Origin of the sequence: Paenarthrobacter nitroguajacolicus (assembly GCF_031455195.1) — a bacterium.
In the GTDB taxonomy this organism is placed as follows: Bacteria; Actinomycetota; Actinomycetes; order Actinomycetales; family Micrococcaceae; genus Arthrobacter; species Arthrobacter nitroguajacolicus_D.
In genome coordinates, this window is the sequence record NZ_JAVDSH010000001.1 from 55,984 (window position 1) to 112,054 (window position 56,071).

A 56,071-nucleotide genomic window follows, 5' to 3' on the forward strand; every position below is an offset into this window, starting at 1 on the left:
CCGCTTCGAAGGCGTTGAGTTCGGCGTTGAATCCCGCAGCGTCGCCGTCGGCGGCCAGGTCTTGACCATCCAGGGACTCGCCGGTCGTTACGAGGATCTTCTGCTGCCGTTGCACGGCGCCCACCAGGCCGAGAACGCCGCTGTTGCCGTGGCTGCCCTTGAGGCATTCTTCGGCGGGGGAGAGAAGGAACTGGACGCCGAGGTACTGAAGGAAGCATTCGGCACGGTGACTTCGCCTGGCCGCCTTGAAGTGGTGCGGACTGCCCCCACTGTGGTGGTGGACGCTGCCCACAATCCGGACGGAATCCGTGTCTCTGCCGAGGCGATCCAGGAGGCCTTCAGTTTCAGCAAGTTGGTAGTGGTGGTCGGCGTCCTGCGTGAGAAGGACGCTGAGGAGATCCTGAAAACCCTCAAAGAGTCCCTTGGCGGACTCGCCGAGGAATTCTGCTTCACGCAATCCAACTCGGCGCGTGCCGTTCCCGCAGCGGAACTTGCCGAACTCGCCGTCGACCTCGGTTTTGGTGAGGACAACGTACATATCGCGGAGAAGCTCGATGACGCCCTCGAATGGGCTGTGGAGCGTGCCGAATCCAACGACGACCTCGCCGGTGGCGTCCTGGTGACCGGATCGATCACCGTAGTTGCAGAGGCCCGCATCCTGCTTGGAAAGGCCGGTGCCTGAGCATGGCCAAGATGACGAAGGCCCAGCGCGAATGGCGGCCCGGAATGCCCAAGAAGCGTCGGTCCACCAAAGTGATGTTCGCGTCCACGGTGCTCCTGCTGGAGGCCTTCGTGGCGTTCTTCGGCACCCTGGCTGTCTTTGGGCTGAAGCGGGGTGAAGTGGACCCCGGCATCATCCTGGGCGTAGGCATTGCGTTGAGCGTCGTGTTGGTCCTGGCATGCGCAGTGCTGTCCAAGCCCTGGGGCATCGCCGTCGGCTGGGCATTGCAACTGGTCCTGATCCTGACGGGCTTCGCTGAACCCACCATGTTCATTGTCGGCATCCTGTTTGCCATCTGCTGGTGGTACGGGATCAGGGCTGGCATGCGCATTGACCGTGAAGTGGCCCAACGGGACCGTGAGCAGGCGGAATGGGACGCGGCCCACGGTGACGAAGCAGGCACCCAAACCCCGTAAACTGGCTGGGAAAACCACCGACCAACCAACCACATTGGAGCAACTGTGAGCATTGAACGGACCCTCGTCCTGGTCAAGCCCGACGGCGTCGCCCGCAACCTGGGCGGAACCATCCTCGCCCGGATCGAAGCGAAGGGTTACACCCTGGCCGAGCTGAAGAAGGTCAACGCGACCCGCGAACTGCTGGAACAGCACTACGAGGAACACGTGGGCAAGCCGTTCTATGAGCCCCTGGTCGAGTTCATGCTGAGCGGACCGGTCATCGCGGCCGTCTTCGAAGGCCACCGCGTGATCGAAGGCTTCCGGTCATTGGCTGGAACAACGGACCCCACCACTGCTGCACCGGGCACCATCCGTGGCGACTTCGGCCGCGACTGGGGACTGGCAGTCCAGCAGAACCTGGTCCACGGTTCGGATTCCGTTGACTCCGCAGAGCGCGAGATCAAGATCTGGTTCGCCGGTTAAGCCGGTTAACCAGAGAGCACCGAGATGACAGCTAAGGCCAATGTTCCTGATGAACATTGGCCTTAGCTGTCTTCTCGCGGAGGGGCTTAGTAGCCGGACGTCCCGGCGAAGACGTGGAGGAACGCGAAGAAGATGGTGGCGGCGACGGCCACGTACAGCAGCGCCACGATGATCCAGCCGGAATCACCCAGCAGTTTGGCCAGTGCCGGCGGTGCTTTGATGACCCCGGTGGAGATGTTCCGGATCGTCACCCAGACGAACAAGGGAATCATGACGGCCCAGACCACCATGCAGAACGGGCACAGGACGTTGATGACGTAGAGGGCCTGGGACCACAGCCAGACAACGAAGGCGAAGCCCAGGGTGACTCCGGTTTGCAGCCCCAACCAGTACCAGCGGGAGAACTTTGCACCGGCAAGGAGCCCCATGGCTGTAGTGATAATGATGGCGAACGCGACAATCCCGATGAACATGTTGGGGAAGCCAAACACCGAGCTCTGGGGAGTTTCCATGACCTTGCCGCAGGAAATCCAGGGATTTACATCGCAGACGGTGACATGGTTGGGGTCCTTGAGAACTTCGAGCTTCTCCAGGACCAACGCCCCGGAAGCCAACCAGCCAATAACTCCGGTGATCAGCAGGAGCCAGGCAAAGGGCTTGTCCCGCACTGTCTTGGGAAGCGCAACGAGTGGAGTGGATGTTTCTTCCACCGGGGTGGAGGCGTTCTTGGCCAGGTTTCCCCTGGCGGTGCTCGGCATCGCGGATCTGATCCTTTTCGACATGTTACCCGGAAGGCCGGGAAGGGCTCTTGGGAGGATTGTAGCGCCGCAGGCTGGGCAAGGCCTCCAGCTTGGTGCGGGATTATGGCGACACAGCGGCCTACCCCGTGAACGTGCAGGGGTGTGAGAGAATGAACATGGCCGGTTTTCGATCCACATTCGGGATCCGGTCCGGTGACTTGTTCCCAAGACCGCCAGTATGAGCTGGGCACGCCCCGGATCCCATGATCCTCGGTGGGCCCGCCATCACAATGGACGGCACCTGGTTGTGGCAGCAGAACAACGGGTTTCAGGACAGGGCCGCCGGCTTTCCAGGGCTGCCGCACCCCAATGATGGTGCGAACCGGAAGGCAAACTACCGACTTCTGTCAACGCCTGCGGGTTTTGACAATATTTGCCCCATAGGGCGCCGGATGTGGCGGTGTTGCTGGGGCAGGAGTGTTGCCACATATGGATAATGACCAGGTTGTAGCCTTTAATGACGAGGCAGCTCCCGCGGAAACAGCGGAAGCCCCGAAGAAGACCACCCGGACCCGCCGCAAGGCTGCCCCCAAGGAAGCCCCTGCGGTTGAAGCGCCAGCCACTGAAGTACCTGCCGCTGTTGAGGGGACCGAAACCCCGGAAGCGGCCGCCGCGCCGGTGCGCAGGACCCGGTCCCGCAAGAAGGTTGAACCCGCCGAGCCGCTGCCAGGCTTGGGCGAGGAAGCCGCTGGTGCCCCCGAAGCCGCAGCAGTTGAGAGCCAGCCAGAAGCTGCCGCCGAACCCGCGCCGGAAAAGCCGGTCCGCCGTCGTCGTACGGCAAAGCCGAAAGCTGAAGCGGTAGAGGCGCCAGCAGCTGATGAAACCACGACGCCGGATGCCGGCTCCCAGCCCGGGGAACCTGTCGCTGAGGTCAACGCGGCAACCCCCGCTGAGGAGGCTCCGGTTCCTGCTGCGGAGGAGGCCCCCGCTGAGGAGGAAACCCCGGCGGCGTCCACGTCCCTGTTCCTTGAGCCTGTTTCCATCACGTCCATGATCTTCCAGGCCCCGGACCTCACCACCGTCCCGCGCGTTGCGGCCGTGGAAGAGAAGGCCGAGGAATCCGAAGAAGAAGCTGAGACCAGCGCGGACGCCGAGATCGATGACGCCGGCAGCCGCCGTCGTCGCCGGAGCCGTGGCCGCCGCGGCAGGCGTGGAACCGAACGCGAAGAGAACGAAACCGAGGATCCCAGCGAGTCCGAGGATGAAGAAGCCCCCGCGGCGGAAGCCCTCGAAGAAGGCGTCACGTCGCGTCGTCGCCGTCGCCGCCGCCGCGGTGACCAGGATCTCGAACTGACCGGCGGTACGGATGATGATCCGCCCAACACCGTGACCCGCGTCCGCGCGCCGCGGCCCATCACGGAAACCGCTCCCTCGAACCGCGTTACCAGCGTTAAGGGCTCCACACGGCTTGAAGCCAAGAAGCAGCGCCGCAGGGAGTCCCGCGAAACCGGCCGCCGCCGCCAGGTCATCACCGAAGCCGAGTTCCTTGCGCGTCGCGAGTCGGTAGACCGCCAAATGATCGTCCGCCAGCGCGACGACAGAATCCAGATCGGCGTCCTTGAAGATGGCGTCCTGGCCGAGCACTTCGTGTCCAAGACACAACAGGATTCCCTGATCGGGAATGTGTACCTGGGCAAGGTCCAGAACGTACTGCCCTCCATGGAAGCCGCGTTCGTGGACATCGGCCGCGGCCGGAACGCCGTGCTGTACGCCGGAGAAGTCAACTGGGATGCTGTCAACCTTGAAGGCCAGCCGCGCCGGATCGAGAACGCCCTGAAGTCCGGCGACTCCGTCCTGGTACAGGTCACCAAGGATCCCGTGGGTCACAAGGGTGCCCGCCTGACCAGCCAGATTTCCCTGCCGGGCCGCTACCTTGTGTACGTGCCGGGCGGCTCCATGACCGGTATCTCCCGCAAGTTGCCGGACGTCGAACGCAACCGCCTCAAGCGCATCCTCAAGGACCGCCTGCCGGAAAACGCCGGTGTCATTGTCCGCACCGCGGCCGAGGGCGCCTCGGAAGAAGAGCTGACGCACGACATCAACCGCCTCCGCGCGCAGTGGGAGGGCATTGAGGGGCAGGCCTCCTCAACCAAGGTCCTGGCACCGGAACTGCTGTACGGCGAACCTGACCTGACCATCAAGGTAGTGCGCGACGTCTTCAACGAAGACTTCTCCAAGTTGATCGTCTCCGGCGACGACGCATGGGACACCATTGAGGCTTACGTAACCTACGTAGCCCCCGACCTGGTGGGACGCCTTGAAAAGTGGACCAAGGACCAGGACATCTTCGCTGCCTGGCGCATCGACGAGCAGATCCACAAGGCCCTGGAACGCAAGGTCTTCCTGCCCTCCGGTGGTTCATTGGTCATTGACCGCACCGAAGCCATGACGGTAGTGGACGTCAACACCGGTAAGTTCACCGGCAGCGGCGGCAACCTTGAAGAGACCGTCACCAAGAACAACCTCGAAGCTGCCGAGGAAGTAGTTCGCCAGCTGCGCCTGCGCGATATCGGCGGCATCATTGTCATCGACTTCATCGACATGGTCCTGGAATCCAACCGTGATCTTGTGCTGCGCCGCATGGTTGAATGCCTTGGCCGCGACCGCACCAAGCACCAGGTTGCCGAGGTCACGTCCCTGGGCTTGGTCCAGATGACGCGTAAGCGCATGGGCACCGGCCTCCTCGAGGTCTTTGGCGAGCAGTGCGAGCACTGCGCCGGACGTGGCGTCGTGACCCACGACGAGCCGGTGGAGCACCGCCGCGCCAACGTGGTGGCCGCCGAGCACCACCGCCCGCACACGGAGACGCAGCAGCAGCAACCGGCGGCCCGAACGGAACGAAAGCGCCGCCGTGGCAAGGGTGGGGGACAGGCTGTTCCTGAAGCCCCGGCACCGGTTCAGGCCGCACCATCCGTGCCCGCCGCCACGTCGACGCACACGGAACCGCAGGACCCTGCGCGCCAGGCAAAGGCCGAGGCCACCAGGGCTGCGTTGGCAACGATCGCGGCCGCAGCACACGCCGCCCACCTGCACGACGACGAGCTTCACCGTGCAGAGGAACTGGCCCGCTCCACGCATCAGACGGCCGCCGCCGAACCCGCCGTTCATAGCGACGACGAAGAGTCAGCGGCCCATGACGCGGCGGTTCGGGAAGCACGCTCCACCCCGGTCCTGCGTTTCGGCGGCGAAGAAGTCGCCTTGCCATTCGTTGAGCACCAGGAAGAACCCCAGGCTGCCAAGCCGGCCATGAGCCTGGATCTGCTGGCCGAGGCGTTCTCCCATCTCGGAGCGGCGCCGGAGCAGGAGACGGCAGCAACGGCTGTTCGCGAACCTGCTGCTGCCCCGAAGGCGGCAGCGTCGGCACAGGCCGTCGAGCAGAATCCGGAAGCCGCTTCGGCGACCCGGAGTCGTCGAGGCCGCCGTAACCGCAGCGCCAGCAGGGCCCAGGGTGCAGCCAACGAAACAAGCGTTGAGCACCACGAAGTGACTGCTTCGACGCCCCAGGGCTCGGCCCACGAGGCGAAAGCCCCTGCTGAACCAGCCAAAAAGGCGCCCGCAGAAGAGCCCATCATCCTGGGAGTCGGCGTACCGGCCTCCGAGCTCTGACCGCTTCATAAGCCGTACAAGACCCCGTAGCAACTGCCCCCGCAGTTGCTACGGGGTCTTTGCATGTCCAGGACGCCCAAGGCCGCTCCTGGGAATGCCAAGCCTTTAGCGGGTCATATCCGGGCCTCAGCGCAGTGCGGTTCCCGGGCGGGGCTGCTTCCCGGCTAGGCTGGGGGCTGACACGGGGTGCCGGGCGTTGGGCCGGGCTGAGATCCAAACCCGTTGAACCTGTCCGGTTAGCACCGGCGAAGGGATGTCCACATGACTGCACCGTATTCTCCTGTCTACCCGCTGGTGGCTCCCGGCAGGCAAACCCCGCGGGTGTTGAGCATTGCCGGCTCGGACCCCTCCGGTGGTGCCGGGATCCAGGCGGACTTGAAGAGCATCGCGGCTCACGGTGGGTACGGCATGGCGGCCATCACCGCCCTCACCGCCCAGAACACCGTGAGGGTCAGCGCCGTCCACGTGCCCCCCGTTGAATTCCTGCGCCAACAGCTGGACGCCATCAGCAACGACATCGAGATCGACGCCGTCAAAATCGGGATGCTCGGTGACGCTGCCGTCATCGACGAAGTCCGTAGCTGGCTCGAAAAGGTACGTCCCGCCGTCGTGGTCCTGGACCCGGTGATGGTGGCAACCAGTGGCGACAGGCTCCTGCGGGAGTCCGCTGAGAAGGCATTACGTTCGCTCCTGCCGTTGGCAGATCTCCTGACGCCCAATCTTCCCGAGCTCGCAGTGCTGTTGGGCGAGCCTGAGGCGCCGGATTGGGCTTCGGCGCTGGACCAGGGTAAGCGGTTGGCCGCTGAGTACGGGAACACGGTCCTGGTGAAGGGCGGCCATCTGGCAGGATCCGGATGTCCCGACGCCCTGGTGAACACGAGCGGGTTGTTGCGGCAGGACGTGGTGGAGATAGCAGGGCCCCGCATCGATACCCGGAACAGCCACGGCACAGGGTGTTCGCTGTCCTCGGCCCTGGCAACGGTGCAGGTCATGACGGGGGATTGGGAAGCGTCGCTGCGGGAAGTGAAGCCCTGGTTGCTTGAGGCTTTGAGGCATTCCGGGACGTTGGACGTTGGCCACGGAAGCGGGCCGGTCCATCACTTCCACCACCAGCAGGTCCTGAGGCCCGGCGACTTCGCCGCAACTTTGTGGGAGCAGGCCCGCGCGGAACTTGACGCGATCCATGGGCTTGGCTTCATCGATGGCCTTCAAACTGGCAGCCTGCCGGAAGCGGCTTTCAGCTATTACCTGGCACAGGACGCGATCTATCTCAATGGCTACTCCCGGGTCCTGGCCCGTGCCAGCGCCCTTGCTCCTACCGAGGACGAGCAGTTGTTCTGGGCCAAAGGGTCCCGGCAATGCCTGGAAGTCGAGTCGGAATTGCATAGGAACTGGCTAAGCACCCGTGACGTCTCCGTGACGACGGGACCCGTGACCAAGTCCTACGTGGATCACTTGCTGGCCTGTTCGGCATCCGGCAGTTACGCGGTGGTCCTGGCGGCGATCCTGCCTTGCTACTGGTTGTACGCGGAAGTGGGCCAGCAGCTCCACGGCTCCTACGTGGAGGCAGGTTCCCCGGCGGACCACGCCTACGCGGACTGGTTGAAGACCTACGCTGACGAAGCCTTTGCTGAGGCAACCCGGACTGCGATCAAACTCACGGACGCGGCGGCCCTCGCGGCATCACCGACAGACCGCGCGGCCATGGTGGAGGCCTTCGCCCAGTCCTGCCGCTATGAAACTGCCTTCTTCGACGCGCCGCGGATGTTCTCGTGATCTTTCCAGCGCGGCATCCTGGTGCGGAATTTTGGAGGTTTACCGCGCGTCGGAGGGCAAATCACGTTAATCGCGCCCAAACCCTGTAGGCTGTATGGGCACGGTGCCGGGAGAGTCCGTTACAACTGGTGACGCGAGTCACGTGGTAGCCTCCGGACCCGGCCTCATTTGCAGCTGAAGGTCAAACTAGCGTAATCTTGATCTTCGGTGCTTACGCCAACACTTGGGTTATGCCCCTTGGAATTGTTCATGGGATGACTCGCGGACTTCGATCAGAAGTCCACGGCGTTGAGGCACAGCGCGAACCAAGCCTGATTCCGGTTCAGGTTCCGCACGCAAATTTAGTTATAAACGTCGAGAGAAGTGAGTACCCAAGTGGTGTACGCGATTGTCCGCGCAGGCGGCCGCCAAGAAAAAGTTTCCGTTGGAGACTACGTAACGCTTAACCGCGTCCCCGGTGGAGCCGGTAGCACGCTTGAGCTGCCCGCCTTGCTCCTGGTAGACGGCGAGAAGGTCACCTCCGCAGCTGCGGAACTGGCCAACGTCAAGGTTACGGCTGAGATTCTGGAAGACCTCCGTGGTCCGAAGATCGTCATCCAGAAGTTCAAGAACAAGACCGGCTACCGGAAGCGTCAGGGTCACCGTCAGGAACTGACCAAGATCAAGATCACCAGCATCGCGTAACTTTCGTTACACGCTGTTCAGGTTTTTCAGTTTCCCCAGAAATTTAGAGGCAGGCATTTCACATGGCACACAAAAAAGGCGCGAGTTCCACTCGCAACGGTCGTGACTCCAACGCTCAGTACCTGGGCGTCAAGCGCTTCGGTGGTCAGGTAGTTTCCGCAGGCGAGATCATCGTTCGCCAGCGCGGAACCCACTTCCACCCGGGTGCAGGCGTCGGCCGCGGTGGCGACGACACCCTGTTCGCTCTGCAGGCCGGTGCGGTTGAGTTTGGTACTCGCCGCGGCCGTCGCGTAGTGAACATCGTTGCTGCTGCAGCTGCAGAGTAACAACTAGTTCTGAACCGGTGGAGCGGGCCAAACGGCCCGCTCCACCGTTCTTTTAACCGCATTACAATCGACTGGGGCGCTTGGCGCACTGGTTTTGCAACAACGCTGTACAACAGCAACTGAGGAGATCCACGTGGCGAGCTTTGTAGACCGGGTAGTCCTGCACGTATCCGGCGGAACCGGCGGCCACGGCTGTGTCTCTGTTAAGCGGGAGAAGTTCAAGCCGCTAGGCGGTCCCGACGGCGGCAACGGTGGCAATGGCGGCGACGTCATCCTTCGGGTGTCCGCGCAGACCACCACCCTGCTCGACTACCACCACGCTCCCCACCGCCACGCCACCAATGGTGGTCCGGGCATGGGTGACTGGCGCGGCGGCAAGAACGGCGAAACCCTGATCCTTCCGGTCCCCGATGGCACCGTGGTCAAGACCAAGGACGGCGAAGTCCTGGCTGACCTCGTGGGCGAAGGTACCGAGTACATCGCTGCAGCTGGCGGTCAGGGTGGCCTCGGCAACGCGTCACTGTCCTCGCAGAAGCGCCGGGCCCCCGGCTTCGCCCTCCTGGGCATCGAAGGCGAATCCAGCGACATTGTCCTGGAACTGAAGTCCATTGCCGACATTGCCCTGGTTGGCTTCCCGTCGGCAGGCAAGTCGAGCCTCATTGCAGCCATGTCCGCTGCCCGGCCCAAGATCGCCGACTACCCCTTCACTACCCTCATCCCCAACCTTGGCGTGGTCCAGGCCGGCGAGGTCCGCTTCACCATTGCCGATGTTCCTGGCCTGATCGAGGGAGCGAGCGACGGCAAGGGTCTCGGACACAACTTCCTCCGCCACGTGGAGCGGTGTGCCGCACTGGTGCATGTCCTTGACTGTGGAACCCTGGAATCTGATCGGGATCCTTTGTCGGACTTGGCGATCATTGAGGCCGAACTCGATAAGTACGCAGTCGACATGAGCTATGCCGGTGTGGACGGCGAGGTGGTTCCGCTGAACGAGCGCCCCAAGCTGGTTGTCCTTAACAAGGTGGACCTTCCGGACGGCAAGGACATGGCCGAGTTCGTTCGCCCGGACCTGGAAGCCCGCGGATACCGCGTCTTCGAAGTATCGGCAACGAGCCATGAAGGCTTGCGCCAACTGGGCTTCGCCATGGCGGAGATCGTCAAGGCCGCGCGGGACGCGGTTGCCACTGCGCCCCCCAAGGTGGCTCCGCCAGTCCTGCGCCCGCGCGCTGTCAACGAGTCCGGCTTCAAGATCCGCCGTGAAGAAAAGAACCTGGAACCGCTGTTCCGCGTCCTTGGCGAGAAACCAGTGCGCTGGGTCAAGCAGACAGACTTCACCAACGAGGAAGCCATTGGCTACCTTGCCGACCGCCTGGCGAAGCTCGGCGTCGAAACCGAACTGTTCAAGGTAGGCGCCAAGCCGGGCGACACCGTGGTCATCGGTGAAGACGACGGCGTTGTCTTCGACTGGGAGCCGACCATGATGGCCGGCGCCGAACTCCTGGCAACTCCGCGCGGCACCGACATCCGGGTTGCCGACATCGGGGACCGGCCCACGCGTTCACAGAAGCGTGACGAACAGATCGAGCGCCGCGAAGCCAAGGCTGCCGCGCGTGCCGAGCTCGAAGCGGAGCGCAAGGCAGGCATCTGGACCGAATCCGTCAGCGGTCGGCGCGCCCAGGCCGTGAAGGAAAGCAACCTGGACGCCGGTGATGACGACTAGGACCGTCGACGCCCCGATTTCGGCCGAAGGACTCGAACGCCAGGCCCTGGCTACCGCCAAGCGGATTGTCGTCAAAGTGGGATCGTCGTCACTGACGAGCATTAAGGGCGGTATTTCCGAGAAGTCCCTCGCGGGGCTTGTCGACGCCCTTGCCCACCAGCGCAATGCGGGCACCGAAATCATCTTGGTCTCCTCTGGTGCCATCGCCGCTGGCCTGGCTCCGTTGGGCCTTGCCAAGCGCCCGAAGGACCTTGCCACGCAGCAGGCAGCAGCCAGCGTCGGGCAAGGACTCCTGATGGCCCGCTACACGCAGGCTTTCAGCGCGCATGGGATCACTGTCAGCCAGGTCCTGTTGACGGCCGATGACCTCATGCGCCGGACGCAGCACACCAATGCCTTCCGAGCTTTGGATCGGCTGCTGAACCTCGGCGTGGTGCCGGTCGTCAACGAAAACGACACCGTTGCTACCCATGAAATCCGCTTCGGCGACAACGACCGGTTGGCTGCCTTGGTGGCCCACCTGGTTCGCGCCGACGCGCTGGTGCTGCTGTCCGACGTCGACGCCCTCTACGACGGTCCGCCCTCCCAGGGTGCGCAGCGGATTCCGTTGGTCCGCGGTCCGCAGGACCTTGAGGACGTCACCATCGGCAAGGCCGGCAAAGCCGGTGTTGGTACCGGCGGAATGATGACCAAGGTGGAGGCTGCCTCCATCGCGGCCGGCTCCGGTATTCATGCGCTGGTCACCTCTACCGCCAACGCCGCAGCCGCCTTGGCCGGCGAGGACGTGGGGACGTGGTTTGCGGTGAACGGGAACCGCAAGCCCGTTCGCCTGTTGTGGCTGGCTCACCTTGCGACCGTTCACGGCCGCTTGATGCTCGACGACGGCGCAGTGAAAGCCGTGCGCGACCGGCACAGGTCACTCCTGCCCGCGGGCATATCGGATATCAGTGGCGACTTCGAGGCCGGCGATCCCGTCGAGATGGTTGGGCATGACGGAACCGTGGTGGCCCGCGGCCTGGTGAACTACTCCTCGGAGGAACTGCCACGGATGCTGGGACGCACCACGCAGGAGCTCGGCCAAGCCATGGGCCGTGGTTATGACCGCGAAGTTGTTCATGTTGACGATCTGGTGCTCCTGCGGGCGCCGCGCTCATCTAAACTTGGAGCATGACTGAAGCGCTGACCCCCGACGCCCCTGTGATCTCCGACGTTTCCGGTGCTGCCGGCCAGACGCCGGAGAACCCTGCGGCAGGCGGCGCCCCATTGTCCCCCGAGGATGTCCAGGCCGCAGTTCACGCAATCGCTGACCGGTCCCGTAAGGCTGCCCGCCGCATGGGCCAGGCGAACCGTGCCTGGAAGGACCGCGCATTGCGGGCCATCGGCGCAGCCCTGGTGGAAAACCGCAAGCATGTGCTGGAAGCCAATGCCAAAGATGTGGCCGTAGGCCGGGCCAACGGTACTTCCGCGGCTCTTTTGGACAGGCTAACCCTCACGCCCGCCCGCATTGACGGCCTGGTGGCGGCCTTGGAAAACCTTGCCGGGCTACCCGATCCTGTGGGCAACGTGGTCCGTGGGCAAACCCTTCCCAACGGGCTGCGGTTGCGTCAGGTCAACGTGCCCATGGGTGTTGTGGCTGCCATTTACGAAGCCCGCCCCAACGTCACCGTTGACATCGCGGGCCTCGCCCTCAAGAGTGGCAATGCCGTGATTCTTCGCGGTGGGTCCGCTGCCGCGAACACCAACGGTGCGTTGGTGCAGATCCTGCGCGAAGCCCTGGACTCTGTAGGCCTACCGGCGGATGCGGTACAAAGCGTCGACCAGTACGGCCGTGAAGGTGCCAACGTCCTGATGCGTGCCCGCGGACGCGTGGATGTCCTCATTCCCCGTGGCGGACGCGAGCTCATCCAGACCGTGGTGGCCAACTCGTCCGTGCCCGTCATTGAGACTGGCGAAGGGAACGTCCATATCTTCATCGACGAGTCCGCCGGTGAAGAAATGGCAGTGGACATCCTCCTCAACGCAAAAACGCAGCGGCCAAGTGTCTGCAACACCGTTGAGACGCTCCTGGTGCACTCTGGTTCCACCGTGCTTCCTGCGGTGGCGAAGGCACTCCGTGCCGCAGGCGTGACGCTTCACGTGGATGACAGGATTGCGGCTGCATTGGGCGCTGGTGTGGAGACTGTTCCCGCCGATAATGAGGACTGGGCCACTGAATACATGGACCTGGATCTCGCCGTGGCCATGGTGGACAGTCTGGACGACGCCGTGAACCACATCCGCAAGTGGACCACCGGCCACACCGAAGCGATCCTTACCAACAACCTGGCCAACGCGGAAAAGTTCATCGCGGACATCGATTCGGCCGCTGTGATCGTCAATGCCTCCACGCGTTTCACCGACGGCGGCGAGCTGGGGCTCGGCGCAGAGGTGGGAATCTCCACCCAGAAGCTGCACGCGCGCGGACCCATGGGCCTCACGGAACTCACCACCACCAAGTGGATCGTCCAGGGCGAAGGCCAAATCCGCAGCTAGCAACGCGGTAACATAGAACAGAAGTCCGGAACGGCGGGGAGTCCCGCCGTCGAAATCCTTTGAGAACCAACTAGGGGAGAAGATGCTGTTTCAGCAGATCGCCACGTCCATTGCCGCCGAGACAGAAGGCGGCCACGAGGAACTCGCCCCGCTGTGGGCCGAGCCGTGGGTCTTCGGCATCTCGATGTTTGCCCTGCTGCTGGTTCTCATGTTCGTAACCCTGTCCTACACCAACCTCGGCAACCGTCACGAGGCAGTGGAAGAGCACTCCGATCCGCACCGCCAGCACCCCAACAAGCACACCCACGGCCAGGGCCACTAACATTATCGCCGCAATACCACGCGGGGAGTCGGAGCGCAGGCTCCGGCTGGGCGTGATGGGTGGAACGTTCGATCCCATCCATCACGGCCACCTTGTGGCTGCAAGTGAAGTAGCAGCCAAGTTCGACCTTGATGAAGTGGTTTTCGTGCCCACCGGCCAGCCGTGGCAAAAGTCGCACAAGCAGGTCAGCGAGCCCGAACACCGCTACCTCATGACGGTGATCGCCACAGCTTCCAACCCCCGCTTTACCGTGAGCCGCGTGGACGTGGACCGGCCGGGTCCGACGTTCACCATCGACACCCTTCGCGACTTAAGGGAACTCCGTCCCGACGCGGACCTGTTCTTCATTACTGGTGCCGACGCTTTGGCGCAGATCCTGTCCTGGAAAGATGTCGACGAATTGTGGTCCTTGGCCCATTTCGTCGGTGTGACCCGCCCCGGACACGAATTGAACGATTTGGGCCGGACTGACGATGTCAGCCTGCTCGAAGTTCCCGCCATGGCTATCTCCTCCACGGATTGCAGGACACGCGTCGGCGCGGGCAACCCGGTGTGGTACCTCGTGCCGGACGGAGTGGTCCAGTACATCGCAAAATATGGGCTGTACGCACCCCGGCCTTCCGCAGGGGACCTGTCGGCCGCACTGTCCGGATCAGACGACCAAGCACGTACTGAATGAGTTTTTAAATGAGCAGCCAGGAACAGCGACCCATCCGCAGCAGGCGCGAGCTTCGCCGTGCCCGGGAAGAGCACCCGGAAACAACGCCGGACGCTACGTCAAACGGCCCGGCAGAGGCGGCTTCCGCCGAAGAAGCCGACCGCCCAAACGCGCGCAACAGGCGTGCGGCAAATGCACCGGTGGACGCCGTGGGACCCGCGGCGCAGGAGCGTTCATCCCAGATCCGTGCCCGCGACCGCGCGGCCCTCCGGACCATCAAGGACCTGGCTGACAAGGAAGAACAACTGTCCGGTGGTGGCCCGCCGACGCGTCGCCAGCTGAGGCTGCAGCAACTCCAAGCTGAAGTTGCCACCTCCATGACCCCCATCGTTCCGGCGCCGGACGCTGGCAAACCCGACGCTGCAAAGCCCGAGGCCGCCAAGCCGGACGCTGCCAAGCAGAAGCCCGAGGCGGAGAAAGCTCCGGCCGCCTCCACGAAGGTCGGCGGGGGAGAGGGCAAGAGTGCCCCGGCCGAATCCGACATGTCAGTGGAGCAGGCCCTCGCTGTTCGCGAGCTGATCGCGGCGCAGGTCCAAAACCAGACCGCCAAACTGGAACACATAGCCGAACAGGACCCCCTGGCGGTTGATCCGGAGGTCCTGGCGCAGCAGATTGCCTTGGCTGAGCGTGCGGCTGTGTTGAATAAACGTGCCGCCGCGAAGCAGAAGCTGGCCGAACAGGCGACGTCGGACCAGGGCAAGGTGGAGCCGCGCAAGCCAAGCCCTACGTCGTCGGGTCCTTCGACGGCAAATAACCTTGCCATGGTCACGCCATTGGAATTCGTCAAGGTACCAGGTGTCGAACGGCCCGTCATGAAGCGGCCCAGTACCACGTTCGTTCCTTTGATTACTTCCGCCGGTCCCAAGCTTGAGGCTGAACCGTCCGCTGGTAAGAAGCCGGGCGCACGCGGCCGTGCCGGTGTCCTTGCCCGCGCGGAAGCTGTAGCGCGGTCGGCCCGCAAGAAGCCTGTCCCTTTGGCGGACCGGGGCGAAGAGGCGCAAAGGCCGCCGGTTTCTGCCAGCACTGCCTACGGGCTTGATCCCCTCGATGCCAACACGGCCGGCCTGGCCAGGGCCCAGCGCAACAGGCTGCTGCAGTTCGGTGTCCTCGCACTGGGCATCGTTGCGCTCATCGTCGGCATCATCATGATTACCAGCGGCTAGTTCCGCTAAACAACGGCTCACGCCATTCACAGGCCACAGGCCACAACAAGGAGTCCCCGTGTCTGCACATGAACAATCCATCACCCTCGCCCGTCATGCCGCGCGTGCCGCGGCCGACAAACTTGCCGAGGATATTGTCGCCCTCGACGTCAGCGAGCGTCTGGCACTCACAGACGTTTTCCTGATCGCCTCGGCTCCGACGGAACGCCAGGTCAACGCCATTGTTGACGGTATCGAAGAAGAACTCTTGAAGCAGGACCTCCGCCCGGTGCGCCGCGAAGGACGCTCCGAGGGCCGTTGGGTCCTGCTGGACTACGCCGACATCGTCATTCACGTTCAGCACGCAGAGGACAGGGTCTTCTACGCCTTGGATCGCCTGTGGAAGGACTGCCCTGTGGTGGACCTTGAGCTGGGTGACGATGCCTCCGCCAAGGCTGTCACCGCGGAGGATTCGGAGAACTAGGACTGCGCGGCACCGAATATGCCCGATTTGGAATTTTCGGAACCGCTGTTCTAAGATATTTGAGTTGCTTCGGCGCGGATGGCTGAAATGCCAGGCGTTGGGCAGCGAAGATATGGGGCTGTGGCGCAGCTGGTAGCGCACCTGCATGGCATGCAGGGGGTCAGGGGTTCGAGTCCCCTCAGCTCCACCAATCGAGGCCCTGCCTACTTCATGGAAGACATGGAGAAGGCAGGGTCTCTTTTCTTTTCACCGCAGCTTTATGCGCGTGGCGGCTCGGCGCGGTCCTGGCACTCAGGTGCTGGTACCATACCCAATGCCGGCAGCATGAATTCCCACATCTGGTCGATTCGGAGCATTACGTCCTTCCTGCCGGTCAGGACTTCCGAGACCATCTGCACGCCGGTGAAGGACGCGATCAGGTACCGGGAGAACGCCGCTGGATCCACGTCCGGACGTACATGGCCTTCATTTACGGCCTGTTGAAGCAACTGTTCAGCGGTGCTGATCCAGTCTTCGTAGGGTCCGGACACATCCGCTTGGAACGCGGTTGCTTCGAACGTGAGCCTGATACCGCCCTGAACAATGGGCTCGTCAAGGAGTTGCTGGCCGAACATGCGGCAAAGGCCGATGAGTTTGTCCATGGGTGGCTTGGTGGACCCGATTATTTCTGCTCCGGCGGCGATCACCAGGGCGTGCTGCTCTTCTATGACTGCCAAGGCGAGTTCGCGCTTGGAGGTGAAATGGAAGTAGAGAGCACCTTTGGTCACTCCGGCACGTTTGGTGATGTCGGTCAGGCTGGCATTCCCGTAGCCAATTTCCGCGAAGACCTGGGCGGCACCTTCGATGACGGCCAGCCGGGTGTCCTTGGCACGTTGTTGCATGGGGATGCAGAACCTCTCGGTATGGGACGGCCGCCAAGTGCATCGGGCAGCTTTACATCCCGATAACGCTATCACCGCCCTCTTTGCGGCAAGTGTGTGACAAAACCGACTGGACGGTTTGGTTTAGGAGCCTGGGGATCCTAGAATTCAGGTGAGCCACTCGGGTGTTCCCGTATGGCTCACCGGCAGCCGGCTTGGGGGGAGGTGCGATGGATTCATCCAACGCACCTCGGCTGCCGAGTCCACCTGACAGAGCCCCGGCAAACAGGGTGGGAGAATGGTGATGCACCTCACCTTGGAGTGATTTCTCTTCTTGTTGAATTGTGGTTAGTATTGACGAGTTGCTTCGACGGGAAGAGAAATACTTCTTCGAAAAGCCAGCATTTCCGGGGCTGTGGCGCAGCTGGTAGCGCACCTGCATGGCATGCAGGGGGTCAGGGGTTCGAGTCCCCTCAGCTCCACTTCGGAAAAGGACCCCGCTCATGAGAGCGGGGTCCTTTTGTTTCCCAAAGGCCGGTCCTAATCCGAGAGTGCCTTGGCAAACTCGGCGCCGCTGACGAACTCGACACCTTGGAACGGCTGGTCACCGACCACCCACGCATTATGGCCGGGCGGAATGGTGTAGGAATCGCCGGCCGAAATGCTTATACGTCCGCCGTCGTTGGTTTCCACGTCCAGTTTGCCGGACACGCAAAAGCCGACGTGGCTCAACTGGCAGGAATCCGTGCCAACCACTGGCTTGATGCAGTCGGCCCAGGTCCATCCAGGCTCAAACGTCAGGCGGCCGATTGTGTAGTCTCCTACGGTGACGAGATCCAGCGCGGTCTTGTCAGGGTGGCGTGTTTCATCTGGGGAATTGTGGGATTTTACTTCCAGGTTCGTGACAGCATTGACACTCATGGCTTCTCGCAGGGGAGGGGAGCAACTGTTGGTGGTCTCGACGCCCTGGCTCCTACGGCCGCCGGGACCGATGCCCGTCAGTGCCGGGGGCCAGTTCGCTGACCGCGGGGCCGACGGGTGTTTGTGTTGTGCCTCCAGAGTGCTCCCGGACGTGGAATAAGTCGAGACATTGAAGCAAGGAAAGCGGGAAACGCGTTGTGACGGCATGGGAACTCGAAGCACTATTCGGTACATTGAGCAGGCTTCCGGACGTCGAAGCGGACAATCTGCGGGCCTACGACGCCACGGATCGGCTGCTTCTGGAGACGGCCGAAGGCTATCTCAGGCCGGATAGCCAGGTGGTGGTCATCGGTGACCGTTACGGGGCCCTGACCTTGGGCACCTTGGCCTGTACCGGCGTCGGGCATGTCCGTGTCAACCAGGACCTCTTCACCGGCAGGGCCGCGCTGCAGCGCAATGCCGACGCGGCCGGGATGGATGGACGGTATACCCCACACGAACTTGGCCGGGAATTGCTGCAGGGTGCGGACCTGATCTTGTTGCAGCTGCCCAAATCACTGGCCGAGTTGGAAGAAATCGCCGACGCCGTCGCCCGGTTCGCGGGGCCGGATGCGGTCCTGCTCGCCGGTGGACGCGTCAAGCACATGTCGGTGGGAATGAACGCCGTCCTGGAGAAATACTTCTCCGCGGTCCAACCCCAGTTGGCCAGGCAAAAGTCGCGGATCCTCGTGGCCAAGAACCCCCGGACGGTCTCCGGCGAGCCGCCGTTTCCCGTGGTGGAGGCCAACCCGGAACTGGGAATCACTCTCTGCGCCCACGGTGCAGTGTTCTCCGGAGCCCGACTGGATATCGGAACCCGCTACCTCCTTGGTTTCCTCGATCGGATGCCAGCGGCCCGGCAGGCAGTGGATCTTGGTTGCGGAACCGGAATCCTCGCCACGATGTACGCCCGCCATCAAGCCGGTGCACGGGTCATCGCAACGGACCAGTCCGCGGCGGCCGTCGCTTCGGCAATGGCGACCGCGGCTGCGAACGGGCTGGGGGAGCGCATTAGTGTCATCCACGACGACGCCATGTCCAGCTTTGAGGCCGGGAGCGCCGACCTTATCCTGCTGAACCCACCTTTCCATCTGGGGGCAAGCGTGCATGCCGGTGCCGGCCTGAAGTTGTTCGAGGCAGCAGCACGGGTCCTCGCGCCAGGCGGGGAACTGTGGACCGTGTACAACAGCCACCTGCAGTACCGTCCTGCCCTGGAGCGATATGTCGGGCCGACAGTGGAGGAAGGCCGGAACCCGAAGTTCACCGTGACCCGCAGCCGGAAAGCCTAAGGGCATGTCCGGCTCATCGTTACCAAGCCCTGACCCCCGCGCCTGCGTGTGCTCGTATCGGTGGTGGCGTGGGTATCGTACGATTCAGACAGACTTAATTGACGACGTTTTTCCAATGACGAGGGGCATCAGTGACTGAGATCCGGCAGCCGACACCTAGGCGCGGAACGAACCTACCCAGGATGGGGGACTTCAACCTCACCGTCATCCTGGAGGCGATCCGGCGATCCTCGGGAGGGCTCAGCCGCGTCGAACTGGCGCAAATTGTTGGGCTTTCGCCGCAGACCATATCCAACATTTCCCGGCGGCTCCTTGACCAGCAGCTCATCATGGAAGCCGGCAAGGAAGGCTCGGGACCGGGTAAGCCCCGGACCATCCTGCGCCTGAACCCCGCCGGGATGTACGCGGTGGGCGTGCACCTGGACCCGGCCGTCATTACGTTTGTGGTCCTGGACCTGTTGGGCGATGTCGTCAGGCATTCACGCATGGCCACCCCGGGAGGCGACCCGGCGGAGGTGATCACCAGCATTGCAGGGCAGATCGACATTCTCATCCAGGAGTCAGGAGTTGACGCATCCAAGATTGCCGGCCTTGGCGTTGCGGTCCCTGGTCCGATCGACCTTGATGAGGGCTCAGTGGTGGACCCGCCGCTCCTGACCCGCTGGAACCGGGTACGGATCCGCGAAGCGTTGACCGAAGCAACAGGCCTGGAGACCTTGGTGGACAAGGATGTCACCAGTGCAGCGGTTGCGGAGACGTGGGCGGGCGGTGCCAGTGGCGCAGGCAGCTTTATCTTCATGTACATGGGAACCGGTATCGGCTGCGGCATTGTCCTCAATGACGAAGTCGTTCGAGGCACGTCCGGCAACGCAGGCGAAATCGGCCACATCGTGGTGGATCCCGACGGTCCCCTGTGCGATTGTGGGCAGCGCGGATGCGTCAAGTCCTCCAGCATCCCGCAGGTTCTTGTTGCCGAAGCTGAAGAAGCTGGCGTGCTCGACGGGAACCGCCAGGGAACGGACGGCCCGGAAGTCCAGGAGCGGTTCGCCGAGTTGTGCGACAAAGCCGATGCCGGTGACGCCAGGGCCATTGCGATCCTGGACAAGTCGGCAACCCTCGTGGCCCGGGCGGTATCCGTCGTAGCCAACACGTTGGACGTGGAGCGGGTGGTCTTTGGCGGCCCGTTCTGGGGCCGGATGTCGCCGTACTTCATGGAACGGGTGCCTGCGTTGTTGGAACGGAACAACGCAGCCCGCATGATCCATGGGCTCGAGGTCGTGGGCACAGGGGTTGGCGAGGACGTTGGCGCGATCGGTGCTGCGTGCCTGGTCCTGGAACACATGCTCGCCCCGCGCGCGCAAAGGCTCCTGCTGGAGGGCTAAGGCCAGGCAGGACAACTGAATATCCGCAAGGCTGGGCCACGTCGCATGGGTGTCACGGTGAAGTGCTGGCTTGCAGCCACCTTCGACCGATTGGAGCCTCATGGGCCGCCGAACAAAGACCTTCCGGGCAAGAACAGTCCTATACCGATCTGCCGCCATGCTCTCCGTCGCCGCTGTCCTTGCAGCGGCGACGTCGTGCTCACCCACACCTGATGCAGCCGGGAACAAGACCCTGAAGATCGTTTACCAAAAAACTGATTCCTTCACGGCGCTGGACGCGGTCATGCAGGATGCCAAGAAGGAATTCGAAGCCGCCAATTCCGGGGTGACCGTCGACCTCCAGCCGATCCAGGCCAATGACGACGATTACGGGACCAAGCTGGCCCTGGCGCAGCGTTCGACCGACACGGCCCCGGACGTCTTCTACGAAGATACTTTCAAGGTTCGTTCGGACGTCGACGCCGGCTACCTCCTCAACCTGGACAGTTACCTCGCGAAATGGGGCGAGTGGTCCGCGTTCGACGAGGCGGCAAAAGAAGCGGGACGAGCCGACGACGGCGCCATCTACGCAGTGCCCCTGGGCACCGACACGCGTGCCATCTGGTACAACAAAGCCGTATTCCGGAAGGCCGGCATCCCTTTGCCGTGGCAACCGAAAAACTGGGAGGACATCCTGGCCACAGCCCGTGCCATCAAGGCCGCGGACGCGGAGGCCATCCCGTTCAACATGTACGCCGGAAAGGCAACCGGCGAGGGCACGGTTATGCAGGGGTTCTACGAACTGCTGTATGGAACGGACAGCACCCTGTACGACGAGCGGGAGAAAAAATGGGTGGTTGGTTCCCAGGGATTCACTGACTCCCTGGCCTTCCTGAAAACGTTGTATGACGAGAAGCTCGCTGTCAGCCCGGCCGAGGCCCTGGACGCAAATGTCTGGAAGAAAGTCTTTGGCGAATGGTTCCCGCAAGGCAAACTGGGCGCCACAGTGGAAGGATCATACGCGCCGTCGTTCTGGCAGAAGGGCGGAGCTTACGAATGGCCCGGCTACGAACAGGACATGGCAGCTGCGATGTTCCCCACTCAAAAGGGGCAGGAACCCGGCGGGGTGAGCATGTCCGGTGGTTGGACGCTGGCCGTGGGAGCGAAAAGCAAGAACCCCGAACTGTCCTTCACCTTCCTCACTACGGTCCTGAACAAGAAAAACGCTCTGTCCTACGACATCAACAACTCCCAGATTGCCGTTCGGACTGATGTCGCCACAGACCCCGGGTACCTGGCCGCCAACCCGTTCGTGAAGGATGTCTCGAACCTGGTCAAAGTGACACACTACCGGCCCGCGACGGCTGACTACCCGAGGATTTCAACTGCCGTGCAGGAAGCCACGGAAGCCGTGATCACCGGAAAGAAGAGCCCTGAAGATGCCGCAGCCGACTACGATGCCGCGCTCCGCAAGCTGGTAGGGGAGGACAAGGTTTTGGAGAAATGACGATCCGCCGCTTCCTGCGGCTCCTGCCAGTGGTCCCCTCCATCGTGCTGCTGATGGTGTTCCTGCTGGCTCCGGTGGTGTGGTCGTTCTACGCATCATTCACCGATGCTGCCTTGTCCGGGAAAGGAGCCAGGGACCCCCAGTGGGTGGGCGTGGACAACTACGCCCGAATGGCTGGTGATGACTCCTTTCCCTTGGCCGCTTGGCTGACAGTGGTGTTCGTCATGGCATCGGCCGTGATTGGCCAGAGCGCCTTGGGCTTGCTGATAGCTCTGCTGATGACCCGCTCGCGCCGCGTCGTATCGTCATGGGTGGGAACGGTGGTGGTGGCGGCCTGGGTGCTTCCGGAGATCGTTGCAGCCTTTGCCGCGTACGCCTACTTCAACCGGGACGGGACGCTCAACCAGATCCTGGGTGGCATGGGCATCCAGGGTCCCGACTGGCTGTATTCCTTCCCCATGGTGGCGATCATCCTTGCAAATACCTGGCGCGGCACGGCGTTCTCCATGCTGGTGTACCGGGCCGCGCTGGCAGACGTTCCCCGGGACGTCACCGAGGCAGCCCTGATGGACGGAGCCAGGGGTTGGCAGCGCCTGGCATTCATCACCCTCCCGCTGATCCGGAGCAGCATAGCAACCAACCTGATGTTGATCACGCTGCAAACCCTCGCCGTCTTCACGCTGATCTGGGTGATGACCGCCGGGGGACCAGCCAACGCCAGCACCACGCTGCCGGTGCTGGCCTACCAGGAGGCCTTCAAGTTTGGTGATATCGGATACGGAACGGCGGTGGCTTCCGTACTGATCGTGTTGGGCATGGTTTTTGGCGCAGTGTATGTGCAGCTCCTGCGGGATAAGCGCGCATGAGCCGGCTGCGGGCGCCATCGGGGACAAAGCGCACGACGCCGGTAACCGGCTCCCGCCGTCGGGCGAAGCTGGGTGCGGACATCGCCCTGGTCCTTGTCGGGGTGTGTTTCGTGGTGCCTTTGCTGTGGTTGGTGCTTGCCGCCGTCGATCCCCAAGCCAGCTACCAGGCCAAGGTGCCCGAAACGGCGTCGTTGGATAATTTCCGTGCCGTGCTGACTGCAGAGCTGTTGTTCCGGCCCCTTGCCAACAGTTTCCTGCTCTCGGCCGGCACCGCCTTGGTGAACGTGGTGGCTGCGGTCCTGGCCGCATACCCGTTGTCGCGGTACCAGTCGCGGTTTAACAAGCCGTTCCTGTACACGGTCCTGTTCGGTACATCGCTGCCCGTGACCGCCATCATGGTTCCGGTCTATGGTCTGTTCGTCCAGCTGCACCTGCTTGACTCCATGGCTGCGACCATTTTTTTCATGGCCACCACCACCTTGCCCATGGCGATCTGGATGACCAAGAACTTCATGGACTCGGTTCCCCTGGAACTTGAGGAGGCCGCCTGGATCGACGGTGCATCGCCTCTGGTGGCGTTGCGCACCATCGTGCTGCCCCTGATGAGGCAGGGATTGGGCGTGGTGATGATCTTCGTGTTCATCCAGGCGTGGGGGAACTTCTTCGTCCCCTTTATCCTTCTGCTGTCCACGGGGAAGCAGCCGGCATCGGTGTCGATCTTCAGCTTCTTTGGCCAGCACGGCGCCATCGCCTACGGGCAGTTGGCGGCTTTTTCGATCCTGTATTCAGTTCCGGTGCTGGTCCTTTATGCGCTGGTCTCCCGGGGCATGGGGAACTCGTTTGCCCTGTCCGGCGCCATGAAAGGGTAGCGCGGCCGCCGGGGAGGCAGCGGGGGATCAGTCGATGTCCTCGACGATTTCGCCGTAAGGTATGGACTCGTCCAAATGGGCTTGGTGGCCCGTGGGGCCCGTGTTGTAGGTGATCCGTACTCCGTGGCGTTGGTCCGCTGCGGACTGCAGCAGGACCGGTCGGACGGCGTCCACAACATGCTGGGTTTGGCTTGCGAGGTAGTTCTGGTAGGCGGCTGGTAGCTGATGCATGGCAAAAGGATAGACCCGTGGCGTCCGCATGGGGAGGGCTACCCATTGCGGCTTTTTCGGGCCCCGACTTGGATAGAGTGGCCAAACAACGCCAGCGAGGAGACCACGAGTGCAACAGACCACAGCCACGGCCGGCATTGATGCCCCGGACATGGCCCGTGCCCAGCAACTCGTGGGCAGCATTGTCCGCAGCTTCGAAAATAAAGTGGTGGGCCAAACCAGGCTGCGCGAGACCTTGGTCATTGGACTCCTGACCGGCGGCCACGTGCTTCTTGAGAGCGTTCCGGGTCTTGCGAAAACCACCGCGGCCCAAGCCATCGCCGAATCGGTCAGCGCAGAGTTCCGGCGCATCCAATGCACGCCGGACCTTCTTCCCAGCGACATCGCCGGGACGCAGATCTTCGATGCGGCGAAGGGCACCTTCGTCACCCAGCTGGGCCCGGTCCACGCCAACATCGTTTTGCTTGACGAGATCAACAGATCCAGCGCAAAGACACAAAGTGCCATGTTGGAAGCCATGCAGGAACGGCAGACATCCATTGGCGGTGAGTCATATCCGCTGCCCAAGCCGTTCCTGGTGTTGGCAACGCAGAACCCCATTGAGCAGGAAGGAACCTACCGCCTTCCCGAAGCGCAGATGGACAGGTTCATGCTCAAGGATGTGCTGGACTATCCGAGCCCGGCCGAGGAAGCAGAAGTGATCCGGCGGATCGACGCGGGCGTGTTCAACCCGGACCTGAAGCCGCCCGCCGCAGCATCGTTGGATGCCGTGCTCCAGGTTCAGGAGCTGGTGCGCAGGGTCTACATCGATCCGGCCATTGTCAGGTACATCGTGGGACTGGCCTACGTCACCCGCAACGCAAGCCAGTACCTCGAACCCCAGCTGGCCGGCCTGGTTGAGTTCGGTGCCAGTCCACGGGCAAGCATCGCCTTCAGCCAGGCGGCAAGGGCCTTGGCCCTGCTCAACGGCCGCGACCACGTCATCCCGGAGGACGTCAAGAACCTCGCCCACCGCATCCTGCGTCACCGCATCATTCTCGGATTCGATGCCGTAGTGGAGGGCATCTCCGTGGAAACAGTGATTGATGCCGTCCTGGCCTCGGTCCAGACGCCGTAACGGACCAGCCATTGCCAAGCCTTCTCCGCCGCGTGAAGTCCAGGATGTTCATCTTCGCCCACCGCCGCACCCTCACGTTGCTCGACGGCGAATACGGCTCGGTCTTCAAGGGCCGAAGCCTGGACTTCGACGAGTTGCGCGCCTATGTCCCGGGAGATGAAGTCAGGGACATCGACTGGAAGGCCACCGCCCGGCACGGATCACCCCTGATCAAGCGCTACGTGGCTGTTCGCCGCCATTCGGTGCTGCTCCTGGTGGACACCGGACGGAACATGGCCGCTGAGGCTTCCTCCGGTGAAGCCAAGAAGGACATCGCCGTTCACGCCGCGGGTGTCATGGGCTATCTCGCCAGCCGCCACGGTGACGATGTTGGCCTGTTGCACGGCAACGAAGCCGCCTCCCTCTATGTGCCTCCACGCGCAGGCGAGGAACACCTGGAACGCCTCCTACGGGACGTCGATTCACAGATAACCCTGGACAGCCCCACTGGGAATATAGCCAAGCAACTCGATTATGTCCTTAGATACCTGAAGGGACGGCTGTTGATTGTGGTGGTCGCGGATGAGTTCCTCCCGGATGACACTACGGAAGCGTTGCTGCGACGACTCCGCGCACGGCACGAAGTCCTCTGGCTCACCATCCAGGACGCCGAGCTGGCACCTGCAGGGGGCAGCGTCGTCCAAGACAGCACCGATGTCCGGACTGCGGAAACGATCCCGTCACGCCTGGCAATGGATAGCAAGGTGCGCGCCGCGTACGCCACAGCCGCCAAGGAACGCACTCGGCGGCGACGGGATACCTTCCGACGCCTGGGTATCGCCGAAGAACAGGCCGGCGGAAGCGACCAGGTCCTGACCGCAATCTTCACCCTCCTCGAAAAACACCGCTCGCGCGCCGCAGCGACCGGAAACCGCGCCAAAGGCGGCAGCCGTGCAGGATGACTCCGGATTCTACGCGCCACTCAACTACCAACAGCTCTGGCTATGGCTGGGGCTTCTGCTGCTGCTCCTGGTAGCAGCTTGGTACGCCTGGGTGCTCTGGCCTGCGCGCACCACAGCTCCTGCCCGCCAGCAAGCCGTTGCCCGCCCCACGCTGGACGCATTGCGCAGCACCTGCCTCACGGCTATTGACGCCACAGCATCGGACGCCGACGCCGGCCGCCTGCCGGAACGCGATGCCCACCAACGGTTGAGCTTCCTGGTCCGCGAGTTCGCCGGAAGTGCCACGGGGCTACCCATCACTTCCATGACGCTCGAAGAACTTCGCCGCCACGGGATGGCGGACCTGGCAACCGGGATCGCACGGATCTACCCCAACGAATTTGCGCCGCTGCCCGTCCAAACAGTCAGCCAATCCGCAGCCGCCGCCCGCCAGGTGGTGCTCGAATGGAACTGAGTTACTGGTGGGTCCTTCCCATCGCAGCAACCGTGGTGGTCCTCGCCGCCTGGCTGCACCGTCGCCGACCACCCATGCCCACCCGTGCCGTGGCGTACAGCGAGCGGCTAACCGGTCTCCCCGAATACCAGCAGGCCCTGCGTCGGCACCGTCTACGCCTGGCGCTCGCCGTCGTCTTGGGAGCAGTATTCCTGGCCGCTACAGCCACTGCCGCCGCACGGCCCGCCCAAAGGACTACCGAACAGCCGGAAATACGCAACCGGGACATCGTGCTGTGCCTGGACGTTTCCGGCTCCATGACCGGCACGGACGCGGCGATTGCCGCTGTCTTCCAGGAACTGGCCAAGGAATTCGACGGCGAACGGATCGGCATGGTCATCTTCGACAGCAGCAGCGTTCAACTGTTTCCACTCACAGACGACTACGAGTACGCCGCCGAACAGCTCAAACTCGCCAAGGAAGCCCTGGACGACGGGGCCGGATCCTTCTTCGACGGCACCTGGAACGGCGAAGGTTCGTCCCTGATCGGTGACGGACTGGCCTCCTGCGTCCAAAGCTTCCCGGATACGGACACTGGTGGTGACCAAGGGACAACGAAGCGCTCGCGGACGGTGGTGCTGGCAACGGACAATTTCCTCTCTGGCGAACCGATCTTCACCCTGGAGGAGGCCGCGGCCTTGGCGGCGGGCAAGAACGTCAAAGTGCATGCCCTCAACCCGGGGGACGTGGACTACGGTGGGCAAACCGATCAGCCCGGGGCTCAACTGCGGGCCGCAGCGGAGCGTACGGGAGGGACCTACTACAAACTGGACAGCCCCGAAGCGGTACCGGGCATCGTCCGCGAAGTGCAGGAAACCGAAGCCACCAGCTACCGCGCGGCCCCGCAGGCCGTCGTCACGGACACCCCTGCCTGGCCTCTGGGGATCGCACTCATGGCCGGAGCGGGAATGCTGGTCCTTGGATGGCGGCTTGAACCATGAGCTTCGCACCGATACTGCCCTGGCCGGTCCTTGTGTTGGCTGGCTTCGGGATCCTCATTTTGACCGTTTGGACCGTGGTCCGGCAGCGGGGAACCCGACCCCAAGGGCCGGTGCGGCCTGCCGCCGTGCGGGGTGCCGCCGTCGTGCTTCTTCTCGTCGCCGCAATGCGGCCCGGCCTGATCGACGGGCAGTCCGTCAGCGCTTCATCGGAGATCGATGTCTTCTTCGTAGTGGATACCAGCACCAGCATGGCCGCGGAGGATTATCGCGGTACCGAAACGCGCTTGGCCGGGGTCAAACAGGACGTGGCGGCAGTGGCCCGGGAACTTGCCGGAGCCAAATTTTCGCTGATCACCTTTGACAGCAAAGCCACTGTCCGGATGCCGCTCACGCAGGACGCAACAGCGCTCCAGACCGCTATGACCACCCTTCAACCACAGAGGGCACGTTACGCGTCGGGCAGCAGCGTCACCATCGCAGCCCAGCTCCTGAAGGACAGGCTCGACGCCGCGCAGAAGCAACATCCGGGACGACCGGCGCTGGTTTTCTACGCCGGTGACGGAGAAAATACCAGCGCAGAGCCGCCCACGCCCATGGATGCCTCAAACATAGCCGGGGGAGCAGTCCTCGGTTACGGTACCGGCGAAGGCGGGCGGATGAGGGAATCGGCTGACGGTGGCGCCGCGTACGTCAAAGACCGGGGTTCCGACACGGGGCAGGATGCTGTGTCCCGCATCGACGAAGCACAGCTCGGGCGCATTGCCGATCAGCTCCACGTCCCTTATGCCCACCGAACAGGCGGAGAGCCAACCTCCGACGTCCTCCGTGGCGTCCAGTGGGGAAACTTGACCACCACCGGGGACGGCCCTGGCCGGGTGGAGCTCTACTGGCTGTTCGCCCTGGCCGCGTTCCTCTTGGCAATGCATGAACCCCTGCGCCACTTCTTCGAACTCGTGAACCTGCGTCGGTCGCTGCGGAAGGAGCCAACGCCGTGAACCATCGAACAGCACGACCCCGGCGTCTCCGGCTGGTGATCTGGTCCGCTCTTCCAGCTCTCCTGGTCCTAGCGGTTGCTGCGAAACTCCTCAGCGTCGGCCTGCTGGGCAGTGCTGCGGGGGAGTTGTTCCGGAACGGACAGCACGACGAACTGGCGCGGGCAGCATCGTGGCTTGGCGTGGCGAACATTGTGGAGCCGCATAAGGCGCCCTTCGCTTCTGGTGATGCCCACGTGTTGGCCGGAGAGTTCGCGGCAGCCCGCAGCGATTTCGAGGCCGCGTTACATGCGGGGGCCGGTGACGATGAATGCAAGGTCCGCGTCAATCTGGTCCTGAGTATCGAGAAGCTGGGCGACGCCGCGGCGGATCGGGCCGCGGCAACTCAGCTGTTCAAGGAAGCGTTGGATGCCACGGAAGCTGCTCCAACGAAATGCCGGGAAGCGGGCCCGTCCAATGCGGACGGGGAAGGATCAACACTTGACTCCGCTGCGGCACGGTTGGCAGGGAAGATCCCGGACGTAGCCGGGCAGGGCGGCGATGCGCCGGCCGCCCCGGACAAAGCAGCCAACCCGCAGGCGGGGAAACTCGACGAGCTGAAGGAAAACGCGCAGCAGGCGCAACAGGAGCGGGCCGAAGGCCAGCAACGCGGTGAATACCTGCGGAGCCCGGGTAATGGGCCGGGAGTTGACAGACCATGGTGACCGGCCGCCGTCGGCGCTTAATCGGTTGCTATTCCCACAGGATTTCGTCGTCCACGACGCCGTCCTCGTCGGCGGCGACCACCAGGAGTTCGTCGGTGAAGTGCGAGCCGAGGGTGAAGTCCAGGACAAAGTAGCGCTCCGGTTGGCCAGGGTAGATGGCCACGTGGCCCAGCTTGAGGGCGTTCAGGAAGACGTCGTTGGTGAGCTGGTCCTTATCCCGGACACCGAAAACGGATTCCAGTTGCTCTTCCTTGAGTTGTGAGCTGTGGAAATGCAGGAATTGTTGGGGGTTGGTGCCGTCCTGGTCGAGTTCGTCAGCGATCATCTCCCTGACCTGGTCCACCAGTTCGGGCAGGAAGCGCAGGCGGTAGTCCACTTTGCGCATGGCGGCTTCGTCGAAGTGGTCATGCGCAGTGACATTGAGGTCAAGTTCGAGCGGATTGCCGCCGAGTTCATGTCTGGCAACGAAGCAATGTTCCCTGCCGTGGTTGAGCTCGACTTCCCCAAAATGTTTGCTCGCTAGCTTGCCCATGTGATCAATCTAACCCCAACCACCGGCGGGTTCCAGCAATTGGGAATATTTCACCTACGCCGCTGGGAGCCTTTGACCGGCGCGGTTTTCAGGGGGTGGAGGCCGCTTTTTCCGGAGGAGTCCCTGAGCGTGTCGGCCAGCAATTGGGTGAACAGCTGGACCTGTGCCGTGCGCTTTTCGTTGATGAGCAGGGCGAACACATTACGGGCCAGCCTGATGTCCGGGACGTCAAGGACCACGACGCCGGGCGGCCGGTTCCGCAGGGCCAGTTCCGGTACCAGCGAAGCACCAAGGCCGGCTGCGGTCATCTCGAGGCTGGCATGGAAGTCGTCACTGTAGGCCACCACACGAGGGTGCAGGTTGCAGCTGGCGAACAGGCGCTCAATGACCAAGGCATCGCTGGTGCCAGGGTGGTGCACAATCCACGGCATGTCGGAAAGGTGGGCTGCCTCGATTTCGGCATCTTCGCGGATCTTCCACGACGCGGGCAGGACAACGCGGAAGTCGTCGTCGCCGATCCACTGCCGTTCAAGCGAGTGGGGCCACGCCAGCCCGGACTGCCCCACCTGATAGACCAGCGCCACATCCAGTTCGCCGCCGCTGCGCAGCCCTTGGATGGTTTGTGCCGGCTCTGCCACGGAGACCTTCAACTCAATGCCCAGACCGTTCCAGCGGTCGTTCCGCAGGATGTCCGGCAGGACGTAGGTGGCGAGGCTGGGAAAGATGCCCAACCTGAGTTCCTGCGCGGGGGAGTCGTTGGTCCTGGACGCGGCGGCCATCAGGGCCTCAACATCCGTGAGGACCTTGGAAGCGTGCCGTGTCATGGTCAGCGCCGCTTCGGTGGGGACCACACTGCGCGCCGACCGCTGGAAGAGTTCGACGCCGGTATCACGTTCCAGCGCGGCCATCTGTTGCGAGACCGCAGAGGCTGTGTAGCCAAGCTGTGCAGCGGCGGCAGCGAACGAGCCAAGGCGGGTCACCTCCATGAGGGTACGGAGGTGGAGGAGATTGACCATCAGCCGATTTTAGCTGTTCGCCACGCCACATTTTCAAAGTGTCACGACACGCCGTATCCACGCGACACGCTGGAGATTAAATGTGGCTAAGTAGTCCACAGGGTGTGGATGACATCTCTCAGTTTGGCGGAATCACGGACATTTTGAAGCCCCTGCCCTGTGGACGAGCGGTGGATTGAATGACATACTTGTAATACATCATCTTGGGGTTCCAGTTCGGCGGTTGCACTACATGTAGTATCGATTTACGGATTGAGCGGGAAACCAGCACAAGACAAAATCAGAGCGTGTTGGCTGTCACGGCAGCCCGCGGGCCGGTATCGGATTCAGTAATCAGTTCCGGTTGAGCCCGCCAGATACGAAGAGAATCAGACTTCAACTTAGGGGACAGGGATCATGACCGTAACGGTTTACACGAAGCCGGCCTGTGTTCAGTGCAACGCAACCTACCGGGCACTCGACAAGAAGGGCATTGCCTACCAGAGTGTCGACATCTCCCAGGACGCCGAGGCCCTTGAGCGCCTCAAGGCACTGGGTTACATGCAGGCTCCCGTCGTCGTGACCGAGCAGGACCACTGGTCTGGATTCCGCCCGGACAAGATCGAGGAACTGGCCCAGGCCGTTTCCTCCGTGGCCTGACTTTCGCCACCACACACACCAAGAATTCCTATGTAGTTGAGGTGACTCCCATGGCACCGCTGGCAGAGGCCACCGTGCGCGATGCAACGGAAGCTGTGACCACGAGGAGTCACCTCATCTATTTTTCCTCGACATCCGAGAACACCAAACGATTCGTCCAGAAACTGGGCAGGGATGCTGCGCGCATCCCGCTCTATGCCCAGGACGCTCCGCTTCACGCCCTTGAACCCTTCGTCCTTGTACTGCCTACCTATGGTGGAACGAACGGCGAAGGTTCCGTGCCGAAGCAGGTCATCAGATTTCTGAACAATCCCGGGAACAGGGAACTGATCCGCGGTGTTATCGGAGCGGGGAACACAAACTTCGCGGACAACTATTGCGCGGCGGGAGACATCATCTCCGTCAAGTGCAAGGTGCCGCATCTTTACAAATTTGAACTCATGGGGACGCCAGAAGACGTCCAACGGGTCAACGAAGGGCTGGAAAAGTTTTGGACACAACTGTCGCAGAAACAGAAGTAACCGGGGGCGCTGTGGACACGGCCAAGAAGCCGCTGCCTGAGGCCTACAAGGGCCTGGGCTATCACGAGCTCAACGCCATGCTGAACCTGTATGGCCCCAACGGTGAGATCCAGTTCGAAGCCGACCGTGAAGCTGCGCACCAGTACTTCCTGCAGCATGTGAACAACAACACCGTGTTCTTCCATGACCTGGAAGAGAAGCTCGACTACCTGGTGAAGAACCAGTACTACGAGCGGGAAACGCTCGACCAGTACACCATGAACTTCATCCGCGACCTCTTCAACCGCGCATACAAGAAGAAGTTCCGTTTTGAAACTTTCCTTGGCGCCTTCAAGTTCTACACGTCCTACACGCTGAAGACCTTCGACGGCAAGCGTTTCCTTGAGCGCTACGAAGACCGCGTCTGCATGGTTGCCCTGCACCTTGCCCGTGGCAACGAAGACCTGGCCAACCGCCTCGTCGACGAAATCATCGACGGCCGTTTCCAGCCGGCCACCCCCACGTTCCTCAACGCCGGCAAGGCCCAGCGCGGCGAGCTCGTCTCCTGCTTCCTGCTCCGGATCGAAGACAACATGGAGTCGATCGCCCGGGCCATCAACTCCGCACTGCAGCTCTCCAAGCGTGGCGGCGGTGTAGCCCTTTCGCTCACCAACATCCGCGAGCACGGCGCCCCGATCAAGCAGATCGAGAACCAGTCCTCCGGCGTCATCCCCGTGATGAAGCTCCTCGAAGACAGCTTCTCCTACGCCAACCAGCTTGGTGCCCGCCAGGGTGCAGGTGCCGTATACCTGCACGCCCACCACCCGGACATCCACCGCTTCCTGGACACCAAGCGTGAGAACGCTGACGAGAAGATCCGTATCAAGACGCTCTCCTTGGGCGTTGTGGTTCCGGACATCACGTTCGAGCTCGCCAAGAAGAACGAGGACATGTACCTCTTCTCGCCGTATGACGTCGAGAAGGTCTATGGTGTTCCGTTCTCCGACATTTCGGTGACCGAGAAGTACTACGAGATGGTCGATGATTCCAGGATCAAGAAGACCAAGATCAGCGCCCGCGAGTTCTTCCAGACCCTCGCGGAGATCCAGTTCGAGTCCGGCTACCCGTACATCATGTTCGAGGACACCGTAAACCGGGCCAACCCGATCGACGGCAAGATCACCATGAGCAACCTCTGCTCGGAGATCCTGCAGGTTTCCTCGCCGTCCATCTACGCCGAAGACCTCAGCTACGAGACCGTGGGCAAGGACATTTCCTGCAACCTTGGCTCCATGAACATCGCCAAGACCATGGACTCGCCGGACTTCGGGCTCTCCATCGAGACGTCCATTCGTGCCCTCAGCGCCGTATCCGATATGTCCTACATCAACTCGGTGCCGTCGATCGCCCAGGGCAACGCCCAGAGCCACGCGATTGGCCTCGGCCAGATGAACCTGCACGGGTACCTTGCCCGTGAGCACGTCCACTACGGTTCCGAAGAGGGCCTGGACTTCACCAACATCTACTTCTACACGGTGCTGTTCCACGCTCTGCGCGCCTCAAACCGACTCTCCATCGAGACCGGCCAGAAGTTCGGTGGCTTCGAGAAGTCCACGTACGCCAGCGGCGAGTTCTTCGACAAGTACACCGAGCAGGAGTGGACTCCGGAGACCGAGCGCGTTCGCGAGCTCTTCGCCGGCCACCACATCCCCACCCAGAATGATTGGCGCGAGCTGAAGGCTTCCGTTATGGAGCACGGTATCTACAACCAGAACCTCCAGGCCGTACCGCCTACCGGTTCCATCAGCTACATCAACAACTCCACTTCGTCGATCCACCCGGTGGCCGCCAAGATCGAAATCCGCAAGGAAGGCAAGATCGGCCGCGTCTACTACCCGGCTCCGTACCTGACCAACGACAACCTGGAGTACTACCAGGATGCCTACGAAATCGGCTACGAGAAGATCATCGACACCTACGCCGCTGCCACGCAGCACGTGGACCAGGGCTTGTCCCTGACGCTGTTCTTCAAGGACACGGCCACCACGCGTGACATCAACAAGGCGCAGATCTACGCATGGCGCAAGGGCATCAAGACCCTCTACTACATCCGTCTCCGCCAGCTCGCGCTGGAAGGGACCGAGGTTGAGGGCTGCGTCAGCTGCATGCTGTAATCAACCACGCTTATAACTAAAGAGTACGACGGCGGGCCACCACCCGCCGTCGTACGCTTACCTAAAGAACTACCCACCGCTTAAGGGGATGACATGACCGAGAAGGTCAAGCTGCTGACACACGTCGAAGCAATCAACTGGAACAAAATCCAGGACGACAAAGACGTGGAAGTCTGGAACCGACTGGTCAACAACTTCTGGCTTCCGGAGAAGGTGCCGCTGTCCAACGACGTTCAGTCGTGGCACACACTGACGCCGGATGAGCAGCAGCTCACCATGCGCGTTTTCACCGGCCTCACCTTGCTGGACACCATCCAGGGGACGGTCGGCGCTGTTTCGCTGATTCCAGATGCGATCACCCCGCATGAAGAAGCCGTGTACACCAACATTGCCTTCATGGAGTCTGTGCACGCCAAGTCCTACTCGTCCATCTTCTCCACCCTGTGCTCCACCAAGGAGATTGACGACGCCTTCCGCTGGTCGCTCGAAAACGAGAACCTGCAGAAGAAGGCGCAGATCGTCATGGATTACTACCAGGGCGACGACCCCCAGAAGCGCAAGGTTGCCTCCACCCTGCTGGAGAGCTTCCTGTTCTACTCGGGCTTCTACCTGCCCATGTATTGGTCTTCCCGCGCCAAGCTCACGAACACGGCCGACCTCATCCGCCTCATCATCCGCGACGAGGCCGTGCACGGCTACTACATTGGCTACAAGTTCCAGAAGGGCTTGGAGAAGGTTTCCGAGGCCCGCAAGCAGGAAATCAAGGACTACACTTTCGAGCTGCTCTTCGAGCTGTACGAAAACGAAGTCCAGTACACGCACGACCTCTACGATGGTGTCGGCCTGGCCGAAGACGTCAAGAAGTTCCTCCACTACAACGCCAACAAGGCCCTCATGAACCTCGGCTACGAGGCCATGTTCCCGGCTTCAGTCACCGACGTGAACCCGGCCATCCTGTCGGCCCTGTCCCCGAACGCTGACGAGAACCACGACTTCTTCTCCGGTTCGGGATCCTCATACGTGATTGGCAAGGCTGTCAACACTGAGGATGAGGACTGGGAGTTCTAACCCTCTTGTGAGATCGGAGGCTAATCGGCGGTTGGCCGATTAGTTGGCGATTTTCCCGAAGCTATACGGTGAAAACGGGTTAGCTGACGATGGTCATGCCTCGAAAGAGTTCCAGAACCGACAACCATCCCACGTGTGATCCCCGGATCTGACTGAGCAATTTCGAAGTATCTGAGCAGAAACAGCCCGTTAGCCGAGCGTTTTTAGTTGCCGATGAGTTGCACATCGGACAAGGCAGTTGGCGCCGTGACCTGTAGGACCGCGCGGCGTCAACTGCCTTGGACGGCTTTGGTAGTGCAGGTCCGCGAGTGAGGAAGACGTCTGGACTGCGGCGAGCTTCGCGTGCTCGCCCTTGGCTGCCAGGGTTTGCTCGGGGAACGGTTCGCGGTCGACGTGGTCTTCCAAGGCCCGCTTGTTCCGGCCGGTGATCATGACGACGCCGGACAGTCCTCATTCATGGATTCCACGCCGGTGGTGGTGTCCCATTGATGGAAGATGGCGCACGGGAAGGCGTCCGCAAGGACGGTGCGATCGCGCACATCGAGGGGTTCGGTGACGACGATGTCCCTGAACTGCGCGAACACGGATCCGGAGGAGGCGCCGAGTCGCTGAGGCAAAGTCGCTGGGACGATCAGGAGGTCCGCTTCGCTTTCGCCAAGGTGTTGAAGCAGGCCGTGACCTTGCAGGGTGTCGTAATCGTTGAGCAGATCCACGGTCCCTCCGGCCGCCAGGACCGCCCACAAATCGAGAAGCGACTCCGGTTGCACGAGACTGGTGAGTGCCAGGGAGGTCCGGGTGGAGAGGGTGAACCGCTTTTCTGAGCGCTCAAGGATGTCAGTGAACTGCTGCTCTTTCAGCGGACTGGCAGGCCGGCCGGTCCTTTGCTGCAACCATAGTGACGCCACCGGCGACGGCCGCCCTGAGGGTGCTCCAGACGTAGTGGCAGCCTTGATGTAGTCACCCTCGGGATGCATGAAGCCGGTAACCCCTTGGAGGATGGCGTGCGCAGGCAGAGGTCCGTCGGGTAGTGACTGGAAAGGAAACGCCGCGGCCCCCAAGGCCCAAAGCGCCGCCGCTGTGACCATGGTTTCGGGGCCAGGGACTGAATCGAAGGCGACCAGATCGCCTGCCCGGATTCCTTTCAGTTGCATAGCCAGGGCTCGGGTGTGGATCAGCCGGTCGAGCGCAGCATACGGCAAATCGTTGCACCTCCAGCGGATAGCAGCCTTGCCAGGGTCGTGCCTGGCAACATCATGAATGGCTGAAACGAGGGGATGCACTCACTGCCCCTTCCTGTGCAACAGGTTTGCTGCATTTGGCGGAGACAGCCTGGCCAAGGCACGGGCGATGAGCCGGTTGGAGTTGATACGGTCCTCCAGCCGGGGCACGGGGGTGCTAATCATCAGTTCTTCGACGCCGAGTTCTTCTGCCAGGATCGCGAGTTGGTGGGCTACGTCTTCCGCAGTCCCGACGATCAACCGGGTTTCGTTGTTCTCGCTGCGGCGGAGCTCTTGGGAGGACCAGGTAGCGGGGCTGGTGCTGACAGGGAAAGGCTCATCCAGTCCGAGGTCTTTTCGGGCTCTCCAGAGCCGCACAGGGTTGGCGATTTCTTGTGCTTCAGCGTCAGTGTTGGCTGCAATGACGCGAACCGCGAGAAGGGCTTCAGGTTCGCGTCGCACCGGGCCGGGCTGAAAGTTCTCCCGGTAGTGGGCAAATGCGGTCCTGCCGCTTCCTGTGTTGAGGAAATGGGCGTGGGCGTAGCCGGCGCCGGCGGCGGCGGCCAAAGGCGCCGAGCCAGTGCCGGCCCCCAGCAACCAAATGTCCAAATCGTCCCGGCCCTTACTCCCGGGTGTAAGGCCGAGGCGGGCATGCAATTCCGTGATCTTTTCGTTGAAGGCGTCGCTCCCGCCGCTGCCTGCCCTACCGACGCCGAGATTAACCCGGCCGGGATGAAGGGCTGCCAGAATGTCGAAGGCTTCGGCGACCTGCCAAGGCTCATGCAGTCCCAGCAGGACTCCGCCGGAACCGACAGCGATCTCCGTGGTTGCCTCCAAAACGGCCATTGCCATCAGCGACGGAGTGGTGCCGGCAAAGCCAGGGGAGTCATGATGTTCGGCGAGCCAAAAACGATGGTAGCCGTCGTCCTCAGCAGCGCGGGCCAAAGCGATGGTTTCGCGCAGTGCGTCGGCTTTGGTTTTGCCGGTGGCGATGGGGGACTGGTCCAGGACTGAGATTCTCATCGCGTTGAGGTGGTGGTGCCGGGCTTGGATGAGGGAACGATGGTGAAGTCGGCCAAGAACACGAGGTTGTGGATCTCTGCTGACGCGATGGCTCGAAGGATGGGCAACTCCTGAGCCGCTTGTTCGGGGGTAAAAACGTTCAATGGCCACTCCTTCACCGTTCCGCCACGAAGATGTGGGTGGTGGAAACCACGGCCGTAGTAGGCATGTATGGTGATTGGCGGGATGCCTGCAGCGCGTTGCTCGGCCCACCCGAGCGTCCAGGAGCAGATCAAGCCCGTGTCCGGTGACCGGCCAATGCCAGAGGATTCCACGATTCCCTGCCCCAGCATGAGGACTTCGTTGACTTCATTGAGGGCCTGGCGAGCGTAGGGTTCCAGCAGGTCGACTGCGGATCGGAAGAGTGCTTCCTTGTCCTGCCTGCTCACGGCCTCTCCGTGGGTTCCGTCGCGGAGGTCGGCGAAGTGCCGCAGCAGCGCCTTGGTGTAGGCGGCGTCAGGGCTGGTGGTGGTGCTCATCTCATGCTCCTTCGGTTGTTGCTGGTTGGTTGTTCGGATGACCCAAGCGGGTTTGGACCCATTGGTGGACCGGGTTCCCGGCTGAGGTGTCCAGGAAGTGTCCGTGGGCAACCGCCGGGCTTACCTCCAGATCCACAGGCACGGAGCACTTTTCCAGGCGCTGGACGAACTGCTCGACGTCGTCGCGCACCGGGTCGGCTGCGCCGACTATGAGGGAGACCGGACAGAGCCCAGTAAGTTTGGCGGCGTGCAGTGGCGAAAGGTACAGCCGTTCCCGCAAGTCGATATGGGAACCGGCGTACTCGCCCCACGCGTCGAGCAGCAGTGACCTGGGCGGGAAGGACCTGCTGTTCCGGTAGGACGCGGCGGCGCACTCAGGATCCAGGGGCGGATAGGCGAGGACCTGCCCGTGCAGGGGCAGTCCATTGTCCCGGAACCAGAGCGCCACGCCTGCGGCCAAGGTCCCGCCCGCACTATCGCCGCCAACCAAGACCTTGTGACGGTAGGTCTGCTGGGCCCAGAGGGTTGCGGCGGCAATGTCCATGACCGCGGTGGGGTGCAGCCATCGGGGAGCGAGCCGGTAGCCCACGCTGATAATCCTTGCGGTGCCCAGGGACGCGAGGGCGGCGCAGGCATCGTGCCAACCCTCAATCGATCCCCGGGTCCAGCTGCCGCCGTGCGCCCACACCAATGTTACGGAGGGGCGGACTGCGGGTTCATATACGCGCAAGCGGATGTCTGCGCCGTCCGCCCCCTGCACAAAGACGTCCGACCACGGCCGTGAGGACCGTATTTCGCTAAAGCGCGGGGCGCCGGGCAGTGCAGAAGTATCTGAAGTCATGCTTTCATCCTTCACGCGATGAACGATCCTCGCCTGTCCCTGCTCTGCCTATCACTCACAGGGGGTGGATAACTTTGCCTGGCACTGCCAATACTTGCTCCAGTGGAACAGTGTTGTGGCCTGGCGAAGGTTTCGCACCGTTCCACTTCTTTGTGCCGATCCGTAGGTGCGCAGAGATTGAATGATGACCTTGGGGGTAATTGTGGGAACTGTCCTATTGGAAGAACTGTCCTTCAGCAGCGCGTTGACCCACGCTGTCGTGCTGCGGGACCTGCGGCAGTACGAGGTGACATCACCCGCCGTCGTGGTGAATATGGGTGGTAGCGACGCGTTCATCGGTCACGGACAGTCAGCCGCCTTGCCGGCCTTCAGCTCCACGATTCTCCACGGCGGATTCATCACAGGGGAGTTGCTCGCGGTCCTTTCCGTGGAGACGGTCCAGAACGGGGAACAGCAGGCACGGGAATTGGGATGGGCTGACTTCTATGGTGCCGAACCTGGACAACCGGTCCTGCTGCGCTCGGCTCAGGACACGATAGGGACGGTCCTGCTGGACCCTGCCCTGGTTCTGCGCCAGCCCGGGCTCGCGCCAGGAGAGAAGGCTTTCACCCTGAAGGCCAACCTGTGGTTTAGCCCGGCCGGAACCAACTGCGGAATTCACAACCGGCATGACTTCATCGAGGTCCACACCCAGATCTCCGGGCTCGGACGCATGCAGAAATTCACTTCACAGGACCACGCGTCCCTTTACGAGGACCAGCTCCTAAGCCCGGGCAATACCAACCCCGTGCCGTTCTGTCTCGAACGAGAGGGTACTTTCATCTACCCGTGGCATCAGTACCGGGCAGACACAGACTGTATCTGGCTCGCTCTGGAGTACCACCTCAGCTAATCACTCCGTTTCACACCCGCCGGCGACAACCGGCAGATCCCTTACGCCCATTTTCAGGAGAGCAGCCATGAAAACCATTGGAATTATCTTCGGCACACGGCCCGAAGCTGTGAAGTTCGCCCCCATCATCCACGCCTTGGCTCAGGACCCCCGTTTCCGCCCGGTCCTCATTTCCACCGGCCAGCACCGCGAAATGCTGGACAGCACCCTGGAGGAGTTCGGCATCACTCCTGATGTTGAACTGCGCATCATGAAAGAACAGCAGACCCTGTCCCAGGTGACCCACCGCATCCTGGAAGGACTCTGCTCCGGAGACCACATGGAGGGCCTTGACGCCGTCATGGTCCACGGCGACACCGCCACCACCCTTGCCGGTGCCCTGGCTGCACTGCACCGCTCCGTGCCGATCGTCCACGTCGAGGCTGGACTGCGAAGCGGGAACAATTACTCACCGTTCCCTGAGGAAGTTAACCGGAAGCTCGTGGCACAGATCGCTGCCCTGCACTTGGCACCAACGCCTGGAAACAGCGCCAACCTGATCCGTGAGGGCGTCCGGGAACACTCAATTGTCGTCACTGGAAACACCATCGTTGATGCCCTGCAGTGGGGGATGAACAACCTTCGCAGTTATGGGGAAGCAGCGTTGGCGGACTTGGACGAGGATCCCCGAAAGGTGATCCTCTCCACCACACACCGGCGTGAGAGCCACGGCCGCCCCATGCGGGAGATCGCCGCGGCACTGGCGGACATCGCCCGGCGCCGGGAAGACGTCCGAATCGTTGTGCCACTGCACCTGAACCCGAAAGTACGCGAAGTCATGGTTCCGGTCCTGACCGGCATCCCCAACGTGGATATGGTTGATCCCCTCCCGTACCTGAGCTTCTGCAGACTCCTGCAGCGCAGTGACCTGATACTTTCGGACAGCTCAGGGGCCGAAGAAGAAGGCCCTGCCTTGGGTAAGCCGACCCTCGTGTTGCGTGAAATCACCGAACGCAGCGAATCGATCTTGACCGGAAGTTCGCGCCTGGTCAGCCGAAACCGGAGCCAGATCGTCCACGAAGTTGAACGTCTCCTCGATGACCCAAACGCCTATATGGAGATGGCAACCGCCATCAACCCCTATGGCGACGGCAAAGCCACTGAACGGACAGTTGCTGCCGTCGCCCACTACTTCCGGCTGGGCCCGGCAGCCATGCCGTTCGTTCCGGGCGCGGACTTCGTACCAACACCGACACGGACGGCGGCATGACCAGGATGCCGTTGGGCCTGCTCGCCCTGGCCGTAGGTGGGTTCGGGATAGGCCTCACAGAGTTCGTCATCCTTGGTCTATTGCCTGAGGTAGCCGCAGATTTCGCGGTCAGCATCCCTGTCGCCGGGCACTTGGTTTCCGGTTACGCGCTCAGCGTCGCCGTCGGCGGGGTGCTGGTGACGGCCGCGACGGCGGCCCTTCGCCCCAAGAGCGTTTTGTGCGCCCTGATGGTGCTGTTCATCCTGGGAAACCTGCTTTCAGCGGTGGCCGGCGACTACGGAACCATGTTCGCTGGCCGGGTTGTGGCTGCCTTGTGCCACGGCGCGTTCTTCGGCATCGGGGCCGTACTGGCATCAAAGCTAGTCGCTCCAGACCGCAAGGCCCGGGCCATCTCCATCATGTTCGCGGGGCTGACCATCGCAAACGTCCTCGGCGTTCCCATGGGCACGTTCCTGGGCCAACAGCTCGGGTGGAGATCCACGTTCTGGGCGATCACCATCGTAGGGGTTATCGCCCTCGCAGGGCTGATCGCGTACGTGCCGGCACAGGACGCCGTCGAACGGGGGCCTGGGCAATTGCGCCGTGAGCTGGGGGCGTTCACCTCTGGACAAGTCTGGCTGTCCATCCTGGTCACTGTCTTCGGGTTCGGGGCCATGTTCGGTGCCTTCACCTACATAGCGCCGATGCTCACCGACCTTGCCGGTATGCCGGCAGAGGCGGTGCCATGGATGCTGGTCATATTCGGCGCCGGGCTGTTCACCGGAAACATCATCGGTGGCAAGGCTGCTGACGGGAACCTGGACAAGTCATTGCTGCTGCTCTTGTCGACCCTCACCGTCGTCCTGCTGGTCTTCACCATCACCGTTCATAACCCGTGGGCAGCACCGGTGACTTTGTTCCTTCTCGGGGCCGTCGGATTCGCCGCCGTCCCCGGCATGCAAACGCGCGTACTGTCCTTCGCCCACCGGGCGCCCACTTTGGCCTCCGGGGTCAACATCTCTGCGTTCAACCTCGGCAACGCCATCGGCGCCTACCTCGGTGGAACAACCATCGCAGCCGGGCTTGGACTGTCCTCACCCATATGGGTCGGGGCAGGGCTGGCCATCATCGCGGTAGCACTCATGGGCGCAGCTTCGCTGAAGCTGCGCCGAACCAACACCTCCCACTCCGGCACGCCGGAACGCCCAACACCGGCACTCACACGAAAGGTACTCTCATGAGCTCACCCACAGTCGGCAAGACCATGCCAACCCTGGACGTCACCGAACCGGCCTTCGGAACCGAGACAGTCACCGACTTCCTCCGCGACGGCTACTGGCTGGAAGCTGCAGACATTGACGGCGACGGCAGACCCGACCTCGTCGGCTACGGCCTCAAAGTAGGTGAAATCTACTGGTACAAGAATCCCACCTGGGAAAAGAAGCTGGTGCTCGACAAGATCAAAGAACCCGTCGGCATGGACTTCGGTGACATCACCGGTGACGGCACCACCGACCTGGTCGTGTGCTACCAGCTCTACGGTCCTGGCGGAACGATCCACCACGCCGACCCCGAAGGCGGAAAAATCGACTGGCTGGAAAACCCCGGCAACCCGTCCGAAGCGACCGAAAACTGGACGCGGCATTACGTTGGGCGCGCCATCGGCATGCACCGTCTGCGCGTCGGCCACTTTACGCGGACTGACAAGATCCAGATCATCGGGTTCCCCATAGTTGCCGTGGAGGACGTCCACGCAGTCCTGCCGGTAGTGCTGTTCACCCCCACTGATGACCCTCGCGCCGAGTGGGACAAGGAAATCATCAGCGACTCGGACTTCCGGATGATCCACGGCGTGGCCAAGAAGGGTGGGCTGATCCCCGGTTCGCCGCTGGACTCGATCCTCATGGCTTCCGACGAAGGCGTCACGTGGCTCTACTACGAACAGGAGAACCGCACTTGGTCGTGGGAGCACATTGGAGATGGCGAGGAAAGCCAATTCGAGAAGACCACCTTCAAAGGCAGCGGTGACGTCGACGGCGGACGCATCGGCGACGATCCCCTTGCCTACGTCGCAGCGATCGAACCTTTCCATGGCAACACCGTTGCCGTTTACGTGCGCAGTGGGGGAGACGCTGAGGCCGCGGGCTGGACCCGGCACCTGCTGGACATTTACGGGGACCCGAACGAGAACGGTGAAGGTCCCGGCCACACCGTCATGTGCCGCGATTTCGACGGCGACGGGGACGACGAATTCCTGATTGGCCTGCGCGGTCCCGAGCCCTGGCAAGGAGCGTACTACTACAAAGCTGTGGACCTGGCCAAGGGCCTGTTCCTGAAATGGAAAGTCTCCGGGGAATCCATCGCCCGGATCGTGTCCGGAGACTTCACCGGACGCGGCGTCGAAGATTTCGCCACCATCTCCTACTCCGTCCAGCACTACTTCGTTGCCCCCAAAGCAGAAATCACCCTGCACCCCAACAACACCGTCCAACGTGAAGGATCCATCTGATGACGACCACCGAAAAACCCGGTATCGGACGCCGGTTCTTCATGGCCGGTTCCGCCGGCACCATCGCAGCTGCTTCCCTGACGGCCCTGGCAACCGCCAACGCCCCGCAAGCCCAAGCCGCGAACGGCACCGCCACAACGCCAGACGGTTCGGTCATCAAGTCCGGGGACTCCCGCTATCGGGATCTTATGACGGGCAACAATCAACGGTTCGTCTCCCATCCCGACTACGTCCGGCTGATCACCAGCACCAAAGACGCAGAGGACGCCGTCCGCGAAGCAGTCCGTACCGGCAAGAAGGTGTCCGTTCGAAGCGGCGGGCACTGCTTCGCCGATTTTGTCTGCAACCCTTCCATCCAGGTCATCCTCGACGTGTCCCCGATGAACGCGGTCTACTACGACCAAAAGATGGGCGCGTTTGTTGTCGAGCCAGGGGCGAGGCTGATGAACGTCTACGAAACGCTGTACAAGAACTGGGGCGTCACAGTCCCCGGAGGTATCTGCTACAGCGTCGGTGCCGGCGGCCACATCGCCGGCGGCGGCTACGGCCTGCTCTCACGCTCCCACGGTCTGGTCGTGGACCACCTCTACGCCGTCGAAGTCGTCACCCTGGACGCCAACCGTAAAGTCCGCACCGTCGTCGCTACCCGTGACGATAAAGGTGAGCTCGGTGACCTGTGGTGGGCACACACCGGCGGGGGAGGCGGGAACTGGGGCATCGTCACCAAATACTGGTTCCGGTCCCCGGGCACGAAAGGAAAGAACCCCTCCGAGCAGCTCGTCAAAGCCCCGTCCACTGTGCTGGTGAGCGCCATCTCCCTCCCGTGGGACCAACTGGACGAAACAAAGTTCCGGCGCCTCATCACCAACTTCGGAGCCTGGCATGAAAAGTACCGCCAGCCCGGCACCCCTGAGTCGCACCTGAGCAGCCTCTTCAACGTCAGCTCGAAAGCTCACGGCAGCTTGGGGATGTTCACCCAGATCGACGCAGCAGCCCCGGACGCCAAGGGCGTCATGGGACGCTACGTGGCGGCAATCCTTGACGGGGTCGCCATCACCGCGGAACCCGTGGAAAAGCCCAACGGAGAAATCCCGGCCATGCCGGAGTTCTTCAAGACCCGGGAAATCCCCTGGCTGCAAGCCACCCGGCTGGTGGGGACGGACAATCCGGTGATCACCAACCCCACCAGCCGCGGCGCCCACAAGTCCGCATACCTGAACCAGAAATTCACTGATGACCAGATCGCTGTGCTCTACCGGCAGATGAGCCGGCCGGACTTCACCAACCCCAACACCATGCTGGTCCTGTTCTCGTTCGGCGGGCAAGTCAACGCCGTCGCCCCCGACGCCACAGCCAACGTCCAGCGCCAATCAGCCTTCAAATTCTGCCTTCAAACGTTCTGGCCGGAAGCCGCCGATGACGACTTCTACCTTGCCTGGGAGCGGGAAACATACGAGGGCATGTTCAAGACCACCGGTGGGGTCCCCGTACCCGGCGACCGACTCGATGGCTGTTACATCAACTACCCGGACGTTGATGTGGCCAGCACCGAGCACAACAGCTCCGGTGTTGGCTGGCAGACCCTGTACTTCAAGGGCAACTACCCCAGGCTGCAGCGTGCCAAGGCCAGCTGGGACCCGACCAACTACTTCACCCACAGCCTTGGCATCGAACTCCCGGCAGGAAGTGCATCATGACCGCTCCTGTTCCCGAGGCGGCCATCGCCCGTCCCCGGCTCAGCAAGCTGCCGTCCCTGACCGGATTGCGCTTTTTCGCCGCGTTGCTGGTGTTCTTCTTCCACATCACCCTGTCCAACTCACCCATACCACCCAACGATCCCATCAACCCGTTCGCCGACGCCGAGTTCGGATCAACCCTTGAGTGGCTCGTCAGCAAAGCAGGGTACGTTGGGGTCTCATTCTTCTTTGTCCTCAGCGGCTTCCTGCTGGCGTGGGCGTCCAAGCCGGGGGAGCCAAAACGGCAGTTCTGGCGGCGCCGATTGCTGAAGATCTTCCCCAACCACCTGGTGATGTGGGTGCTGTCGATGATCCTGTTCGCCGCCGCCATCAACCCGCCCCTTGGATGGATCAGCAACCTCTTCCTGGTGAACTCGTTCATCCCTGACGCCTCCGTCTACGTCGCGGTGAACCCGCCCTCATGGACCCTTAACAGCGAACTGCTCTTCTACATGCTGTTCCCGCTGCTGATGGTCCCGATCAGAAAGATCCCCGGCAACCGGCTTTGGGCTTGGGCCTGGATCACGGTCGCTGCGATGATCGCCGTACAGTTGATCACCACCTACCTGATCCCTGCCACCCCCGTTTCGGCCCTAACACCGATCTCCGAGGCCCAGTTCTGGTTCGGATACATCTTCCCGCCCGCAAGGCTGTTCGAATTCATCCTGGGCTCCCTCCTGGCCCGGATAGTTCTGTCAGGGCGCTGGGTTCCCTTGAAGATGTGGCACACGCTCCTTCTTTGCGTTGCCGGTTACGTCGCTGCGATGGTGGTCCCGTTCGTGTACTCCTTCAACGTGGCAACCATCATTCCGGTCGCGGCAATCATCTGCACCGTGGCAACCCGGGACATAGCTGGCCATACCGGGTTCCTAGGTTCCAAACCCATGGTCTGGTTGGGAAACATCTCCTTCGGCTTCTACCTGTGCCAGGGAGTCGTGATCTTCTACGGCCGCATCCTGCTACGCAACGAGGTGTACCCGACACCCATTGCCTGGCTGGTGGTCGCCGGCTTCTTCGTGGCCACGTTGTTGGGTGGGTGGGCCTTATACGCCCTCGTGGAAAAGCCCGTCATGGACCGGTGGGCCCGGCCGCGGCCCAAACTGATTCAGCGAGAACCAGACCAAGCCACCGTTACCGTGGGTTAGAAAACAAAGTAAGAAGGCCCGACCTGAATGGGTCGGGCCTTCTTACTTTGTTAGTACTGGCGGCTCGAACGGGTCGAGAACAGCGAGACCGCCTCCGTCAGCATGGTGTGGGCGGTCTGAGCAATCACGGAGATGTCGCTCATCCCTGCCGTGAGACGGACCTCCGAGACTCCCTTGGCGACTTCACGCAAGAACTGCCCATACAGGAGGCCATGGTGGTCTGATCGCGGTCATCTGCCCGGCAAGCCAGGACATGGCGGGTGATGCGTTCATTGCGCTGTTCAGGTTTCAACAACCAGAGCGCATTGCTGCCGCTACTTGGCTGGGGAGTGTTGAGCTTCGCTTACCACTCCCGTGTCATTGGACGTCAGCAGCTGCAGTGCTTCGGCCGCCGGGGTCCCAGCATCAGCGGTGTACATGAGGATCCGGTGGCCGGATTCATCGGGCGGAGTCAGGACCTCGAAGTTCAGCTCAAGATCGCCCACCTCCGGGTGGTGCATGTACTTCAGGCCCGACATGCAGTTCTCCACCGGGTGCCGCGCCCACAAATTAGCGAACTCTTCGCTGTTCATGGTCAGCTCGCCGACCAGCGAAGCGAGTTCCGGGTCATCAGTGGCGCGACCGGCGACCAAACGTAACGAGGACACCGCTCGTGTGGCCTCCTCATGCCATCGCGTGTACAGCTCACGGGTGTGACGGTCCAGGAACAACAGCTTCGTCATGTTCGGCCGCACCGAAGGCGTTTCCGGGGAAGCGAAATCCAGATGACCAGCAACAAGCCGATGACCGATCCGGTTCCAGGCCAGTACTTCGCTGCGGCGCCCCAAAACGACTGCCGGTGTGTTGGACATTGACTGTATCAATCGCAGGGTACCCGGCCTGACCTTGTCGGGCTTAGTCAGTGTTCGCCGCTTGGTCGTGCCGGGCCGGGCAAGATTGAACAGGTGCGCGCGCTCGTCCGTATTCAGGTTCAGAGCCCGTGCGATGGCATCGATGACCGCCTCTGAAGCATTGTTGCTCAGGCCCTGCTCCAGGCGGGTGTAATAGGTGTTGCTGACCCCGGCGAGCATGGCGAGCTCTTCCCGGCGGAGGCCCGGTACGCGGCGGATGCCGTAGTTGAGAAGGCCGACGTCCTCGGGCTGTAAGGCAGCTCTTCGGACGCGAAGGAACTCCCCAAGTTCACTTAGATTACTCATGCGCCCCATTCTGCCGGTCTTCTCCGGCACTGTCCTGTCCCTGCCAGTGACACCCTAAACGTCAAGACGCATACGTACATGTGACAAGACAGCGGCAGGCGAAGCAGTGTACGGGACAGTTTCGCCTGTCACTGCCAGTGGTAGGCAAGCGGGGGTGTGGCTGATCCCCGGACTTTCCGTGACTGTGGAGTGTGAAGATGCCGCCAAAGGGCAGCCCCCTCCACAGAAGGAACACCGTCATGACCACCCAACCGGATGTTACAACAGGACCCAGCGTCCCACCCTCGACCGAACCGCAACCGGCAACTGCTCCCGCGGGACGCATGACGGCCCGTCAGCGACTGGCACTCATTGTCCTGCTAACAGCGAGTTTTACCCTCGCTGTTGACTTCTCCATTCTCAACGTAGCCCTCCCGGCCATAGGTGCCGACGTCGGCTTCAGCTTGGAGAACCTTCAGTGGATTGCGACGTCATTCGCCCTGTGCGCTGCGGGTCTGACGTTGCTGTTCGGACGTGTCGCCGATATTGCCGGCCGCCGCAAGATGTTTATCATCGGCATGGCCCTGCTCGGCGCGGCGTCGCTTGCCGGCGGTTTGGCTGCCGCCCCAGCCTTGTTGCTTATCGCTCGCGTGGGTCAAGGCGTCGCTACGGCCATTGTCGTTCCCGCTGCCTTGTCCTTGCTGCTGGCATCCTTCCCGGAAGGCCCGTTGCGCGATAAGGCACTTGGCCTTAATGGGTCACTGATGGCCGCGGGCTTTACGACCGGCGCTATCCTCGGCGGACTGCTGACAGACCTGCTGACCTGGCGGTGGGCGTTCTTCATCAACGTGCCTGTGGCCATCGCAGTACTGGTCATCGCTCCCATCGTCCTTGCTGAGAGCAAGCCCACCTCGAAGTTGAAGCTGGACGTTCCGGGCGCCATCACCGTAACCCTGGGCCTTCTGGCCCTTGTCTTCGGTTTGACCAACGCCGCCGAGCACTCCTGGACCAACCCCCTTACTTTGGGCTCCCTCGCGGCAGCCGTTGTGCTCTTTGTTGCCTTTGTGGCTGTCGAACGCCAGGCAAGCTCGCCGCTGGTGCCGCTGGAGATTTTGAAGCGTTCCACCGTCGCCTGGGGCAACATTGCCGGCATTCTGGCCTTCGTCACCGAAACGTCCTTGGTGTTCTTGCTGACGCTTTACCTGCAGCAGGTTCTCGGGTACACCCCGCTCGGTGCTGGTCTGGCCTTCGCAGTCCTTGGCCTCGGTACGGTACTCGGTGGCGTGCTCGGACCCAAGGTGATCGGAAAGATCGGCAACAAGAAGGCCATCGTCTACGGATTCATAGTCCAGGCCATTGCGACCGGCGCCCTCGTCTTGCTCAGTGCAGACCCCGCCTCCATAGGTCTGCTGTTGGTCGCCACCTTCATCGGTGGTGTAGCCAACCTTGTCGTCATCGTCGGATTCATGGTTACCGCAACATCCGGGCTGCCTGATGAAGAACAGGGCTTGGCTACGGGACTGGCAACCATGAGCCAGCAGATCGGCATCACCATGGGAATTCCCATCATGAGCGCCATCTTTACAGCCCAAATCCTTAGCATCGGGAACAACCAGGCCCCGGCCGTCCTCAGCGGTGTCACCACCGCCATCTGGGTCAACGCGGGTCTTTGCCTGCTCACCGCACTGGTAGTGGGTCTGTTCCTACGCAAGCCCGCGATGGCCGCCAATTAGGCCCCAAAGGCAGAAGCCTGCACGAAGACTTCGGGGGAGGGTTCTTTCAAGGACCCTCCCCCGGTCCTGGAGCAGGAGCACATGAAACACGGAGCAGAACAACGAAGAGTTCACCGATATTGGGAGACGACATTGTTTCAAGGCAAGACCGATGGCTTCCTGCAGGAACGGAAGACATCCGTTCACCCGGAGGTTGAAGTCCTGGCCATCGGGGCGTGCTCCGGATCCGTAGGGGAATTGTGGCAGGGCCCAGCCTGGTCGGGCAGCGCAGACGAAGTCGCGCTGGTTACCCTGCACGGCCCCAACCAAAGCATCGCCTACGCGAGTAACGCTCCGGGTGCGAGCGGCGACCCAGCGCTTGGCAAGGTTCGTGACAGGGCACCGGAATCACCGCACATCCTTAAGCCACGGAAGGGAACCGGATCCCAAAACATCGAACTGTTCCCGAGCCTCCGAGCAATTGAAGAGTTCAGTGAGAGCCACCTGCTCAACATTGAGGACGGGACGGAGAGCCTTGGGCTCATGCCTGGTGACGTCGGATGGCTTCCCGCAAAGGCCATTGGGGCCAGGATTACGCATGTGGGGGACTACAAGTCCCGGATCGGGAACATCTTTGCGACCGCGGTTGAACCGAGTCTCGCACAGGACTACGCGATCGCCGCCAGTCGACACCTTACGGTAACGGTGTCCGGTGACTAGCACACTTCCAGCCTCACCGGCCAAAATCCCAACATCGTCATGGGCGCTACTGGTCCTGATCGTTGTTTCGGGCATTACGACCTTCATGTTTTTGCCGTTGCTCACACTGGAACTCGTGCAACGGGGGCTAGGTATTGCAAGTGTTGGGATTCTGGTTGGCTCGATGACTGGTTCAGGACAGATAGCTTCGGTCTTCCTGGGATTCCTCGTAGCAAAGTTCGGCTCGAAGCCCATGGCGCTCTGTGGCCTGTTGGTCAGAGCTGCCGGCTTGTCGGTGTTCCTGTTTCGTGAGGACTTCACCAGCTACCTTGTGGGGAGCATTATCGCCGGGATTGGCTCCACGAGCGTGTCCCTGGGAATTAAGACCGAGCTACTTGCTGTGGCAGGATCGCGAAGACTGATTTCGCTTCGATCAGCAGCCGTAAACTCAGGAGCGCTGCTGGGTCCGGCGATCGGTGCGGTCCTCTTTCAGGTCACCGGGTTCTATACCATCATCGCCGCGTCTCTGATCAGCTACCTCATCATGGGCGTTGTCGTCGTTTTCCTGCGCTTCGAATCCTCCAACGTCACGATGGAGTGCCAGACCGAGAACTTAGAGTCCGATGCAGATCGCTCGTTGTTCTCCGACAAAAACCGGAAACCTATCCTCGTTCTGCTGACACTGGTAGCTGCATATTGGTTCGCATACTCCCAGTGGAACGTTCTTATGCCACTGACAGCGAAGCAAGCATTCGGTACCGACCAAGCCTCCTCCTGGTTCTACATTGCAAATGCTGCGCTCATCCTTGGGTTCCAGTACCTCCTACTAGTGCATCTGCTGGGACGACTAAAGTCAGCCAGGATTCTCCTGCTGGGCTTCGGGAGCCTGTTTGCCGGCTTCCTCGCACTGACACTCGGGTGGACGGCGCCAGCAGTCATTGCCTACGTGGTGTTCTTCACGCTCGGTGAGACTTTGGTCAGCCCAACACTCGATGAAACTGCATCAAGACTTTCCTTAGGACACAAGAAACTAGGGAAGCTGTTCGGCATCATCGGGACCATCTCCGGTGCGGCCTCCTTCGCGGGTGGTGCCTTGACCGGTTGGATCCTGAGTGCGGCAGGCGCCAGCGGCCTTGCCAGTACGGTCGGTCTGATGGCCGGCACTATCGGCATATTGCTCTCCATATGGGGTCTGCGGAAGAAAGAACTGAAAATGACAACGACTATTTACATTCCCTCCCCGCGTGGAGTGGTGCTGGAAGCTGCGCAAGAAATCGAAGGTCTCCAGCTCGTTCCAGTGGTTTCCGCCAAAGACATGGGTGATGATTACGGAGACATGAGGGCCCTCAAAGTCAGCGACCCCCTGGACGCCATTGAGGTAGCCCGGGCCCTGCTCGATGAACCTGACGACGGTTCACGACGGATTGTCCTGGCTTTCGGAGACCAGTCCACCGAAGTAGCGAGCATGGTCAACGCTGCCCTCGGCTTGGGCATTGCTGGATATCTTGACTTCCAGACCCTTGAGGCTTTCCGTAACAAGTCCAGGCTGCGCAAGGCGCTGGGTAAAGACAACCCAATGAATCTGCCCTTCGCAGATGTCAGCGACGCGAACGAAGTAATTCGTTTCGTCCAAATGCTTGGAACGCAAGCCATTCTCAAACCGTCCGATGGCAGCGGCAGCCGCAACATTCTTACGCTGTCCCCCTCGACAGTGGAGCAGGACTTGTCCGAGCAGGACCACTCTTGGATTGAACAAGGCGCGATTGTCGAGGCGATGGCCATCGGGCCTGAGTTCTCAGTTGAAGCCCTCAGTTGGAAGGGGGAACACTCGGTACTGGGCGTCACCCGAAAGTTCACCAGTGGGGCCCCCCACTTCATTGAGACAGGACATCAGTTCCCTGCGGACGTCCCGGCGGAGCTCAGGACTGCCCTGGAAACAGCGACCAAGCAAGTGCTCGATGCTGCCGGACATCAAAGCGGTTTATCGCACACGGAATTCATCGCAGATGCAAGCGGGGTCAAGCTCATTGAGTCCCATGGGCGTCCGGGTGGTGACAGGATTTCGGACCTGGTTGGCCTGGCCACGGGCCGGTCATCCTTCCACCTCTGGTTTGAAACTCTGTTGTCCGAGAACCTTGCTACCGTCCCCGAAACAACAGCCACCGCAGGCGTCGAATTTCTCAATCTGACGGGACTTAATGCTACGGACGAGGAATGGATTTCGGCGATGCGCGAACTACCGGGCGTAGTCGAAGCGTCTGTGCTCCTGGACGAACCACGTCGGGGGAGCATCGTGTCCTCAAGTAGCCGGCACAGTCTCGTCGTGTTCCGCAGCGATCCGGAAAGTCACGACAAAACGCGCAACGCTATTCGAGCCACCAACTTAGAACTCACGTAAGGAAATCATGAAAATTCTGGTCCTGACCATCCAGCCGAATGAGTACAAGTTCGTCAACAACGTCCTCATACCTGAATCACTGCACCGTTAAGGCCATGAAGTTGTCCTCGGCGACGTTGACACCTTGAGCTACCTCGAAGGTGAAATCAATTGCAGGCAAGCGACGTTCGATGGCGGCGCTGTCGGCGAACGTCACGACATTTTTAGAGGCTGCAGTTGTAGAGCCAAACGCTATCGCGGGATTAGCCCATCGGCAGATGGTGCAGCAGTTTCCGGAGCGCACGAACAGTCCGTACGTTCATGATTCGGATCTCCCACTCGCGGACAGATTCCGGTGGTCGCTTCAGGGGTTTTCTGTGCTTTGCATTCAGATGCTTTCGCGAAGAGAACTGCACCGAGAGGGCAACAGCCGAAAGGGCCACTATGCCGATAGCCAGCCAAAGCCCGAGTCCGTGATCGTCTGAACCAATTATCCAGGTGGCAATGAGCGTTGAGTTGAACACGAGCGTGGCTGCCATACCCAGCGTCGCCAAAGTCAGCAGCCATGAGTACCCACGGACTCGTCGCGACGCCAGCTCAAGCAGGTCATGTCCATGTTTACGGTCAGAAGCGAGATGCGATGCGCGGCTTTCCCGGAGCGAGCTGTTGGATGCTCCGAGGTCCGCCTTATACCGGGAAAGGGCCGCATTGGCCGATGCCAACTCAGCTTGGCAACGCGCCAGGGTGTTCCTGACTGATGACAGCTCTCTATCGAGCTTGGCAACCTTCTGACGTTCGGCACCAAGGCTTTCCTTGAAGGACGTCGGATACTTTTTCGCAGATGCCGGCGAACTGCCTGAACGGGTTGTGATCGCAACCGCGGCGGCTGTTGGCGTCGTGAATGACGCCATGGCTGCCCTGTCAGCGATGGATACATCCTGACGATGCCCTATACCGGTGATAACAGGCACGGGCGACTCGAGGATGGCTCGGGCCAATTCTTCATCCTGGAACCCCCGCATAGACCGCCAGTGCCCACCGCCTCGCGTAATGACAACGAGATCATGACCGTTCCTGCGCGCCTCATCACAATAGGTTCGGAGAGTCGCGGCTGCTGATTTACCTCCCCAGCTCATATGCCGGTATGTGATCTCAGGCTTATCCCGACTCTGTGAAACTCTCAGATGATGCTTGAAGTCCTCAACGCCTTGGGATTTCTCCGGCGAGATCACGGTTACCTTCAGTATTCGTCCCACTTTGAGACCGTCTTTGGCATCCTCATATATCGAGTCGTCATCGACAAGCAGTCTGGAGTGGCGCGGAAAATCTTCAGGGAGAGCTTGTAACGTATGGCGGTCCTTGAGGAGGAGCGCCCCGTTCAGGCGGAACTCCGGTTCAATTCCGGTAACTTTCAAGTAGATGTCACCGGTCTCAGGCCACATTCGCAGCTGCCCTGAAACTTCGAGCTGCATACCATCATTCATGGCCTCATCGAAGCTTTCTCCAGCAGTGCCGAGGACCCTTTGAATCGTAGCGAGTTCGTCGTTCCAGACCCGTGCTGGGAGAACATAGGTCCGCTCGCCACTGACCGTCACCAGGTCAAAGGTCCATCCCGATGCTTTGGGCTCGGCGTTCCGGCACTCGGCAACGACGGTGAGGGCCAGCGCCTGCAGGGGAGCGCGTAGCTGCTCATAGACTTGCTCAACAGTCCTGGCGGATGGCGGCTGACCTTCCAATGCGTTATCGCTTCCCTTCATTCCCGAATGCTCCCTCCCCGCATGTCACCTATGCCTCTGAATAGTAGTGATGTGAAGCAGCCTTTTCTGACGGCGTCAAACCGTCCTGCCCTTGTTTGCGTCCCAACTTCAGGGAATGATGTTGGCCAACTTCGAGAAGGACGTCCAATGGTGCAGCTTGAGAAGTTCGAAAAGTACTTGATCGAGGAGTTCTACGACGATTACCGGTCCGGGGACATGTCGCATATGGCATTTACCCGGCGGGTGGCGTTCATCATGGGGAGCATGACAGCGACTGCGGCGGCCATGACGCTGGTTGGTTGCACGCCGGAGGAGATCCCTAAAACTACTGACCCCATGCCAAAGCCGTCCTCTGCCCGCGGGACGGGAGAGTCAAGTGCACCCACCACAGCCGTACCCAACGCCAAGAGCCCATTGTCAGTCCCGGAGGGCGCCGCGGGGCTGCAAACGGAAACAGTGAAAGTCCCCTCGGTCGGAACGGAAATCAGTGCCTACCTGGCACGGCCCGAGGGCGGAGGGCAACACCCGGCCGTCTTATCTGTCACGAGAATCGCGGGCTTACCCCGCACATCCAGGACGTTGCCAGGCGCTTCGCAAAGGAAGGCTACGCGGCCCTTGCGCTGGATCTGCTGAGCCGGGAAGGCGGCACGGCGAACATGGACCCGGATGCGGTGCCGGGCGCACTGACGCGGGCCGGCGCCCAACGCCATGTTGACGACTTCAAAGCGGCCTTTGAGTACCTCAACGGCCAGGACTTCGTCGAAGGAGGCCGTATCGCCATGATCGGTTTCTGCTTCGGCGGTGGCATCACGTGGCAGGCGAGCACGGAGATTCCAAGGCTCAAAGCAACCAGCGCGTTCTACGGCCCAGCACCTGACTTGGCCAAGGTACCCACCATCAAGCCGGCAGTTATGGGTGTGTATGCCGAGAAGGATGCGCGAATCACGGGCCCCATGCCGCAACTCCAGGAAGCGCTGGACAGGACCAGCGTCAAGCACCAACTCAAGGTGTACCCCGGCGTGGACCATGCCTTCCATAACGACACCAGCGAACGCTACGTCGAAGCCCAAGCCACGGCTGCATGGAACGATACCCTGGCGTGGTTCAAGGAGAACGTCTAGCCCCGCAACCGGGCGGCTTCGCTCGCGAGCTCTGCCTCCAACGTTTCGATGCTCGGCAGGCTGGACACCAACTCGTCCGGCAAGGAGTCGGCAAGGGACGTCTTCCATTCCGCGATCCCCACGGGTGCGTTGAAGCCACGGAGCGCATACTCCGCCACCACGCTGTTCTTCTCCTTGCACAGGAGCAAACCAATGGTTGGTTTGTCGTCGGGATGCGCCATCAGGTCATCCACAGCGGCCATGTACATGCCCAACTGCCCCAGGAATCCTGGTTCGAACTTCACTGCCTTGAGTTCAATCACCATGTAGCAGCGCAGCTTCAGGTGGTAGAACAGGAGGTCCGCGAAGAACTCGTCGCCGGCGATTTCCAGCCGGACCTGCTCGCCAACAAAGGCGAACCCCTGGCCCAGCTCCAGCAGGAATTTCTCCACATGCTTCACCAACTGGACCTCCAGATCCCTCTCGGTGTGTCGGTCGGTCATGGCCAGGAAGTCAAAGACGTAGGGGTCTTTGGTTGCCTGCTGCGCGAGGTCGGAATCCGCGCGGACCATGGTGGAAGCGAAGTTGGTGATGGCCTGCCCGGAGCGCTCGTGCAATCGGGTGGAGATCTGGTGTGTCAAAACGTTGCGCGACCATCCGTGCTGGGCAGCCGCCGCGGCGTACCAAAGCCGCGTGGCGGCGTCGTCGAGCTTTTCCAGCAGTGCGATCTGGTGGTACCACGGCAATGTTGCAAGCGGCGCTTGCAACATTGGGAAGTCCGGCCAAGCCTGCGCGAAGCTCTTCATGTACCGCAGGTTCCTGGGGGAGAAGCCCTTCGCTTCGGGGAACCGCGTTCGGATATCGGAAGACAACCGCGTGACCACCTTGGCGCCCCAGCCTTGCTCAGATTCGCGGTCGGCCAGTTGCCGCCCGATGCTCCAGTAGGAGTTCAACAGCTCGCTGTTGGCCGCCGCCATCGCACGGGTGCGGCCCACGCGGACTTCCTTGGCCACGGTGTCGAGCAGCATGGGGTACCAATCGGGCATCGACGATGCGGCGGGAACACCCGGGAATGACGCCTCGGCGGCGAGCTCTTGGGACGGCATATGGCTCCTGTCAGTGGCTGGTGAAACCACGGTATGGGGAGGCCCTGACAAAATAGACAGGTGAGTGAAGCCGGTGAATTCGTGGACTACACGCTGCAGATGGAATCGACCTGGGAGAAAGCTGCGGTGGCCAGCGAGCGCCTCGGCGAAGGCCTCAAGGTGTACGGAGCGTCCGTCGGTGCAGTGCGCGGAACAATCCGCGATGCCCTGAAAAAATACAAAAACCTGAGCCACGACGACATCACGGCGCTGAGCTCGGAGCTG

At 61.8% G+C, this 56,071-nt stretch carries 56 protein-coding genes, 2 tRNA genes and 1 riboswitch (2 of these 59 running past the window's edge); of the genes, 43 read left to right on the top strand and 15 right to left on the bottom strand.

Annotated features, from left to right (window positions below; translation table 11 throughout):
* The 3 genes in view from J2Y68_RS00305 to ndk are tightly spaced (at most 45 nt apart) and all read left to right on the top strand, a layout consistent with a single transcriptional unit that may run on beyond the window.
* Positions 1–682, top strand: partial view of a bifunctional folylpolyglutamate synthase/dihydrofolate synthase gene (locus tag J2Y68_RS00305; protein WP_309988322.1) — the 3' portion only. The gene continues 680 nt to the left of window position 1, outside the view; 682 of the gene's 1,362 nt are visible here — the last part of the coding sequence; its start codon lies off the left edge, out of view; its stop codon occupies positions 680–682.
* Positions 683–684: 2 nt separating this feature from the next.
* Positions 685–1,137: a DUF4233 domain-containing protein gene (locus tag J2Y68_RS00310; protein ID WP_309988325.1), complete on the top strand. Its 453-nt coding sequence runs from the start codon at positions 685–687 to the stop codon at positions 1,135–1,137.
* A gap of 45 nt (positions 1,138–1,182) precedes the next feature.
* A complete protein-coding gene (gene ndk / locus J2Y68_RS00315) occupies positions 1,183–1,602 on the top strand; it encodes a nucleoside-diphosphate kinase (protein ID WP_309988327.1) in 420 nt (139 codons plus the stop codon).
* An 86-nt stretch (positions 1,603–1,688) separates the two neighbouring features.
* Here the strand turns inward: ndk and J2Y68_RS00320 are convergent, their stop codons facing one another.
* Positions 1,689–2,360, bottom strand: coding sequence for a vitamin K epoxide reductase family protein (locus tag J2Y68_RS00320; protein WP_309988329.1), 672 nt, complete (start codon positions 2,358–2,360; stop codon positions 1,689–1,691).
* A 471-nt stretch (positions 2,361–2,831) separates the two neighbouring features.
* On the opposite strand from J2Y68_RS00320, the gene J2Y68_RS00325 reads away from it, so the two are divergent.
* From J2Y68_RS00325 to J2Y68_RS00380, 12 genes are all read left to right on the top strand, one after another.
* A complete protein-coding gene (locus J2Y68_RS00325; protein WP_309988332.1) occupies positions 2,832–6,008 on the top strand; it encodes an Rne/Rng family ribonuclease in 3,177 nt (1,058 codons plus the stop codon).
* A 172-nt stretch (positions 6,009–6,180) separates the two neighbouring features.
* A riboswitch (TPP riboswitch) is annotated at positions 6,181–6,279 on the top strand.
* A complete protein-coding gene (gene thiD / locus J2Y68_RS00330; protein ID WP_309988335.1) occupies positions 6,270–7,784 on the top strand; it encodes a bifunctional hydroxymethylpyrimidine kinase/phosphomethylpyrimidine kinase in 1,515 nt (504 codons plus the stop codon). (Overlaps the previous riboswitch by 10 nt.)
* Before the next feature lie 375 nt (positions 7,785–8,159).
* Complete coding sequence (rplU, locus tag J2Y68_RS00335; protein ID WP_024816904.1) at positions 8,160–8,468, top strand: 50S ribosomal protein L21; 309 nt, start codon at positions 8,160–8,162, stop codon at positions 8,466–8,468.
* A gap of 62 nt (positions 8,469–8,530) precedes the next feature.
* A complete protein-coding gene (gene rpmA, locus J2Y68_RS00340; RefSeq protein ID WP_003803426.1) occupies positions 8,531–8,794 on the top strand; it encodes a 50S ribosomal protein L27 in 264 nt (87 codons plus the stop codon).
* Between the two features lie 133 nt (positions 8,795–8,927).
* Positions 8,928–10,514: a GTPase ObgE gene (obgE, locus tag J2Y68_RS00345; protein ID WP_211712225.1), complete on the top strand. Its 1,587-nt coding sequence runs from the start codon at positions 8,928–8,930 to the stop codon at positions 10,512–10,514.
* Positions 10,504–11,685 (top strand): glutamate 5-kinase, encoded by a 1,182-nt coding sequence (gene proB / locus J2Y68_RS00350; protein WP_309988339.1) that lies wholly within the window; start codon positions 10,504–10,506, stop codon positions 11,683–11,685. Before obgE ends, proB begins: the two co-directional genes overlap by 11 nt.
* Positions 11,682–13,046 carry a glutamate-5-semialdehyde dehydrogenase gene (locus J2Y68_RS00355; protein WP_309988341.1) on the top strand — a complete coding sequence of 455 codons (1,365 nt, stop codon included), beginning with the start codon at positions 11,682–11,684 and terminating at the stop codon, positions 13,044–13,046. Before proB ends, J2Y68_RS00355 begins: the two co-directional genes overlap by 4 nt.
* Before the next feature lie 82 nt (positions 13,047–13,128).
* Positions 13,129–13,368 carry a hypothetical protein gene (locus J2Y68_RS00360; RefSeq protein WP_211712228.1) on the top strand — a complete coding sequence of 80 codons (240 nt, stop codon included), beginning with the start codon at positions 13,129–13,131 and terminating at the stop codon, positions 13,366–13,368.
* Between the two features lie 4 nt (positions 13,369–13,372).
* Entirely contained in the window at positions 13,373–14,047 is a 675-nt protein-coding gene (gene nadD, locus J2Y68_RS00365) for a nicotinate-nucleotide adenylyltransferase (protein WP_397334642.1), read from the top strand.
* 8 nt (positions 14,048–14,055) lie between these two features.
* A complete protein-coding gene (locus J2Y68_RS00370; protein ID WP_309988344.1) occupies positions 14,056–15,249 on the top strand; it encodes a hypothetical protein in 1,194 nt (397 codons plus the stop codon).
* Positions 15,250–15,307: 58 nt separating this feature from the next.
* The gene (rsfS, locus tag J2Y68_RS00375; RefSeq protein WP_309988345.1) at positions 15,308–15,712 is read left to right on the top strand and encodes a ribosome silencing factor; all 405 of its coding nucleotides are present in this window, start codon (positions 15,308–15,310) and stop codon (positions 15,710–15,712) included.
* Between the two features lie 114 nt (positions 15,713–15,826).
* Positions 15,827–15,902, top strand: a tRNA-Ala gene (locus tag J2Y68_RS00380).
* Positions 15,903–15,969: 67 nt separating this feature from the next.
* Here J2Y68_RS00380 and J2Y68_RS00385 read toward each other — a convergent pair.
* On the bottom strand, positions 15,970–16,593 hold the full coding sequence (locus J2Y68_RS00385) for a ScbR family autoregulator-binding transcription factor (protein ID WP_309988347.1): 624 nt from the start codon (positions 16,591–16,593) through the stop codon (positions 15,970–15,972).
* Positions 16,594–16,981: 388 nt separating this feature from the next.
* On the opposite strand from J2Y68_RS00385, the gene J2Y68_RS00390 reads away from it, so the two are divergent.
* Positions 16,982–17,054: transfer RNA gene (locus J2Y68_RS00390), tRNA-Ala, on the top strand.
* A 58-nt stretch (positions 17,055–17,112) separates the two neighbouring features.
* Here J2Y68_RS00390 and J2Y68_RS00395 read toward each other — a convergent pair.
* Positions 17,113–17,493, bottom strand: coding sequence for a cupin domain-containing protein (locus tag J2Y68_RS00395; RefSeq protein WP_309988350.1), 381 nt, complete (start codon positions 17,491–17,493; stop codon positions 17,113–17,115).
* Between the two features lie 197 nt (positions 17,494–17,690).
* On the opposite strand from J2Y68_RS00395, the gene J2Y68_RS00400 reads away from it, so the two are divergent.
* The 5 genes from J2Y68_RS00400 (at position 17,691) to J2Y68_RS00420 (ending at position 23,424) form a co-directional block, all read left to right on the top strand.
* The gene (locus tag J2Y68_RS00400) at positions 17,691–18,821 is read left to right on the top strand and encodes a class I SAM-dependent methyltransferase (protein WP_309988353.1); all 1,131 of its coding nucleotides are present in this window, start codon (positions 17,691–17,693) and stop codon (positions 18,819–18,821) included.
* 182 nt (positions 18,822–19,003) lie between these two features.
* On the top strand, positions 19,004–20,203 hold the full coding sequence (locus J2Y68_RS00405) for an ROK family transcriptional regulator (protein ID WP_309988355.1): 1,200 nt from the start codon (positions 19,004–19,006) through the stop codon (positions 20,201–20,203).
* Positions 20,204–20,303: 100 nt separating this feature from the next.
* Positions 20,304–21,689, top strand: coding sequence for an extracellular solute-binding protein (locus J2Y68_RS00410; RefSeq protein WP_309988358.1), 1,386 nt, complete (start codon positions 20,304–20,306; stop codon positions 21,687–21,689).
* Positions 21,686–22,555 carry a carbohydrate ABC transporter permease gene (locus J2Y68_RS00415; RefSeq protein WP_309988361.1) on the top strand — a complete coding sequence of 290 codons (870 nt, stop codon included), beginning with the start codon at positions 21,686–21,688 and terminating at the stop codon, positions 22,553–22,555. Before J2Y68_RS00410 ends, J2Y68_RS00415 begins: the two co-directional genes overlap by 4 nt.
* Positions 22,552–23,424, top strand: a complete 873-nt coding sequence (locus J2Y68_RS00420; protein ID WP_309988365.1) for a carbohydrate ABC transporter permease — start codon at positions 22,552–22,554, stop codon at positions 23,422–23,424. Before J2Y68_RS00415 ends, J2Y68_RS00420 begins: the two co-directional genes overlap by 4 nt.
* A 27-nt stretch (positions 23,425–23,451) precedes the next feature.
* On the opposite strand, the gene J2Y68_RS00425 is transcribed toward J2Y68_RS00420, so the two are convergent.
* Positions 23,452–23,655 (bottom strand): hypothetical protein, encoded by a 204-nt coding sequence (locus J2Y68_RS00425; RefSeq protein WP_374111492.1) that lies wholly within the window; start codon positions 23,653–23,655, stop codon positions 23,452–23,454.
* A 109-nt stretch (positions 23,656–23,764) separates the two neighbouring features.
* On the opposite strand from J2Y68_RS00425, the gene J2Y68_RS00430 reads away from it, so the two are divergent.
* From J2Y68_RS00430 to J2Y68_RS00455, 6 genes are read left to right on the top strand one after another with little or no spacing between them, the layout of a single operon-like run.
* A complete protein-coding gene (locus J2Y68_RS00430) occupies positions 23,765–24,772 on the top strand; it encodes an AAA family ATPase (RefSeq protein ID WP_211712238.1) in 1,008 nt (335 codons plus the stop codon).
* Positions 24,773–24,783: 11 nt separating this feature from the next.
* A complete protein-coding gene (locus tag J2Y68_RS00435) occupies positions 24,784–25,713 on the top strand; it encodes a DUF58 domain-containing protein (protein WP_309988369.1) in 930 nt (309 codons plus the stop codon).
* On the top strand, positions 25,703–26,167 hold the full coding sequence (locus J2Y68_RS00440) for a hypothetical protein (protein ID WP_309988372.1): 465 nt from the start codon (positions 25,703–25,705) through the stop codon (positions 26,165–26,167). The genes J2Y68_RS00435 and J2Y68_RS00440 overlap by 11 nt, the downstream gene beginning before the upstream one ends.
* Entirely contained in the window at positions 26,158–27,147 is a 990-nt protein-coding gene (locus J2Y68_RS00445; protein WP_309988375.1) for a vWA domain-containing protein, read from the top strand. The genes J2Y68_RS00440 and J2Y68_RS00445 overlap by 10 nt, the downstream gene beginning before the upstream one ends.
* Positions 27,144–28,142 (top strand): vWA domain-containing protein, encoded by a 999-nt coding sequence (locus J2Y68_RS00450; RefSeq protein ID WP_309988378.1) that lies wholly within the window; start codon positions 27,144–27,146, stop codon positions 28,140–28,142. Before J2Y68_RS00445 ends, J2Y68_RS00450 begins: the two co-directional genes overlap by 4 nt.
* On the top strand, positions 28,139–28,843 hold the full coding sequence (locus J2Y68_RS00455) for a hypothetical protein (RefSeq protein ID WP_309988381.1): 705 nt from the start codon (positions 28,139–28,141) through the stop codon (positions 28,841–28,843). Before J2Y68_RS00450 ends, J2Y68_RS00455 begins: the two co-directional genes overlap by 4 nt.
* Positions 28,844–28,871: 28 nt before the next feature.
* Here J2Y68_RS00455 and J2Y68_RS00460 read toward each other — a convergent pair whose 3' ends face one another.
* Together J2Y68_RS00460 and J2Y68_RS00465 are read right to left on the bottom strand one after the other, a co-directional pair.
* The gene (locus J2Y68_RS00460; RefSeq protein ID WP_309988384.1) at positions 28,872–29,375 is read right to left on the bottom strand and encodes a DUF2004 domain-containing protein; all 504 of its coding nucleotides are present in this window, start codon (positions 29,373–29,375) and stop codon (positions 28,872–28,874) included.
* A 50-nt stretch (positions 29,376–29,425) separates the two neighbouring features.
* Positions 29,426–30,391: a LysR family transcriptional regulator gene (locus J2Y68_RS00465; RefSeq protein WP_211712245.1), complete on the bottom strand. Its 966-nt coding sequence runs from the start codon at positions 30,389–30,391 to the stop codon at positions 29,426–29,428.
* 396 nt (positions 30,392–30,787) lie between these two features.
* Between J2Y68_RS00465 and nrdH the strand changes: the two genes are divergently transcribed.
* The 4 genes from nrdH to nrdF all read left to right on the top strand — a co-directional run bounded on the left by nrdH (position 30,788) and on the right by nrdF (position 34,772).
* The gene (gene nrdH / locus J2Y68_RS00470) at positions 30,788–31,030 is read left to right on the top strand and encodes a glutaredoxin-like protein NrdH (protein ID WP_011775022.1); all 243 of its coding nucleotides are present in this window, start codon (positions 30,788–30,790) and stop codon (positions 31,028–31,030) included.
* Positions 31,031–31,080: 50 nt separating this feature from the next.
* Positions 31,081–31,551 (top strand): class Ib ribonucleoside-diphosphate reductase assembly flavoprotein NrdI, encoded by a 471-nt coding sequence (gene nrdI, locus J2Y68_RS00475; RefSeq protein WP_309988386.1) that lies wholly within the window; start codon positions 31,081–31,083, stop codon positions 31,549–31,551.
* Between the two features lie 11 nt (positions 31,552–31,562).
* The gene (gene nrdE / locus J2Y68_RS00480) at positions 31,563–33,704 is read left to right on the top strand and encodes a class 1b ribonucleoside-diphosphate reductase subunit alpha (RefSeq protein ID WP_309989861.1); all 2,142 of its coding nucleotides are present in this window, start codon (positions 31,563–31,565) and stop codon (positions 33,702–33,704) included.
* A gap of 93 nt (positions 33,705–33,797) precedes the next feature.
* On the top strand, positions 33,798–34,772 hold the full coding sequence (nrdF, locus tag J2Y68_RS00485; RefSeq protein ID WP_309988388.1) for a class 1b ribonucleoside-diphosphate reductase subunit beta: 975 nt from the start codon (positions 33,798–33,800) through the stop codon (positions 34,770–34,772).
* A gap of 189 nt (positions 34,773–34,961) precedes the next feature.
* On the opposite strand, the gene J2Y68_RS00490 is transcribed toward nrdF, so the two are convergent.
* The 5 genes from J2Y68_RS00490 to J2Y68_RS00510 all read right to left on the bottom strand — a co-directional run bounded on the left by J2Y68_RS00490 (position 34,962) and on the right by J2Y68_RS00510 (position 38,371).
* Complete coding sequence (locus J2Y68_RS00490; protein WP_309988391.1) at positions 34,962–35,204, bottom strand: hypothetical protein; 243 nt, start codon at positions 35,202–35,204, stop codon at positions 34,962–34,964.
* Entirely contained in the window at positions 35,201–35,971 is a 771-nt protein-coding gene (locus tag J2Y68_RS00495; protein ID WP_309988394.1) for a hypothetical protein, read from the bottom strand. Before J2Y68_RS00495 ends, J2Y68_RS00490 begins: the two co-directional genes overlap by 4 nt.
* 81 nt (positions 35,972–36,052) lie before the next feature.
* Positions 36,053–37,012 (bottom strand): MsnO8 family LLM class oxidoreductase, encoded by a 960-nt coding sequence (locus J2Y68_RS00500; protein ID WP_309988397.1) that lies wholly within the window; start codon positions 37,010–37,012, stop codon positions 36,053–36,055.
* The gene (locus J2Y68_RS00505; RefSeq protein ID WP_309988400.1) at positions 37,009–37,530 is read right to left on the bottom strand and encodes a hypothetical protein; all 522 of its coding nucleotides are present in this window, start codon (positions 37,528–37,530) and stop codon (positions 37,009–37,011) included. The genes J2Y68_RS00500 and J2Y68_RS00505 overlap by 4 nt, the downstream gene beginning before the upstream one ends.
* A 1-nt stretch (position 37,531) precedes the next feature.
* Complete coding sequence (locus J2Y68_RS00510; protein ID WP_309988402.1) at positions 37,532–38,371, bottom strand: alpha/beta hydrolase; 840 nt, start codon at positions 38,369–38,371, stop codon at positions 37,532–37,534.
* Between the two features lie 202 nt (positions 38,372–38,573).
* Here J2Y68_RS00510 and J2Y68_RS00515 point away from each other — a divergent pair, with 202 nt between their 5' ends.
* The 6 genes from J2Y68_RS00515 to J2Y68_RS00540 all read left to right on the top strand — a co-directional run bounded on the left by J2Y68_RS00515 (position 38,574) and on the right by J2Y68_RS00540 (position 45,881).
* A complete protein-coding gene (locus J2Y68_RS00515; RefSeq protein ID WP_309988405.1) occupies positions 38,574–39,263 on the top strand; it encodes a hypothetical protein in 690 nt (229 codons plus the stop codon).
* 67 nt (positions 39,264–39,330) lie between these two features.
* A complete protein-coding gene (gene wecB / locus J2Y68_RS00520; protein ID WP_309988407.1) occupies positions 39,331–40,512 on the top strand; it encodes a non-hydrolyzing UDP-N-acetylglucosamine 2-epimerase in 1,182 nt (393 codons plus the stop codon).
* 5 nt (positions 40,513–40,517) lie between these two features.
* Positions 40,518–41,732 (top strand): MFS transporter, encoded by a 1,215-nt coding sequence (locus J2Y68_RS00525; protein WP_309989864.1) that lies wholly within the window; start codon positions 40,518–40,520, stop codon positions 41,730–41,732.
* Positions 41,729–43,000 carry an FG-GAP repeat domain-containing protein gene (locus J2Y68_RS00530; RefSeq protein WP_309988409.1) on the top strand — a complete coding sequence of 424 codons (1,272 nt, stop codon included), beginning with the start codon at positions 41,729–41,731 and terminating at the stop codon, positions 42,998–43,000. Before J2Y68_RS00525 ends, J2Y68_RS00530 begins: the two co-directional genes overlap by 4 nt.
* A complete protein-coding gene (locus J2Y68_RS00535; RefSeq protein WP_309988412.1) occupies positions 43,000–44,697 on the top strand; it encodes an FAD-binding oxidoreductase in 1,698 nt (565 codons plus the stop codon). The genes J2Y68_RS00530 and J2Y68_RS00535 overlap by 1 nt, the downstream gene beginning before the upstream one ends.
* Positions 44,694–45,881: an acyltransferase family protein gene (locus tag J2Y68_RS00540; RefSeq protein WP_309988415.1), complete on the top strand. Its 1,188-nt coding sequence runs from the start codon at positions 44,694–44,696 to the stop codon at positions 45,879–45,881. The genes J2Y68_RS00535 and J2Y68_RS00540 overlap by 4 nt, the downstream gene beginning before the upstream one ends.
* Positions 45,882–45,931: 50 nt before the next feature.
* Here J2Y68_RS00540 and J2Y68_RS00545 read toward each other — a convergent pair whose 3' ends face one another.
* Both J2Y68_RS00545 and J2Y68_RS00550 read right to left on the bottom strand, forming a co-directional pair.
* Positions 45,932–46,072, bottom strand: a complete 141-nt coding sequence (locus J2Y68_RS00545) for a hypothetical protein (protein WP_309988418.1) — start codon at positions 46,070–46,072, stop codon at positions 45,932–45,934.
* Positions 46,073–46,195: 123 nt separating this feature from the next.
* Complete coding sequence (locus J2Y68_RS00550; RefSeq protein WP_309988421.1) at positions 46,196–47,077, bottom strand: helix-turn-helix transcriptional regulator; 882 nt, start codon at positions 47,075–47,077, stop codon at positions 46,196–46,198.
* 323 nt (positions 47,078–47,400) lie between these two features.
* On the opposite strand from J2Y68_RS00550, the gene J2Y68_RS00555 reads away from it, so the two are divergent.
* The 3 genes from J2Y68_RS00555 (at position 47,401) to J2Y68_RS00565 (ending at position 51,865) form a co-directional block, all read left to right on the top strand.
* Complete coding sequence (locus tag J2Y68_RS00555) at positions 47,401–48,789, top strand: MFS transporter (RefSeq protein WP_309989867.1); 1,389 nt, start codon at positions 47,401–47,403, stop codon at positions 48,787–48,789.
* Positions 48,790–48,921: 132 nt separating this feature from the next.
* Positions 48,922–49,488, top strand: coding sequence for a hypothetical protein (locus J2Y68_RS00560; protein WP_309988424.1), 567 nt, complete (start codon positions 48,922–48,924; stop codon positions 49,486–49,488).
* A complete protein-coding gene (locus tag J2Y68_RS00565) occupies positions 49,481–51,865 on the top strand; it encodes an MFS transporter (RefSeq protein WP_309988427.1) in 2,385 nt (794 codons plus the stop codon). Before J2Y68_RS00560 ends, J2Y68_RS00565 begins: the two co-directional genes overlap by 8 nt.
* A gap of 242 nt (positions 51,866–52,107) precedes the next feature.
* On the opposite strand, the gene J2Y68_RS00570 is transcribed toward J2Y68_RS00565, so the two are convergent.
* On the bottom strand, positions 52,108–53,601 hold the full coding sequence (locus J2Y68_RS00570) for an exodeoxyribonuclease VII large subunit (protein ID WP_309988430.1): 1,494 nt from the start codon (positions 53,599–53,601) through the stop codon (positions 52,108–52,110).
* Between the two features lie 147 nt (positions 53,602–53,748).
* Here J2Y68_RS00570 and J2Y68_RS00575 point away from each other — a divergent pair, with 147 nt between their 5' ends.
* The gene (locus J2Y68_RS00575; protein ID WP_309988434.1) at positions 53,749–54,234 is read left to right on the top strand and encodes a hypothetical protein; all 486 of its coding nucleotides are present in this window, start codon (positions 53,749–53,751) and stop codon (positions 54,232–54,234) included.
* Complete coding sequence (locus tag J2Y68_RS00580) at positions 54,171–54,722, top strand: dienelactone hydrolase family protein (protein ID WP_309989870.1); 552 nt, start codon at positions 54,171–54,173, stop codon at positions 54,720–54,722. Before J2Y68_RS00575 ends, J2Y68_RS00580 begins: the two co-directional genes overlap by 64 nt.
* Here the strand turns inward: J2Y68_RS00580 and J2Y68_RS00585 are convergent.
* Positions 54,719–55,807, bottom strand: a complete 1,089-nt coding sequence (locus J2Y68_RS00585) for a PDDEXK nuclease domain-containing protein (RefSeq protein WP_309988437.1) — start codon at positions 55,805–55,807, stop codon at positions 54,719–54,721. The genes J2Y68_RS00580 and J2Y68_RS00585 overlap by 4 nt on opposite strands.
* 60 nt (positions 55,808–55,867) lie before the next feature.
* On the opposite strand from J2Y68_RS00585, the gene J2Y68_RS00590 reads away from it, so the two are divergent.
* On the top strand, positions 55,868–56,071 hold the 5' end (the start) of the coding sequence (locus J2Y68_RS00590; protein ID WP_309988439.1) for a DNA alkylation repair protein. 279 nt of this gene lie beyond the right edge of the window; 204 of the gene's 483 nt are visible here — the first part of the coding sequence; it begins with the start codon at positions 55,868–55,870; its stop codon lies off the right edge, out of view.

Excerpts from the sequence above, each read along its gene's own strand:
- J2Y68_RS00460 (WP_309988384.1), bottom strand. The coding sequence starts at position 29,375 with ATGGGCAAGCTAGCGAGCAAACATTTTGGGGAAGTCGAGCTCAACCAC.
- J2Y68_RS00510 (WP_309988402.1), bottom strand. The coding sequence starts at position 38,371 with ATGACTTCAGATACTTCTGCACTGCCCGGCGCCCCGCGCTTTAGCGAA.
- J2Y68_RS00445 (WP_309988375.1), top strand. The coding sequence starts at position 26,158 with ATGGAACTGAGTTACTGGTGGGTCCTTCCCATCGCAGCAACCGTGGTG.
- J2Y68_RS00360 (WP_211712228.1), top strand. The coding sequence starts at position 13,129 with ATGCTGTTTCAGCAGATCGCCACGTCCATTGCCGCCGAGACAGAAGGC.
- J2Y68_RS00395 (WP_309988350.1), bottom strand. The coding sequence starts at position 17,493 with ATGAGTGTCAATGCTGTCACGAACCTGGAAGTAAAATCCCACAATTCC.
- nrdH (WP_011775022.1), top strand. The coding sequence starts at position 30,788 with ATGACCGTAACGGTTTACACGAAGCCGGCCTGTGTTCAGTGCAACGCA.
- J2Y68_RS00535 (WP_309988412.1), top strand. The coding sequence starts at position 43,000 with ATGACGACCACCGAAAAACCCGGTATCGGACGCCGGTTCTTCATGGCC.
- J2Y68_RS00465 (WP_211712245.1), bottom strand. The coding sequence starts at position 30,391 with ATGGTCAATCTCCTCCACCTCCGTACCCTCATGGAGGTGACCCGCCTT.
- J2Y68_RS00530 (WP_309988409.1), top strand. The coding sequence starts at position 41,729 with ATGAGCTCACCCACAGTCGGCAAGACCATGCCAACCCTGGACGTCACC.
- J2Y68_RS00585 (WP_309988437.1), bottom strand. The coding sequence starts at position 55,807 with ATGCCGTCCCAAGAGCTCGCCGCCGAGGCGTCATTCCCGGGTGTTCCC.
- J2Y68_RS00420 (WP_309988365.1), top strand. The coding sequence starts at position 22,552 with ATGAGCCGGCTGCGGGCGCCATCGGGGACAAAGCGCACGACGCCGGTA.
- J2Y68_RS00555 (WP_309989867.1), top strand. The coding sequence starts at position 47,401 with ATGACGGCCCGTCAGCGACTGGCACTCATTGTCCTGCTAACAGCGAGT.
- J2Y68_RS00550 (WP_309988421.1), bottom strand. The coding sequence starts at position 47,077 with ATGAGTAATCTAAGTGAACTTGGGGAGTTCCTTCGCGTCCGAAGAGCT.
- J2Y68_RS00450 (WP_309988378.1), top strand. The coding sequence starts at position 27,144 with ATGAGCTTCGCACCGATACTGCCCTGGCCGGTCCTTGTGTTGGCTGGC.
- J2Y68_RS00425 (WP_374111492.1), bottom strand. The coding sequence starts at position 23,655 with ATGCATCAGCTACCAGCCGCCTACCAGAACTACCTCGCAAGCCAAACC.
- proB (WP_309988339.1), top strand. The coding sequence starts at position 10,504 with ATGACGACTAGGACCGTCGACGCCCCGATTTCGGCCGAAGGACTCGAA.
- J2Y68_RS00370 (WP_309988344.1), top strand. The coding sequence starts at position 14,056 with ATGAGCAGCCAGGAACAGCGACCCATCCGCAGCAGGCGCGAGCTTCGC.
- J2Y68_RS00355 (WP_309988341.1), top strand. The coding sequence starts at position 11,682 with ATGACTGAAGCGCTGACCCCCGACGCCCCTGTGATCTCCGACGTTTCC.
- J2Y68_RS00405 (WP_309988355.1), top strand. The coding sequence starts at position 19,004 with ATGGGGGACTTCAACCTCACCGTCATCCTGGAGGCGATCCGGCGATCC.
- J2Y68_RS00540 (WP_309988415.1), top strand. The coding sequence starts at position 44,694 with ATGACCGCTCCTGTTCCCGAGGCGGCCATCGCCCGTCCCCGGCTCAGC.
- J2Y68_RS00320 (WP_309988329.1), bottom strand. The coding sequence starts at position 2,360 with ATGCCGAGCACCGCCAGGGGAAACCTGGCCAAGAACGCCTCCACCCCG.
- J2Y68_RS00415 (WP_309988361.1), top strand. The coding sequence starts at position 21,686 with ATGACGATCCGCCGCTTCCTGCGGCTCCTGCCAGTGGTCCCCTCCATC.
- J2Y68_RS00570 (WP_309988430.1), bottom strand. The coding sequence starts at position 53,601 with ATGAAGGGAAGCGATAACGCATTGGAAGGTCAGCCGCCATCCGCCAGG.
- J2Y68_RS00325 (WP_309988332.1), top strand. The coding sequence starts at position 2,832 with ATGGATAATGACCAGGTTGTAGCCTTTAATGACGAGGCAGCTCCCGCG.
- J2Y68_RS00500 (WP_309988397.1), bottom strand. The coding sequence starts at position 37,012 with ATGAGAATCTCAGTCCTGGACCAGTCCCCCATCGCCACCGGCAAAACC.
- nrdF (WP_309988388.1), top strand. The coding sequence starts at position 33,798 with ATGACCGAGAAGGTCAAGCTGCTGACACACGTCGAAGCAATCAACTGG.
- J2Y68_RS00410 (WP_309988358.1), top strand. The coding sequence starts at position 20,304 with ATGGGCCGCCGAACAAAGACCTTCCGGGCAAGAACAGTCCTATACCGA.
- wecB (WP_309988407.1), top strand. The coding sequence starts at position 39,331 with ATGAAAACCATTGGAATTATCTTCGGCACACGGCCCGAAGCTGTGAAG.
- thiD (WP_309988335.1), top strand. The coding sequence starts at position 6,270 with ATGACTGCACCGTATTCTCCTGTCTACCCGCTGGTGGCTCCCGGCAGG.
- J2Y68_RS00490 (WP_309988391.1), bottom strand. The coding sequence starts at position 35,204 with ATGATCACCGGCCGGAACAAGCGGGCCTTGGAAGACCACGTCGACCGC.
- J2Y68_RS00385 (WP_309988347.1), bottom strand. The coding sequence starts at position 16,593 with ATGCAACAACGTGCCAAGGACACCCGGCTGGCCGTCATCGAAGGTGCC.
- J2Y68_RS00575 (WP_309988434.1), top strand. The coding sequence starts at position 53,749 with ATGGTGCAGCTTGAGAAGTTCGAAAAGTACTTGATCGAGGAGTTCTAC.
- rpmA (WP_003803426.1), top strand. The coding sequence starts at position 8,531 with ATGGCACACAAAAAAGGCGCGAGTTCCACTCGCAACGGTCGTGACTCC.
- J2Y68_RS00310 (WP_309988325.1), top strand. The coding sequence starts at position 685 with ATGGCCAAGATGACGAAGGCCCAGCGCGAATGGCGGCCCGGAATGCCC.
- nrdI (WP_309988386.1), top strand. The coding sequence starts at position 31,081 with ATGGCACCGCTGGCAGAGGCCACCGTGCGCGATGCAACGGAAGCTGTG.
- J2Y68_RS00525 (WP_309989864.1), top strand. The coding sequence starts at position 40,518 with ATGCCGTTGGGCCTGCTCGCCCTGGCCGTAGGTGGGTTCGGGATAGGC.
- J2Y68_RS00505 (WP_309988400.1), bottom strand. The coding sequence starts at position 37,530 with ATGAGCACCACCACCAGCCCTGACGCCGCCTACACCAAGGCGCTGCTG.